General features: G+C 44.1%; 48 protein-coding genes and 2 pseudogenes. 29 read left to right on the plus strand and 21 right to left on the minus strand.

Going from position 1 to position 49681, the window contains the following annotated elements:
• Window positions 1-6: 6 nt before the first annotated feature.
• The 6 genes and pseudogenes from ACE1CD_RS17765 to ACE1CD_RS17790 all read left to right on the plus strand — a co-directional run.
• Window positions 7-129 (plus strand): annotated as a pseudogene (locus ACE1CD_RS17765) (hypothetical protein); the annotation flags it as partial.
• Between the two features lie 286 nt (window positions 130-415).
• Complete coding sequence (locus tag ACE1CD_RS17770; protein ID WP_374825827.1) at window positions 416-727, plus strand: hypothetical protein; 312 nt, start codon at window positions 416-418, stop codon at window positions 725-727.
• 36 nt (window positions 728-763) lie between these two features.
• Window positions 764-952 carry an element excision factor XisH family protein gene (locus ACE1CD_RS17775; protein WP_374825869.1) on the plus strand — a complete coding sequence of 63 codons (189 nt, stop codon included), beginning with the start codon at window positions 764-766 and terminating at the stop codon, window positions 950-952.
• A 263-nt stretch (window positions 953-1215) separates the two neighbouring features.
• Window positions 1216-2157 (plus strand): hypothetical protein, encoded by a 942-nt coding sequence (locus ACE1CD_RS17780; protein WP_374825829.1) that lies wholly within the window; start codon window positions 1216-1218, stop codon window positions 2155-2157.
• A 5-nt stretch (window positions 2158-2162) separates the two neighbouring features.
• Window positions 2163-2453 (plus strand): DUF2281 domain-containing protein, encoded by a 291-nt coding sequence (locus ACE1CD_RS17785; RefSeq protein WP_374825831.1) that lies wholly within the window; start codon window positions 2163-2165, stop codon window positions 2451-2453.
• The gene (locus tag ACE1CD_RS17790; protein WP_374794150.1) at window positions 2447-2833 is read left to right on the plus strand and encodes a DUF5615 family PIN-like protein; all 387 of its coding nucleotides are present in this window, start codon (window positions 2447-2449) and stop codon (window positions 2831-2833) included. Before ACE1CD_RS17785 ends, ACE1CD_RS17790 begins: the two co-directional genes overlap by 7 nt.
• Here ACE1CD_RS17790 and ACE1CD_RS17795 read toward each other — a convergent pair.
• The 4 genes from ACE1CD_RS17795 to ACE1CD_RS17810 all read right to left on the minus strand — a co-directional run bounded on the left by ACE1CD_RS17795 (window position 2809) and on the right by ACE1CD_RS17810 (window position 5225).
• Window positions 2809-3192, minus strand: coding sequence for a type II toxin-antitoxin system VapC family toxin (locus tag ACE1CD_RS17795; RefSeq protein ID WP_374794149.1), 384 nt, complete (start codon window positions 3190-3192; stop codon window positions 2809-2811). The genes ACE1CD_RS17790 and ACE1CD_RS17795 overlap by 25 nt on opposite strands.
• Window positions 3189-3425: a toxin-antitoxin (TA) system antitoxin gene (locus ACE1CD_RS17800; protein WP_374794148.1), complete on the minus strand. Its 237-nt coding sequence runs from the start codon at window positions 3423-3425 to the stop codon at window positions 3189-3191. Before ACE1CD_RS17800 ends, ACE1CD_RS17795 begins: the two co-directional genes overlap by 4 nt.
• 183 nt (window positions 3426-3608) lie before the next feature.
• Window positions 3609-4391: a PD-(D/E)XK nuclease family protein gene (locus ACE1CD_RS17805; RefSeq protein ID WP_374825833.1), complete on the minus strand. Its 783-nt coding sequence runs from the start codon at window positions 4389-4391 to the stop codon at window positions 3609-3611.
• A 249-nt stretch (window positions 4392-4640) separates the two neighbouring features.
• Window positions 4641-5225, minus strand: a complete 585-nt coding sequence (locus tag ACE1CD_RS17810) for a PAP/fibrillin family protein (protein WP_374794146.1) — start codon at window positions 5223-5225, stop codon at window positions 4641-4643.
• A gap of 173 nt (window positions 5226-5398) precedes the next feature.
• Between ACE1CD_RS17810 and ACE1CD_RS17815 the strand changes: the two genes are divergently transcribed.
• From ACE1CD_RS17815 to ACE1CD_RS17845, 7 genes are all read left to right on the plus strand, one after another.
• Window positions 5399-5644, plus strand: coding sequence for a DUF3134 domain-containing protein (locus ACE1CD_RS17815; protein WP_374794145.1), 246 nt, complete (start codon window positions 5399-5401; stop codon window positions 5642-5644).
• A gap of 84 nt (window positions 5645-5728) precedes the next feature.
• Window positions 5729-6841: a phospho-N-acetylmuramoyl-pentapeptide-transferase gene (gene mraY, locus ACE1CD_RS17820; protein ID WP_374794144.1), complete on the plus strand. Its 1113-nt coding sequence runs from the start codon at window positions 5729-5731 to the stop codon at window positions 6839-6841.
• 60 nt (window positions 6842-6901) lie between these two features.
• Window positions 6902-7594 carry a murein L,D-transpeptidase family protein gene (locus ACE1CD_RS17825; RefSeq protein ID WP_374825835.1) on the plus strand — a complete coding sequence of 231 codons (693 nt, stop codon included), beginning with the start codon at window positions 6902-6904 and terminating at the stop codon, window positions 7592-7594.
• Between the two features lie 16 nt (window positions 7595-7610).
• Complete coding sequence (locus ACE1CD_RS17830) at window positions 7611-8591, plus strand: glycosyltransferase (protein ID WP_374825837.1); 981 nt, start codon at window positions 7611-7613, stop codon at window positions 8589-8591.
• Window positions 8592-8824: 233 nt separating this feature from the next.
• On the plus strand, window positions 8825-9712 hold the full coding sequence (locus ACE1CD_RS17835; RefSeq protein ID WP_374825839.1) for a Uma2 family endonuclease: 888 nt from the start codon (window positions 8825-8827) through the stop codon (window positions 9710-9712).
• A 281-nt stretch (window positions 9713-9993) separates the two neighbouring features.
• Complete coding sequence (locus ACE1CD_RS17840; protein ID WP_374794140.1) at window positions 9994-10146, plus strand: hypothetical protein; 153 nt, start codon at window positions 9994-9996, stop codon at window positions 10144-10146.
• Between the two features lie 300 nt (window positions 10147-10446).
• Window positions 10447-11130, plus strand: coding sequence for a response regulator (locus ACE1CD_RS17845; RefSeq protein WP_374794139.1), 684 nt, complete (start codon window positions 10447-10449; stop codon window positions 11128-11130).
• Between the two features lie 302 nt (window positions 11131-11432).
• On the opposite strand, the gene ACE1CD_RS17850 is transcribed toward ACE1CD_RS17845, so the two are convergent.
• The 7 genes from ACE1CD_RS17850 to ACE1CD_RS17880 all read right to left on the minus strand — a co-directional run bounded on the left by ACE1CD_RS17850 (window position 11433) and on the right by ACE1CD_RS17880 (window position 25156).
• On the minus strand, window positions 11433-14000 hold the full coding sequence (locus ACE1CD_RS17850) for a PAS domain S-box protein (RefSeq protein WP_374825841.1): 2568 nt from the start codon (window positions 13998-14000) through the stop codon (window positions 11433-11435).
• Between the two features lie 869 nt (window positions 14001-14869).
• A complete protein-coding gene (locus tag ACE1CD_RS17855) occupies window positions 14870-15466 on the minus strand; it encodes a PHP domain-containing protein (protein ID WP_374794137.1) in 597 nt (198 codons plus the stop codon).
• Window positions 15467-15816: 350 nt separating this feature from the next.
• Window positions 15817-21477: an AAA family ATPase gene (locus tag ACE1CD_RS17860; RefSeq protein ID WP_374825843.1), complete on the minus strand. Its 5661-nt coding sequence runs from the start codon at window positions 21475-21477 to the stop codon at window positions 15817-15819.
• Window positions 21478-21900: 423 nt separating this feature from the next.
• Window positions 21901-23151: a HetZ-related protein gene (locus tag ACE1CD_RS17865; RefSeq protein ID WP_374825845.1), complete on the minus strand. Its 1251-nt coding sequence runs from the start codon at window positions 23149-23151 to the stop codon at window positions 21901-21903.
• Window positions 23152-23646: 495 nt separating this feature from the next.
• Window positions 23647-24309, minus strand: a complete 663-nt coding sequence (locus ACE1CD_RS17870; protein WP_374825847.1) for an L-threonylcarbamoyladenylate synthase — start codon at window positions 24307-24309, stop codon at window positions 23647-23649.
• A gap of 266 nt (window positions 24310-24575) precedes the next feature.
• A complete protein-coding gene (locus tag ACE1CD_RS17875; protein WP_374825849.1) occupies window positions 24576-24977 on the minus strand; it encodes a hypothetical protein in 402 nt (133 codons plus the stop codon).
• A complete protein-coding gene (locus ACE1CD_RS17880; RefSeq protein WP_374825851.1) occupies window positions 24974-25156 on the minus strand; it encodes a hypothetical protein in 183 nt (60 codons plus the stop codon). Before ACE1CD_RS17880 ends, ACE1CD_RS17875 begins: the two co-directional genes overlap by 4 nt.
• Window positions 25157-25396: 240 nt before the next feature.
• Here ACE1CD_RS17880 and larC point away from each other — a divergent pair, with 240 nt between their 5' ends.
• A complete protein-coding gene (gene larC / locus ACE1CD_RS17885) occupies window positions 25397-26644 on the plus strand; it encodes a nickel pincer cofactor biosynthesis protein LarC (protein WP_374794132.1) in 1248 nt (415 codons plus the stop codon).
• Between the two features lie 144 nt (window positions 26645-26788).
• Here larC and ACE1CD_RS17890 read toward each other — a convergent pair whose 3' ends face one another.
• The 4 genes from ACE1CD_RS17890 to ACE1CD_RS17905 form a co-directional block, all read right to left on the minus strand.
• Complete coding sequence (locus ACE1CD_RS17890; RefSeq protein WP_374794131.1) at window positions 26789-28147, minus strand: SGNH/GDSL hydrolase family protein; 1359 nt, start codon at window positions 28145-28147, stop codon at window positions 26789-26791.
• Window positions 28148-28572: 425 nt separating this feature from the next.
• Window positions 28573-29139, minus strand: a complete 567-nt coding sequence (locus ACE1CD_RS17895) for a DUF6658 family protein (protein ID WP_374794130.1) — start codon at window positions 29137-29139, stop codon at window positions 28573-28575.
• Between the two features lie 125 nt (window positions 29140-29264).
• Window positions 29265-29804: a DUF6658 family protein gene (locus tag ACE1CD_RS17900; RefSeq protein ID WP_374794129.1), complete on the minus strand. Its 540-nt coding sequence runs from the start codon at window positions 29802-29804 to the stop codon at window positions 29265-29267.
• Between the two features lie 199 nt (window positions 29805-30003).
• Complete coding sequence (locus ACE1CD_RS17905; RefSeq protein WP_374794128.1) at window positions 30004-30324, minus strand: WGxxGxxG family protein; 321 nt, start codon at window positions 30322-30324, stop codon at window positions 30004-30006.
• 302 nt (window positions 30325-30626) lie between these two features.
• Between ACE1CD_RS17905 and ACE1CD_RS17910 the strand changes: the two genes are divergently transcribed.
• Window positions 30627-31568, plus strand: a complete 942-nt coding sequence (locus ACE1CD_RS17910) for a UPF0104 family protein (RefSeq protein ID WP_374794127.1) — start codon at window positions 30627-30629, stop codon at window positions 31566-31568.
• 64 nt (window positions 31569-31632) lie between these two features.
• Here ACE1CD_RS17910 and ACE1CD_RS17915 read toward each other — a convergent pair whose 3' ends face one another.
• Complete coding sequence (locus ACE1CD_RS17915) at window positions 31633-32988, minus strand: hypothetical protein (RefSeq protein ID WP_374825853.1); 1356 nt, start codon at window positions 32986-32988, stop codon at window positions 31633-31635.
• A 277-nt stretch (window positions 32989-33265) separates the two neighbouring features.
• On the minus strand, window positions 33266-33388 hold the full coding sequence (locus ACE1CD_RS17920; RefSeq protein ID WP_374825855.1) for a hypothetical protein: 123 nt from the start codon (window positions 33386-33388) through the stop codon (window positions 33266-33268).
• Between the two features lie 990 nt (window positions 33389-34378).
• Here ACE1CD_RS17920 and ndhL point away from each other — a divergent pair.
• The 5 genes from ndhL (at window position 34379) to ACE1CD_RS17945 (ending at window position 36817) form a co-directional block, all read left to right on the plus strand.
• Window positions 34379-34591, plus strand: a complete 213-nt coding sequence (gene ndhL / locus ACE1CD_RS17925) for an NAD(P)H-quinone oxidoreductase subunit L (protein WP_190472262.1) — start codon at window positions 34379-34381, stop codon at window positions 34589-34591.
• Window positions 34592-34614: 23 nt separating this feature from the next.
• Window positions 34615-34956, plus strand: a complete 342-nt coding sequence (locus ACE1CD_RS17930) for a DUF3007 family protein (protein ID WP_374794125.1) — start codon at window positions 34615-34617, stop codon at window positions 34954-34956.
• Between the two features lie 45 nt (window positions 34957-35001).
• Window positions 35002-35805: a tryptophan synthase subunit alpha gene (trpA, locus tag ACE1CD_RS17935; RefSeq protein ID WP_374794124.1), complete on the plus strand. Its 804-nt coding sequence runs from the start codon at window positions 35002-35004 to the stop codon at window positions 35803-35805.
• A gap of 126 nt (window positions 35806-35931) precedes the next feature.
• Entirely contained in the window at window positions 35932-36294 is a 363-nt protein-coding gene (locus ACE1CD_RS17940; RefSeq protein WP_374794123.1) for a group 1 truncated hemoglobin, read from the plus strand.
• 61 nt (window positions 36295-36355) lie between these two features.
• A complete protein-coding gene (locus ACE1CD_RS17945) occupies window positions 36356-36817 on the plus strand; it encodes a hypothetical protein (RefSeq protein WP_374794122.1) in 462 nt (153 codons plus the stop codon).
• Window positions 36818-37079: 262 nt separating this feature from the next.
• On the opposite strand, the gene ACE1CD_RS17950 is transcribed toward ACE1CD_RS17945, so the two are convergent.
• Window positions 37080-37310, minus strand: a complete 231-nt coding sequence (locus ACE1CD_RS17950; protein WP_374794121.1) for a hypothetical protein — start codon at window positions 37308-37310, stop codon at window positions 37080-37082.
• Between ACE1CD_RS17950 and ACE1CD_RS17955 the strand changes: the two genes are divergently transcribed.
• The 7 genes from ACE1CD_RS17955 to ACE1CD_RS17985 all read left to right on the plus strand — a co-directional run bounded on the left by ACE1CD_RS17955 (window position 37297) and on the right by ACE1CD_RS17985 (window position 46358).
• Window positions 37297-37866, plus strand: coding sequence for a DUF3122 domain-containing protein (locus ACE1CD_RS17955; RefSeq protein ID WP_374825857.1), 570 nt, complete (start codon window positions 37297-37299; stop codon window positions 37864-37866). The genes ACE1CD_RS17950 and ACE1CD_RS17955 overlap by 14 nt on opposite strands.
• A gap of 362 nt (window positions 37867-38228) precedes the next feature.
• A complete protein-coding gene (locus ACE1CD_RS17960; RefSeq protein ID WP_374825859.1) occupies window positions 38229-39872 on the plus strand; it encodes a protein kinase in 1644 nt (547 codons plus the stop codon).
• Between the two features lie 373 nt (window positions 39873-40245).
• Window positions 40246-40887 (plus strand): Uma2 family endonuclease, encoded by a 642-nt coding sequence (locus tag ACE1CD_RS17965; protein WP_374794118.1) that lies wholly within the window; start codon window positions 40246-40248, stop codon window positions 40885-40887.
• 469 nt (window positions 40888-41356) lie between these two features.
• The gene (locus tag ACE1CD_RS17970; RefSeq protein ID WP_374794117.1) at window positions 41357-41734 is read left to right on the plus strand and encodes a winged helix-turn-helix transcriptional regulator; all 378 of its coding nucleotides are present in this window, start codon (window positions 41357-41359) and stop codon (window positions 41732-41734) included.
• A gap of 101 nt (window positions 41735-41835) precedes the next feature.
• Window positions 41836-42507 (plus strand): pseudouridine synthase, encoded by a 672-nt coding sequence (locus tag ACE1CD_RS17975; protein ID WP_374825861.1) that lies wholly within the window; start codon window positions 41836-41838, stop codon window positions 42505-42507.
• A 328-nt stretch (window positions 42508-42835) separates the two neighbouring features.
• Window positions 42836-44950: a serine/threonine phosphatase gene (locus tag ACE1CD_RS17980; protein WP_374825863.1), complete on the plus strand. Its 2115-nt coding sequence runs from the start codon at window positions 42836-42838 to the stop codon at window positions 44948-44950.
• A gap of 148 nt (window positions 44951-45098) precedes the next feature.
• Window positions 45099-46358, plus strand: coding sequence for a protein kinase (locus tag ACE1CD_RS17985; protein ID WP_374794114.1), 1260 nt, complete (start codon window positions 45099-45101; stop codon window positions 46356-46358).
• A gap of 40 nt (window positions 46359-46398) precedes the next feature.
• On the opposite strand, the gene ACE1CD_RS17990 is transcribed toward ACE1CD_RS17985, so the two are convergent.
• From ACE1CD_RS17990 to cimA, 3 genes are all read right to left on the minus strand, one after another.
• Window positions 46399-46617: a DUF4327 family protein gene (locus ACE1CD_RS17990; RefSeq protein WP_190472220.1), complete on the minus strand. Its 219-nt coding sequence runs from the start codon at window positions 46615-46617 to the stop codon at window positions 46399-46401.
• Between the two features lie 150 nt (window positions 46618-46767).
• The gene (locus ACE1CD_RS17995; RefSeq protein ID WP_374794113.1) at window positions 46768-47037 is read right to left on the minus strand and encodes a CHAT domain-containing protein; all 270 of its coding nucleotides are present in this window, start codon (window positions 47035-47037) and stop codon (window positions 46768-46770) included.
• 114 nt (window positions 47038-47151) lie between these two features.
• The gene (gene cimA, locus ACE1CD_RS18000) at window positions 47152-48795 is read right to left on the minus strand and encodes a citramalate synthase (protein ID WP_374794112.1); all 1644 of its coding nucleotides are present in this window, start codon (window positions 48793-48795) and stop codon (window positions 47152-47154) included.
• Window positions 48796-48876: 81 nt separating this feature from the next.
• On the opposite strand from cimA, the gene ACE1CD_RS18005 reads away from it, so the two are divergent.
• Together ACE1CD_RS18005 and ACE1CD_RS18010 are read left to right on the plus strand one after the other, a co-directional pair.
• Window positions 48877-49215 (plus strand): 2Fe-2S iron-sulfur cluster-binding protein, encoded by a 339-nt coding sequence (locus tag ACE1CD_RS18005; RefSeq protein WP_374794111.1) that lies wholly within the window; start codon window positions 48877-48879, stop codon window positions 49213-49215.
• A 316-nt stretch (window positions 49216-49531) separates the two neighbouring features.
• Window positions 49532-49681: pseudogene (locus ACE1CD_RS18010) on the plus strand (RNA-guided endonuclease TnpB family protein); the annotation flags it as partial.

A 49681-nucleotide genomic window follows, 5' to 3' on the forward strand; every position in this document is an offset into this window, starting at 1 on the left:
CACTACTTGAAGAATTATTTGAAATGCGATCGCATTGTTGGTTTTGAGGATGAAGGAAGGGTAATTGCGTTGTCAGATATGCCTAAGATTGAAGATATTTTGGGTATTCCGGCGGGTGCGTTGAAGTAGAATGATGGTAAGCTGGGCTTTTGCCCAGCTTACCACACTGAGATTTTTAAAAGAAAAGGGAAACAGAAATTATCAATTGCCAGAAGAGTTGGAATTTTGGACAGATTAACTTTGTCAAAGGCAGTAGTAATTCTATCTACAGCCAAAGTTACGTTTTATTAAGCGCGATCACCTATTTAAGAAGAAGCATTTTATACTTGTGCTAGTGAATAACAAGTCGGAACAACACACACAAGTTTTGCTCGTAAAAATTCTGTAAACTTAAGCTTTGTAAGAGGTCTATAATATGCAATATAAAGATAAATTTGATCTAGGTCAAAAAATATATGGAGAAATGCCTTTCAGAAAACCATTTACTTTGAGTTCTGCTTATCCAGATAGGATGGAACCGTTCGTAGAAGCTATACCTTTTGAAGGGGTAGTAACACAAATATCAAGTGATGGAAAAGTAAAAAAATTCAGATTGACAAAGGCAATTAATATAGAAAATGAATCAACTAAAAAATCTAGAGAGGAAGGAACCCTTTTAGGTGATGTTGGAGATACTATTACAGTTAATGATTCCCCAGGATGGAACATTAGAGCATTAACCAGTTAATACAATTTTGCAATAGATATATTCACTGTCAAAGTCATTAGTGTTTGGGAATATCGTAAGTTTATCAAAAGAACTGCACCTGATAGACAACTTTATTTAGCAATGAGTCAGCGTATTTATCAGGTTAACTTTGATGAAACGTTCCAAATCGTTGTTGAGGAAAATCAGCTAAAACTAATTATTGTAGATCCAGATAAGGAGGTGATCACAAAATCGATAAAATAAGCCATTATCGGTCACTTATTCAGAAAGTTCTCATAGGGTACGATCGACTCTGTTCTCAAGTAGTTAAATAAGTTATAATATTATAAGGGTGTTTAGTAGTCTTCTCTATAGGATTCCTATTTGATTCTTGAAAAGTAGGAAGGATTGCAGCCTTGCACAATAGAGTTTAGAACTTCAGTATACCTAGTAATACTAAAGTCGGATTCCTATATACTTCTTAGACTGTAGAAAATCCAAAATGATTGATAAGATATAAGGATATTATGACGACAGCCCAAGAAATTCATACATTAAAATCAGTAATTTTACTTCCATTTCGTGCAATGTTGCACCCAGGAGAAGTTTCATTACGTATTTTTGATGATAAATGGGAAACAAAATTCTCGTTGTCTTATCTAGAACGATTTCCTATTACTAATACTTTACAGATAAACACTGAATTATGCACATTAGTTATAATGGAAACCATTCATCTTTTTCCCGGGAATAAAGAAGAGGCAAAAAATTGGTTTGAAAAGAATAGTGCCGAAGTATTTAGCAACTATTTATTACCTAGATTAAACCACTTTTTACTCCGCATTAAATATGTAAACCCAAATATTTTTGATACAGGAGTAATTAGAAACGTAGGCGATATAGATATTGTATTTTGGAATCTCATTTATCAAGAAGAAACTATTCGTTCGCGAGCAATTTCAACATTCTTCGGCTCTGTATCTAAGCCTAAAGACAATAGTATAAATTACAGCGATCTGAATATAGCTGAAACTATACCAAAAGAATGGAGCATATTAACCCGATCTGTAGATTTAGTAAATCACGGCTATTTTCTGGAAGGTTTTGTAGTAGCGTTTGCTCTACTTGATGAAATGGTACAACAATTCGTCAAATCAAAATTACCTTTAGATCCTAAAGAAGCTGAAGATTTATTGAGAAAAATTGAAAAAGAACGTCTTAAGACATACTTAGGCCCTATGATTCGTTTAGCGGGAATAGAATCTCCTCTTGATAACGATTCATTAAAAAAAGATTTAGCCTGGATTAATGAAAAACGAAATAAGATTATGCATCGTGGTGAAGAGTGTAGCCGTGAAGATGCTCAAGGTGGACTTAAAATTGTACTGAATATCTTAAAATATTTAAAAGATAAAGGTAACACAGATTATTGTTTACCAGAAAAATTGGGATTTTGGACAGAGTTTTAATATCAATGAATAATTTATTTACAGAAGCGGAAATACACTTTCACTCTCTCAAAGAAAGTTATCCTACTATTGAGGTATTACAAAAGGAACGACCCATGCCCCTACATGAAGAAACCATCGCCAAAATTCGCCAACTACCAGAATCTCTAGTACAGGAAGTAAATGATTTCGTAGAATTCCTGCTAATGAAGCACAACCGGGAATTGCTAGAAATTGCCGAATCAGACTTTTCTGATTATTTGAGCAATTTAGAAGATTATGAAGAACATTTGGCGCGGGGAGAGATTCAGTGGTAACAGTTACGCGGGGAGATGTGGTTTTATGCGATCTTAATCCAGTACTAGGTACAGAACAAGCGGGAATCAGACCAGTTGTTATTCTGCAAATCGATCGCGCTAATGCAGTCAGTCCGCATACAATTATTGCACCTTTTACTTCTAAAATTCGACGCGCCTTATTAGCATCTCATGTTTTTGTTCCATCTGGCGTTGGCGGTTTAACTCAAGATTCAGTCGCTGAAGACGGAGAAATTATTCAAAGGGCAAGAGAGGACAATCGGGTTGTTGTAACACTTGATGAGGACTTTCACACATTGTTAGCTCTTGATGAAGCGGTTTCTCCATCAGTGATGTTCCTAACGGCAGATGACGATTACCATTCAATATCTATAGCGTAACTAGAAAACACCGGATCTCGACTAACTAAAATAGCATTTTCAACCTTAGCTTGTGCAATTAATAACCGATCAAAAGGATCTTTATGATATAAGGGTAATCGCTCCAACTCTAGAATATGATTAACTTGAACCCCCATAAACTCTATCCCATTTTTTTGCTGATTGTTAATAATATTTGCTAAAGGCTGATTTAATGTCAATTTTCCCAACTGGGTTTTAATTTGTATTTCCCAGAGAGTCACAACGCTTACCAAACGAGTATTTTCTTGATTTAACAACAACTCCAGCGCTTTTTTTGACAGCTTGGATGGTTCGCTATCCCACCAAATAAAAGTATGAGTATCTAAGAGCAATTTCATTGCAACCAAAATTCATCAGGTAAAGGTTCATCAAAATCATCGCTCATCACCATTGCACCTAAATTTAATCCAGCTTTGGGCGCAATCTTTTCCTGAATACGATCTATGGGAATCACTTTCGCTAAAGGCATATCCCCATCAGTTAAAAGGATTTCTGTATGATCTTGTACTAAGGCTAGCAAATCGATGATGCTGATGGAAATTTGCTGAATATCAAGCCTTTTTGTAAGCATTGTTACCCCTCAAAGTCTTTTATTTTTGTTATATGTTACTTTGGCCTATGGGATAGCACAATTATAACATAAAGTTGCTTTTGTAGCGAGCGCTTTTTCGGAATGATGTGCTTCGATGCGGTTGAGGCAAGGGTGAGAGGTGAAGATGTGCGATCGCTCTTTTTATAATCATCACTTCAGATATCACAATGAAACTTCTTGAATATTAACCAAATTGGGAATTAAGTCTTCATTAGTTTCAGTTTCGCTGCTTTCTGAAGTGCGATCGCATCTCACCGCAAACTGACAGCGATCGCACTCACTACCATATAAAGGAACTTGCGGCAATTCTTCTCCCTTCTCATAACTTGCCAGCCAATCATTTAGCTGATTCAAGAGTGCAATTAAATCCCTTCGCGTTTGCTCGTGCTTACCAGCATTATAACTGAATGGAAGACTTTTCGGTTCTGGTTGAGATTGTACAAACCAGTAAGTCATCGAAATTTGTTCCGGCGAATAATCGCTTGTTTCTGCCAAAACATAGAGATACAAACGAGTTTGCCAGTCTTCTTCTAACCAGCGGCGATTTTTGGGTAATGGATAAGTTTTCCAATCGAGTATTTGCGCTTTTTTGTCGTCAGCAATTAACAAATCATAGATAACAGTCAGCACATATCCCTGAAAATTGATAACGCGCCAATGTTCGCTTTCCCGAAATGCTTTGTTATTGAATTCAGGCGTCAAAATTTCTGGTGCTGCACTCACTAAAGCAGTCAGCCAACGCTGCATCTGGGCATCTTCTTGTACAATAGTTTCAATTGGCAAACCCAGTTCTCGCTGCTGCATTAATAAGTGAAAATGACTACCCCAATTTATCCGTTCTTGTTGTTCGGGGGTTGTGAGCGAGCCCAACTGTTCCAAATAGGTATGTTGAAACTTACGGGGACAGGTGGATAACAAGTTTAAGTGTCTTTGAGATAAGCGCATAGATTAGTAATTGGTACTTAGTAGCAGTCAGTTGTCAAGACAAGAGGGGTCTTTTGGATTTATGGTGAAAAGTGTTTATCTATGTTACATATGTGTGATGGTGGGTTACGGCACGGTTTGTTAATTATTGGTTGAAACTGCTTAATTTATCACCCGTGCCTAACCCATCCTACGATAAGATAAATTTTTATTATTCCCACAAAACGGCAGAGCCGACAACTGACAACTGACAACTGACAACTGACAAATTTAATTTTTTGTCAAAACAAACACACTCCCCACATTGCCTCGACCGATCCGCAAATCTTCATCCAAATAGGTAATATCCAGCCAACCTTTTTGCTCGCGATTCTCAATTTTAAAGTCAATTCCAAAAAACTTTTTGCCTGTTTCAATTTGCTGGATATATTGGTTGGGAGATTCATAACCGATTAAGCGTTGCAAACCGCTAATGGCGCGATCGAATCTCACGTTAACCCGTCGTTCCGAAACCGGAGTGAAAGTGGCAGTAACGCTAATAATACCTTCCAGATAAGGCAAACCGCCTATTTCCGCGATATTGTAAATTTTGGCATCCTTGACGCGGACGCATTGATAAATTTGACCGAGTTTGAACAATGGCACATTGTCAATGCCTAAAAGTTCGCTACTGGTAGTGTAAAGCAGTCGCCAGTTACCGTCGAGTAAATCTGCCGCTTCCGTCGGTCGCGGGGTGGGGTTGCGGTCTTCCAGTTGGGCGACAAGAGAGAGTATAGCTTGTTTGTCAGCTGCGGTCGCCAACAAACCGCGATTTTTACCTGCGATCGCCTCTAGCAGTGATGCTTTGCCAATCATAGCTGCATACCTCTTTTGAACTCCCCATCACTAAGCATACTTTAGGATTCAGGCATCCAGACGGTAGAATGAGGGGGAGAGTGGAGAACCCTTGAAACCTAGCGCTAACAGTCGAAGCGGTTTGTAACTGCTAAACTCTAATTGTCTCAATTTATAGTGTTTTGCCGGTCAATATGATATACAACCCCTCTCTGCGGGAAGAACCAATCGATCAACCAGCTGCTGTGATTCCCATCAAGCAAGAAACTTCCATTTTGGATTGGTTAGAAGCTACAGGTCGCCTACTAGCGCGTGCTGAAGAGGATGCGGACGGATATTTAGATGAGGATGAAGAAATCGATCAACTCATGGGCGGCGATGACATTGTATATGACGAAGACCTCGATGATGATGATGACATCGTTGATGATATAGACTGATCCGATCGCACAAATATTTAATCCCGATTCGCCAATCACTGTCTAGAAGTCTCAATTTGTTGTGTGGAGTGAAATAGCAGTTCCGTGGATGCTAAATCATTAGATAGCCGATCGCTAAACTTCTCAGGAACCACCCTGTCAGTGTTGCTTGCAGCTGTACTCAGTTTGGTGGCGCTGCTTTGCGATTATCAAGCAAATAGAGCTTTTAACCTCAGCTTTTCCCTGACTTTGCCGTTCTGGGTTTGTGCTGCGGCAACTGCTGGGTTGGGATACTGGGTAGTGCCATTGTTGCGATCGCTCAAAGCTGGACAAGTAATTCGCGAAGATGGCCCCCAAACCCACTTGAAAAAAGGCGGCACTCCGACAATGGGCGGGGTATTCTTTATACCAGTAGGCGTTCTGGTTGCCCTGTTGTGGTCTGGTTTGGCATTGAGTTTGTCAAACTTTGCTCCTGTTTTGCCTGTGTCGCTGCTTACACTCGGTTATGGATTTATCGGTTGGTTGGATGACTGGCAAATTTTACGCCGCAAGTCCAACAAAGGCATCTCGCCACAAATGAAATTAGCCTTGCAAATTGGTTTTGCAGTGCTATTTTGTTTGTGGTTAATTTTCAGTCAACCTGCAAATATCACCACAATAGATTTACCATTTGGTTTGGCTTTACCGTTGGGGTTGCTGTTTTGGCCTTTAGCTGCATTTGCGCTAGTAGCAGAAAGTAACGCCACCAACCTCACCGATGGTGTGGATGGACTTGCAGGCGGACTGTGTGCGATCGCCCTACTCGGACTCGGTGCGATAATCGCTCCCACTTACCCCGGACTGACCATTTTCTGCGCCTGCATGAGTGGCAGTTGTTTGGGTTTTTTGGTGCATAACCGCAACCCAGCTACTGTATTTATGGGCGATACCGGTTCCCTGGCGCTGGGAGGTGCATTAGCATCCGTTGCTATTTTAAGTAACACGCTTTGGAGTCTATTTATCATCAGCGGCATCTTCTTTGTCGAAACCCTTTCCGTAATGGCTCAAGTGAGTTATTACAAAGCAACAAAAGGCCCCGATGGTATTGGGAAGCGGCTATTTAAAATGGCACCTCTACACCACCATTTAGAACTTTCTGGTTGGTCGGAAATTCAAGTAGTTGCCACATTTTACGCGATTAACGCGATTTTAGCTTTGCTTTGTTTCTTCATCCGTTAACAGTAGGGTGGGCAATGCCCACCTTTCTGCTTATCAATGGCTAATTTATATCCAATATTTATGAAAAAAAAGCTCAACAATCTCCAAATAAAATTTTTATCGTTAAGCGTTATTATTGTAGCTACCTCCGTTGTTTACTTACAACTCGCACGGCTCGGATATGTCGTACCCCTGCCCGATATTTTGGATGTTCTTTGCTTAAATGGTTGTGAGGATGAGACTTCTGGAAATATCTCGCATCCCCGACTCCCCAGCAACCAAATACTCAATGGCAACAAGCGAATCATCGACATTTTAAACACACAGAAAATAGACAAAAACAAAATATCAATATTGATTGAAAAATCCAACTACAGGCTCACAGTTTATCACGATAAAAAACCTGTCAAGTCCTACCCGGTAGTGTTTGGCAATAACCCAGTTGACGATAAGCTCAAAGAAGGAGATAAGCGCACTCCAGAAGGAAAATTTAAGATTAAAGACCTTTATCCCCACGCGGCTTGGTCAAAATTCCTCTGGTTGGATTACCCAAACAAATATTCCTGGAGAAAACATTTTCAAGCTAAGTTTGGCGGTAAAATAAGTTGGCATGATTCAATCGGTAGCGAAATCGGAATTCACGGTACACCCAGCGATGATCTAATAGACAATAAATCAAATTGGACATTAGGCTGCATTTCCCTCAAAAATAAAGATGTTGATGAGTTATACCAAGTCGTGCAGCAAGGAACAGAAGTAGAAATTATTCGATGATAAATTATAAATTATTATGGAAACTACATTACCTAAAGTTTCGGTTATTGTGCCAATATATAATGGCGAAGCAGATTTACCAGATTTAATTAGCTGTTTGCAAGCTCAAACTTATCCAACTGACAGGGTAGAGTATTTGTTGGTGGATAATGGCAGTAGCGATCGCACTCCCAGTATACTGCAAAGCGCTTGCCAGGAAGCTACCCCCCCCCAGCCCCCCCCGCTCGCAAGGGGGGAGAAAGACAAAGCTGTAATTCGTCACCTCACGGAAAACAAAATTCAAAGTTCCTACGCCGCACGCAACACGGGAATTCGCGCTGCTACAGGTGAAATTATCGCTTTTACCGATGTTGATTGTCGTCCCGAACCGAATTGGTTAGAAAATCTGATGCAACCTTTCACCGATTTATCTGTTGGTATTGTAGCAGGTGAAGTTGAAGGATTGCCCGGTAAAACGCTCCTGGAAAAATATGCTGACAGTTACAACGTTCTATCGCAAAAGTATACGCTAGAACATCCTTTTTGTCCATACGGTCAAACTGCTAATCTGGCAATTAGACGGGAATTTTTTCAGCAAGTAGGGTTATTTCGCCCTTACATGACTACTGGTGGCGATGCCGATATTTGTTGGCGAATTCAACGAGAAACTTCGGGAAAAATATCTTTTGCACCAACTGCGATTGTGAAACATAGGCATCGCTCGACAGTGCAAGAATTCCAAAAGCAATGGCGACGCTACGGTCGATCGAATCGTTATTTGCACGAACTCTACGGCGTCGCTTTGATGACAGAACTGAAGGCGACAGAAACTTTTTATCGCCTTGTGCGGTGGTTGTTGAAGGAGTTACCAGTTACTAGCGTTAAGGCAACGATCGGGAAAGCGACTGTTGTGGATTTATTAAATACTCCCATTAGTTTGCTCAACGCACAAGCGCGATCGACTGGACAGCGGGATGCTAAACTTTCGGAAGAAGCAAAGATAATTGAGCGGTTCTAACATTATCTTATTGTCAAGAAAATTCCAGAGCGATCGCATATCCCAAAAAAGCCGAAAATTTGGAGATAATAGAAAAACATAGCGGGTTAAGGTAGCTGCCATATGACCGAGATCCAAGATGGATACAAGCCCACGATTTAAGTCGTGGAGAGAAAGAAAAATTTTCCTCCTTTCAAGCCCCCGGATTTATCCGTGGGTCAATCCAAAATCCAAAATCCAAAATCCAAAATCGAATGACTGAGAAATTCACTTCGATCGAATTGCCTCCTCCTTTTCCCGACCACACACAATTGCCGGAGGAAGACGGTACTTTTGTGAAAAATTTTCAGGAGCATCCGCAAAGTATTATTCTGACAGATTCGCTTGGCCCGGTTTTACAACAATTGCATCCGGACGGACAATACGCCATCGGACAAGACTGCGGCATTTACTGGCGCGAAACTGACCCGCCAGAACAAGGAGCAGAAGCTCCCGATTGGTTCTACATCCCCAATGTACCGCCTCTGCTGGATGGTCAATATCGACGTTGCTATGTTTTGTGGCGGGAATTCATGGCTCCATTAATTGTTTTGGAGTTTGCTAGCGGCGATGGTTCGGAGGAGCGCGATCGCACACCTTTATCTTATTCTAGGGATCGAGTCACTAGACCGGGGAAGTTTTGGGTGTACGAGCGCATCGTCCGAACTCCCTACTACGGCATCTATGAAGTTGCTAACGGCAAGTTAGAAGTTTATCACTTTGTCGATGGTTCTTATCGATTGCTAGAACCCAACGAACGCGGTCATTATCCTATTTTGCCTTTAGGTGTAGAACTGGGACTCTGGCACGGAAGCTATCAAAACCAAACTCAACTTTGGCTGAGATGGTGGGATTCGGAAGGCAATTTGTTGTTGACCGGTTCGGAAAGAGCGCAACTGGAAAGTTTACGCGCCGAACAAGAACGCCAACGCGCTGAACAAGAACGCCAACGCGCTGAAAGTGCAGAAGCAGCGCTTGCTTCTGCCGAACAAGCACGAAGGGATGCCGTCCCTCAATTGTTGGCAATGGGGTTGAGTGTAGAACAAGTAGCTTCGGCGCTTGGCTTGACTGTAGAATTAGTCAGGCAAATTTCATTGCTGTGAGATAAGTTTTTCCCTGAGCGATCGCACTTACTAGATTTGGCTAAAATTACAGATGCGATCGCTCAGGCAATTTTTCTTAAAAATCTCCCGTACTTGCGGCGATCGTAAAATCTTATCTAATAGTAGGGTGGGTTAGGCACGGGCGATAACTTGAATGCTTTCAACCAACAGTAAAGTTTCCGTGCCGTAACCCACCATCCCAAATATGTAACATTAATAGATTTCTCCAAAAATTCTTGTGGGGTAGGCATCCTGCCTGCCTTTGAAATTCTTTTCTGGAGATGTCTAATAAACATTTGGCTCTTGCCGATTTATGGGGAAAAATGTTCGTTAATATTACAGTTGAGTGCGCTCGGTGGGTTACGGCACGGGAACTAAATTATCGATCGAAAGTGTTGAAATTACCGCCCGTGCCTAACCCACCCTACGATTAGATAAGTTTCTCCGATCACCACAAAACCGGGAGAGCCAGCCTCACTCTCAGATAAGGCAGTCTTTAGCTTTAGAGGTTTCTGACATTCTCAATTGCCGATTAGGTTGGATAAATAACAGTATCCCTTTTGAGGCGGACAACGTACACACAAAACGACTATTTTCCGAGTCAGGATCGATCGCCCTTAAGTCAGACGACTATACCATACTAAATAACATAAGTCAAGTTCGTTCTAAGGGTGGATAACCGAATTAGGGATTTATGTAAATTAAAAAATAGTAGAGCGCAAAGGTGATTGCAAATGACGGGACAACTGTTACTGGTCGATGACGAACCCGGACTGCGGGAAGCGGTGCAAGCTTATCTGGAAGACAGCGATTTTAGCGTTGACGTTGCGGCTAACGCCAACGAAGGCTGGCAAAAACTGCAACAGCATACGCCGGACTTGGTAATTACAGATATCATGATGCCGCAAGTCGATGGCTATCAGTTCCTCAAGCAAATGCGGGAAGACCCTCGCTTCAAGACATTACCGGTAGTATTTTTGACCGCGAGAGGTATGACTAAAGACCGCATTCAAGGCTACAATGCCGGTTGCGATGCGTATCTGTCCAAGCCATTTGACCCGGATGAGTTAGTTGCGATCGTCGAAAATTTGTTGGAACGCAGAGGTGCTACCGATAAGCCATCTGAAGGTACTAACCTGGACGAAATAGCGCGTCAGTTGGCGGAAATTAGGGAACAATTAAAACAGCGACCTGCGATCGCACAAACAGCCTCACCGATCAAAATAGACCTCACCCCCAGAGAACAAAGCGTCCTCGACTTAGTGGCAGAAGGATTGATGAACAAAGAAATCGCCCGTCGTCTGGAAACTAGCGTTCGCAACGTCGAAAAATACGTCAGCCGCTTATTCAGCAAAACCGGCACCAACAGCCGCACCGAGTTAGTGCGCTACGCCCTCGAACACGGGTTAACCCGCTAATAATTTCAGATTTTAGATTTTAGATTTCAGATTTTAGATTGCAGGTGTAGGACTTATGCAAACAACCTAATAAATCTGGTTTCTGCACGCCGAAGTCAGAAACCGGGTTTCTTCGTCGATGTAGTTGAGAAAGCAACGATTTTTCTAAGAAACCCGGTTTCTTGGCGTAAGTTTCTGCACGCCGAAGTCAGAAACCGGGTTTCTTCGTCGATATGTAGTTGAGAAAGCAACGATTTTTCTAAGAAACCCGGTTTCTTGGCGTAAGTCCTATAAATTTAAAATTTGCCATCTCAAATCTGCAATTATGACATTTTGGGTTGGCGCAGGGGAATTTCGATCGCAAACTCAGATCCTAACCCTAGTTGGGAGTAACATTCCAATTTGCCGCCATGCTTTTCTACTACAATTTGGTAGCTAATCGACAAACCCAATCCCGTTCCCTTGCCGATCGGTTTAGTCGTAAAAAATGGATCGAACAGGCGTTTGCGTACTTCTTCCGTAATTCCTGGGCCATTGTCGGCAATGCGAATCACTACTTTGTCAGTTCTCAGTTCTTTGTTGTCAGATTCCCTCTTTCCCTCCTCCTCCGTAGATGGGGAGGTAAAAATAGGGGGGTTTCCACTAACGGCTGACCCCGGACAGCGGACTATTTCGGTGCGAATAGTAATCGTGTTGGGATTAGCCTGAATTTCCCGATCCGATCGCCTTTTGTTGGATTCCTCCAAAGCATCGATCGCATTACTCAGCAGATTCATAAATACCTGATTGAGTTGTCCGGCGTAGCACTCCACTAACGGCAATTTGCCATACTCTTTAATAACTTGAATACCGACACGATCTGGTTTATCTTTCAATCGGTTTTGCAGAATCATCAGCGTACTATCAATGCCTTCGTGAATATCGACTTCTTTCCTGTCTGACTCGTCTAAGCGGGAGAAGTGGCGCAACGACTGAACGATCTCGCGGATGCGTTCAGACCCTACCTTCATAGAAGCGAGAACTTTGGGCAAATCTGCCATCATAAATTCTAAGTCGATCGCTTCAATTTCCTCTGCGATTCTTTCTTTCGGATGGGGATATTCCTCTTGATAAATTTGTACCAGTCTTAATAAATCTTCCGCATATTCTCTAGCATAAGCGATATTGCCGTAGATGAAGTTAACCGGGTTATTAATTTCGTGCGCCACACCAGCCACCAGTTGACCCAGAGAAGACATTTTTTCACTTTGAATCAGCTGCGCTTGGGTATTTTGCAGTTCTTGTAAAGCTGCCTCCAGTTCGGTTGCTTTTTGTCTGATTTGCGCTTCTGACTGCTGCAAAACTGACTGTACTTGTTTGCGATCGGTAATATCTACCGCCATACTCATCACCAACCGTCTCCCATCCGGTAATTGACCCAAAGGAACAGAACTAAACTCCCAAATTTTTTGCGAACCATTGGATGCGGTAATGACATATTCGCCTTCTGCTACTTGGCTGTTAATGTTATACAATCTGTCGATATCTGCTTTGACCAGTTGTTTTCTTTCTCCATACGCTTTTTCTGTCCAATCGGCAATAGTGGGAATATCCTCCTGACGATAACCGCTCAATTCTGTCCAGGCTTGATTGACCGTTACTATCTCTCCATCTTCCGCATAAATGATGAGCGGTAACGGTGCATAAAAAATGGCACAGCGAAACCGTTCTTCGCTTTGCCGCAAAGCTTCCAGAATTTGTTTGCGTTCGCTGATATCTTTATTGATTTCTAAAATGCTTAATGGATTGCCATTTTTATCCCACTGCAAAGTCCAACTGCTCGTTACAGGAATTTGTTTGCCGTTACGTTTAGTGTCGAGAAGTTCTCCTTCCCAATGTCCCTCGCGCAAACATATTTCGAGGATTTCTTCCAATGGTTGCGGAAATATCGTTTTCAAAAATGTGTGGATGTATTTGCCTAATGCTTCTTGCTTTTTCCATCCGTACAAATTTTCTGCGCCTGTATTCCAATAAGCGATCAAATCGTCCAGATCTCGAATGATAATTGCTTCATTCGCCAGATCGATCGTCTGTACGTATTGCTGCAATGCTGTCTCTGCCTGTTCGCGTTCGCTAATTTGTTGATATAAAGTAAATTTTGCTACCTCTACCTGTTTTGCCTGTCGTCCCGCTTTTTGAATGCTGTATACCGCCAAAGTCAGGGAGCCTGACATTAAAATTCCCATCGTCAGCAGCGATTCCGGTAATTGCGATCGTTCTTCAGTTAGTAGCCGGGAACTCGGCCAGAGGCGCGATCGCAAAGTCACACCATCCAGGGGAAAAGTTATTTCCCGTCCCCAAACATCTGCATTTTGGCTATCCTCTTTGTTGCGACTGAAGATTTCGGTATTGCCATCAAACACGCTTAACCCATATTGGGGAAGAATATCTTTATTCGATCTTGTTTTGAACAAGCCTTCTGTCGTAAAAGCAGCGAAAAGGAAACCGTATTTGCTTTCTTTTGATGACAAAGGAACATAAATCCACAATTGTTTGCTTCCTTGTGGCGAAAGCGAAGGAAATACCATAACATCCTGCCTTTTGCTGCCTTTCGCTGCCAGCAATTGTTCGTGCAACTTTCTATCTGGGTCTGCAATTCCTTCTGTTGAGATTGTCCAGCGCGGCAGAAACGAGGTATCTACCCACTGTAGAATCTGGCAATTTGGGTAAACATCCAGATAAGCTTGGGCAGCTGCTTTCCATTCCCTTCTGTTTGGCCTCCCCTGAGTTTGCCAACGATTTGCCATCTGCCTCAATGTGACAATACGAGCTTCCAGGCTTCCTTGCACTTCGTTTTTCAGTGTCTGAGCGGCTAAATTAACCTTTGTCTCCATATGTGTTTGGGCTTCCATTTTTACTGCCCTCCACAGCCATAAGCTAGTCAGGATGCCGCAACTCCCTACGAGAAGGGGGAGGAAAAATATCTGCGTCGCCAATTTAACACCACCCCTTGCCCGCCTTTTTTCCCACTCCACAGATATATTTTCTACAGTCATAACCACCCTGTTTTGACATAGTTATACGGTATTACCTGCTCCTTGCCTTTGGAGACTTTCGCTTTGACAATATAACCGTGCTTCGCGACTCTATAATTTCTATGATCGCTTGAGAATTCTCTAATGCCAAAGTATTTATTTATACTTTTTACAAAAATAGGCAAATGGGGCCTTGGTCACATCCATCATCTGGGCGACTTTACGAGAGTAACTGCATCTGTTTTTTTTACGATAAATTAAGTAAATTTAAGAAATTTGACTTTTTAAATTTTTAAGTGAAAATACTGTTAATTTAAATTCAATCCTTCACTAAACAAAAAAAATCAGTCATGAAAAATTCTCAAACTGCAAAACATTTGGGTCAGTCAATTTCTCTGGGAGCGCTATTAATTTTAGCCAGCGTAGGTGTATTTGCCTTGATGAGCATACAAACTGGCGGTTTCTAATCGCGATCGCACTCAGAACAGAAAAGCCATTTTTGATGATTTGCTACGGTAGTGCCTACCGCTAACGTGGCTACAGCTAACAGTCAACGATCGGCTTAGCTTTGTATTTTGTCCTACCCCGAACACTCTGCTGAATATAGAAACAAAATGCCAATAAGTTATTCACAAATTGAAGTGAATTATCGGGCATTTTAGCGGTGAAAAGATACAAAACTAAGCTATGTGAAGTAACGGCAAAGCCAGCCTCTTTACCGCTAAACAAATGGTGCCGATCGATTTCTAGAGGCGCAGCAGCAAATTGAGACCGTGAGTATCGGTGCCGCAGGTATTTAACAATTCATAAGATGTACTTAACTGTTCCACCTGTTGCGTTTGCTCCGGGCTGGGACGCCAAGGGTTGGGATTGCCGTAGGCGTAGTAAGTTTCGACGCCATCAATGCCAATCCTAGCCGCTTCTGCAATCAGTTCCGCAGCTGAGCGCCGATAGCGAACTGGGTGAGCCAATACCGCTAAGCCACCAGCCTCATGAATAGCTGCAATCACGTTAGCTGCTTCAGCCTCTGCATCCAAAGGACTCTGACCCAGCAGATAAGTCAGCATAGCAGGGTGTTCTGGGTCAAAGCCATAGCCCAGAATGTGAACCTCAGTTCCCAGAAGCCGAGAAGTAATTTCAACGCCAATCCACAAATGAGGTACAGAATAGTCAGAGTCATCGGGTTGTCTCTGCTGTTTCCTGTAATTTAAACAGCTTTTAGCCACCTCGTAACCGCCAATAGTGTGGTGATCCGTGATGGCAAATCCTTTCAGACCGATCGCAAGAGCTTGATCGATCAACTCTTCCGGCTTCAAGTTGCCATCCGAGTAAATGGTGTGCATATGAAAATTGAAATATCGCGGACAGCTGTCCGCGTTAATTGTTTTGAAGACTTTCCTTAGTGCTGATACTTCAGCATTTGCTATCTGGGCTGAATTTGAAGTCTGAAGGTTGATTGGCATAAGCGCCTCACAAGTCGCGTGCGTTAGTGTATAATGGATAACTTTTTTAAGTGGATCGGCTAATCAATCTCGATTAGGGAATGCAACAAACAACACTAACTTAGCAAAACTATACAATAGTATCATCCTCCCTTCCCAGACAACACCCCTGACAAGCAGAGCATAAGCCCCGCCTGTAGAAAGCCACTATATCCAGATTGGGGAAGGCCCCTACCCACAAGAAATCGAGATCAAGCCATTTCGCTCTTTTTTTCGCTATTTTTAGGGGTTATTTGCTGTTTCGATTGTTGCCGTACTGGAATTTCAATGATAAACTCACATCCCTCTCCTGGTGACGAAACGCACTTCAGCTGACCGCCGTGTTTTTCTACCACAATTTGGTAGCTAATCGATAACCCCAAACCAGTTCCTTTACCCACAGGTTTGGTAGTAAAGAATGGGTCAAACAACCGAGACAGTACTTCTTTTCGGATTCCAGGGCCATTGTCTTTGATTCGGACAGCCACTTGATTGCCATCCAGCACTTCCGTAGCAATGCAAATCTGTGGATTTTCGATTGGGAAACAAGGAAAGGCAGGAGAGAGAGGGAGAGGGGAATTCTCTTGTCTCTCTCCCTTTTCTCTTTCCCCTCCCGATCGGACGGGGAGAGGTAGGGGTTGCCCCTGTGCTTCTTCCAAGGCATCGATCGCATTAGCCAAAATATTCATAAACACCTGATTTAGCTGCCCTGGATAACACTCAACAGAAGGCAAATGGCCGTAATTTTTAACCACTTCTATCGGCGGACGATCCCCCTTACTTTTCAGGCGATGATGTAGAATCATCAGCGTACTATCAAGCCCAGAGTGAAGATCCACTAGCTTTTTCTCCGCTTCGTCAACTCGCGAAAAATTGCGTAACGACTGCATAATCTCGCGAATGCGATCGGTTCCCACCTTCATAGAACGAAGCAAAGAAGGCAAATCGTTCCGCAGGAATTCCATCTCAATATCTTGTGCGTGGTTTTGAATTTCCACTTCTGGATTTGGGTAGTACTTTTGATATAGCAGTAAATGGTCGATCAAGTCCGAAGTGTATTCAGTAGCGTGATGCAGATTGCCAGCGATAAAGCTGACGGGATTATTTACTTCATGAGCAACACCCGCCACCAATTGCCCCAAACTAGATATCTTCTCAGTCTGAACGAGTTGTGCCTGTGTCTGTTGCAACTTATGCAACGATTGCTCGAGTTGGAGAGCTTTTTCCCTTTCCCGCATTTCCGATGCTTGCAAAGCCGTATTCTGCTTTTCCAATTGCGAGGAATAAGTTTGCAGATCCTCATAAAAACTGGCGTTTTCCAGAGAAATAGAGGCTTGAGCGGCTAATAGCTTTAATATTTCCAAACGCTGTTGGGTAAAAGCTCCCACCGCCAGATTATTTTCCAAATAAAGAATCCCGCGCAGCTTACCTTGCTGGAGAATGGGCATACATAAAATCGACTTTGGTTGAGTTCTGATAATATAAGCGTCGCTCGCAAATCTTCCCTCTAAATTAGCATTGTTTAATACCACCGTTTCTCCAGTTCTTTCTACATAATTGATTACTGCCACGGGCAGATCCGGGCGAGATTCGATGGGTACAGATGGTAGCACTCGCACTTTATCTTTTTCTACACAACCTTCCGCTACTAGCACCAACTTATTTCCCCTTTTTTTCTGAGGGGAGACTGTTTCAGTAGGTGAGGTTTCTTCCTGACTGGATTCGAGTTGGGAACGTAAGAATAAGAAACCTTTTCTCGCGCCGGCATTTTCGATCGCAATCTGCATCAACTTATCCAGCAAATGGTCAAGAACTATTTCCGAGGAAATCGCTTGCGATGCTTTCATAACGGAAACCAAATCCAGTTCCGCCGCACTTCCTCCTGTGGTAACGGTTGCTGTCAGGGTTACTTCTATACTAGGTGTTTCTCTGACAAGTAGGCGAGCGAAAAATTCCGGATATCTTTCTGATAAATGTTTGACTTTGCTCTTCGCTCCCCAGCGAATATAGCCATAATATGCTTCGGTCAAATAAGTGTGAGCAATTTTCTCTTTGCCAAGTGAAAAATTAAACTCTGCTGCTAGTTCGTTAGCGAGCGCTTCTTCTTGGATGTAGCCGTGTTTTTTGGCAAGTGCGATCGCTCGTTCGTAACAATCAGTCGCTTTCCCTTCTTTTCGCAAAACTCGCGCCTTCTCAGCTTCGACTAACAGATACTTATGCTCGAAGTTATAGGGAGCGTACACGGCCCATTTTTTCATTTTATTTTGCTGCGATCGCACCTTTTTTATATATTGCTTTTGCTCGCTTGTAGAAGCATTCCGATACCGAGCTAGAAGAGCTAGAGAATAGTAAAAATTGTGTTCGGCAGGCAGCATCATCCCGCCAGCGGATTCTAAGTATTTGGCCGCTAAATCGGCGTTTTCTACAGCGCGATCGACATCTTTAAATAAATAAAAGAGTATTAATTTAGCCAGATATACCGCAAACAGGGAAGTGCCGTTTTTAGCTTCTATTAAACCGGGCAACATTTCTAATTCATTAAAACTCTGCCCTACTAAAACGCAATGATTCTCTGACAAACCTTGCATATTTAATGCGAATTGCTTCCAAATCTTTTTATAGTTTATCAAAAATTCCTGCTTTATCTTCGACATTAATTCAATATATTGGTTATATTTTTGAGCGACATTTTCCAAATGTTCGCCCGTAAATAATACTGCTAGGCAATATGTTGTTGCACTATAACCGGCATATTCTATATCTCCAGTTTCCAGTCCGCTATGAATTGCTTCTGTTAAAGGTTCTATAGTTTCTTTTGCATGGGTTTTCCACGGTATAATATAACCGTTAATCATACTGATAACTTTGGCTTTCAGAGCATAGGCATCAAACCGATCCAACACGCTTAAAGCCAGTTGACCGAATTTATATCCAGAATCGATATCTCCTAACGCCCCACACAAAATCATGCCATAAAAAACATAGGCAAAAGCCGAAACAGAGGAATTACCGTATTTAATAGAAAGGTTTACCATCGTTAAAATAACCAGTAACCCTATTGCCGGATTTGCAATAAACGCAGGCGCAGCGACGCTCTTCAAAATTCGCATTGCTGCTAGTTTAGAAGCATCGGTCATTTCGGGAAGTTTGCTTAAATCTTCTATGGGTTTTCTTCCCAAAGTTAATTTGGTCTGAATTAGCGCCACAATAACATTGACATTTCCCGGTCGATTCGGCAACCGCACACCCAGCATTTGCAGAACTTGCAATGCCGTATCTATCGCTTCTTGCAGCTGATTTTGAGATATATAAAACAGGATTTTTGTTTCATACACTGGAACTTTTTCTAGCAAAGTTTTAGCTTTGTCGATCGCTACTTCAGAAAGTGCGGCTCCTCTTTCGTAGTTGGTATTGAGATATTCAGCTTCCACCGCTTCTACATACAAATCAAGCGTCAGGTTATAATCGGTATCCCAACTCGACTCTGGCAGAAGTGACAAACCTACATTTAAATACCTAACAGCGGCTTCTATTGCAGTGGCTGACTTTGCTTTTTTGCCAGCGATTAAATTAAGTTTTGCCAGTTCATCTTTTTCGACTTGTTTCACCAGCAGTTCCACACCGATATTTAGCTGGTTGACAATATCAAAGATATTTTCTTCTAGTGCGTATTTAGATGTTTTTTGCAACAACAATTGACCAATTTTCAGGTGAGTTGCTTTCTGGCGATCGTCCAGAATCAGCGAATAAGCAGCTTGCTGAACTCTGTCATGGAGAAACTTGTAGCTAATTGAGATTTGTTCTCGGTCATTAGTCATTTCCAAATGACTTATCGCGGATGACTCTTGAGCGATCGCCAGAGGAACTTTGTAGGTATTGCTTAGAGGCAGAATTAAACCTGCTTGCAGTGCTGACCACAAATCGTTGGCAGTCTCTATAACAGATTTCTCATTGACAATGGCAAGGACATCTAAATTAAATTGATTGCCAATGCAGGCAGCTAATTTTAAAATGCTAATTGCGTTGTCAGATAATTTTTGAATATTTCTAGCAACGAGTTCGACGACATTGTAATCGGTAATTCCAATACTTTGAATTTCTTCTATGTCCCAAAGCCATCGCCCTTCGCTGAAGTCGAAATGCAATAGTTTTTCCGCATGAAGAGTTTGCAGCAGTTGCGTTAAAAAGAAGGGATTACCCTGAGTTTTGTTAAAAAGTAGCTCTGCTAATGGGTACAGGCGATTGGGTAAAGTTTTTGCTCGATCGAGGGTATCGACTAATAGTTCGCTGACGTGAGATAAATTTAGAGGTTGTAGGACGATATTACTGACCGATGTCCCAGCTTGTTGAATTTTTTCTATAGTTTGGATAGTGGGATGAGTCGGATTGACTTCGTTATCTCTATACGCGCCGATCGTCAATAGATATTTGATATCCGAGTCGGTCATTATGTTCTGAATCAATTTCAGTGAAGCCGAATCTGCCCACTGTAAATCATCTAAAAATATGACTAGCGGGTGTTCTGGTTTTGTAAATACCTGAATAAATTTTTGAAACACGCGATTGAAGCGATTTTGGGATTCAGTTGGGCCCATTTGCGGTACGGCTGGCTGTGTCCCAATAATTTTTTCAACTTCGGGAATTACGTCAATAATTACTTGACCATTTTGCTCGATCGCATCTAAAAGTTTGTCTTTCCAATTTTTGATTTTTTCGGTATTTTCTGTTAAAATCTGCCGCATCAATTCTTGAAATGCTTGCATAAGAGCGGCGTAAGGAATGTTGCGTTTGAATTGGTCGAATTTGCCCCAAATAAAATAACCTCGCGCTCCCACAATCGGTTTGTGAACTTCATTGACGACGGAAGTTTTGCCAATTCCTGAATAACCGCTGACCAGAATCATTTCTGTTGTACCAGCAGCAACGCGAAGAAATGTTTTCAGAAGTTGGTCAACCTCGGTTTCCCTTCCGTAAAGTTTTTGCGGAATAATAAATTGTGCGGATTTGTCTAGTTGACCGGGAATAAAGTTTTCAATTTTGCCGTTTGTCAATAGCTGATTCAAACAATTTTCTAGGTCTGCTTTTAGTCCCAGAGCAGTTTGGTATCTTTCTTCCGCAGCTTTGGATAATAATTTCATCACTATTTCTGAAACTGCTTCTGGAATTTCTTGGTTTACTTGATGAGGCGGTACTGGTTTTTTGGCAATATGACAATGCACCAATTGCATCGGATCGTTCGACTGAAATGGTAGCTTGCCCGTTAATATTTCATAGAAAGTAACTCCCAATGAATAGAAATCGGTACGATAGTCAATTGACCGATTCATTCGTCCTGTTTGTTCTGGTGAGATATAAGCGATCGTCCCTTCTAGTAAGTTGGGATTTTCGATCGTCGCAGTTTCTCTATAAAGGCGCGTGGCTATGCTAAAATCAATAATTTTGACAGCCCATGTTTGACTGTCTATCAGAATATTTTGCGGTTTGATATCTTTATGAATTATCTTGTTTTTGTGTAGGTCTGCCAAGATTGACGCCAGTTGAATGGCGATAGAAAGAAACGAAAGTAATGGAATTTTTTGAGATGTCATTAAATCTTTGAGCGATTTATCCCCAAAATCCTCTAATAGCAATGCCAAACCGTTTTTATAATTCTCCAAACTATATACTTTAATAATTCCTTCTATATGCAGATATTCCAGAATTTTGTATTCATGACGCAAGCGGGTAATTTCTTCTAAAGTTGGATATTCGGCTTTCAGGGTTTTGACGATCGCACTTGTATTATCCCGCTCTCTATAAGCCCGGTAAATTAAGGTTTTTACGCCTTCATGAATAGGTAAAGATAGGATTTGATAATCGTTAAGGGTAAGCATTTTCCTCGCTCTCTTGATTTAACTAAGTGAATGTACTATCAATTCGATCGGTAATCTCACTGATAATGCGAGCCGTGACAGCTCAGCAACTTGAAAATTGCGATGGAAAGTTAGAGCCATATACTGACAGTCAGCAGATGTCTCTAAACTCGTCTTACCCTGGTTGAAAGTAACAGTTAACGCGGAGCTAAATCTACCCGTAGGCTGAAGTCAAGCTAGATAGGAAAATTAGCTGCTGTATTCAAGATTACATAAAATTAAAAAAAATTAGTTTTTTTTCAACAAACCTCAACAAAAGAGGTAACAAAAACAAACAAAAATGTAAAAAAAACTTAATCATAGCCGTGGGATAAGCCAAAGTACAGACGCGATCGCATCTGTACTAAACTAAAATCAACCCATTCCCTGGAAAATTTTGCATCGCTATTTTTGGGTAGAAGTGCTGCTGTTACGAGCTTGCCAAGCCAGTTCCAAAAGCTGAGACCAACGCTTTTCCACTTGTTTGGCAGTCCATTTGAGGGCAGAGGCGATTTCGCGATCGCTAACTCCTTGACGTTTGAGTTCCAACAATTGCTGCTGCTGTGGCGTCAGTTGCTGCCAAAACGCTTCCCACTGCCGAGTATTCATCCCCAGCTTTTGATCGAGATCCGCACCTAACCATTGATGCACTAATTGCCATTGATGTAGGCGGGCAAACTTTTCCACATGGTACTTAAAGCGCTGTTGCAGGTAGTCACGCTGACGGGAAGACAGACCGAGAACTTCGTCGATTTCCTGTGCCGAGAGGTCTTGCAGCTTTAAAGTCAGATAATCGACACAATCCGATTGACCTTGAGATTCCAGATATTGTATCAATTCCGATATCAATCGATCGCGCAACACCGCTTCCGCCGGATCGGTTGTTTCCGCCACCATAGAAGCACGCACCTGCTGCATAGCGGCGTCGCGTCGTTGAGTTTGGGCCTCTTCACCTTTAGGAGATTCAGCAGCTGACTCCATATCCACCGCAGTCTCCGCCGGTTGGCGGCGAGAGAAAGTTTGGGCGCGGAGTATAATTAACTGTTGACTGGCACCGCCGCCCAAATTAATCCGCCGTCTGGCATATTGTTCCGTGAATGCCAAATATTCCGCCACTTCCAGCGAGTTGCGCGGCGTGTAATCCTCTGGAAGTTCCGTTTCTCTGCGGAAAGCTTTGAGCGACTCCATGAAAAAGCCTTGTAAGAAGTCTTCGACTAGGTGATAGCGAGCTTGGAAGCTTAACGGCTGACGCATTGGTGTAATGTAGCGATAGACGATCGCACCCAAAGTGCTGTGCAGTTCGACGCGCCCTTGCTTAGAACCGAGATTGTAATAAGATAGACACTTTTGCAACCGATGCCGCCCCAAAGTTAGTTGCCAAGAGCGAATTTGGCCGGATTTTTGGATGCGCGAACTCTGGCGACAAATTCTTTCCACCTCGTTAGCTAATCGATTTGCCACTGCGTTGACAGCAGCACTCGATATTTTTACTCCTCTGTCTGACTGAATTTGAGCTTGCAATTCTTGAGAAATTTCGTTGGCGAGGGCAACGCTGTCCATTTCGGACTCTTGCTCTGAAGGGTGGATGTCCATAACAGTAGTTTTTGGTAGAGCTTCTAGAGTTGCAGTAGGGAAATTTCTATATGCGGTTTTCATAGTTAATTGGAGAGATGACACCATAAAGGACTGAGAGTTGTTGAGCGTTTGAGGGAAGTTGGCTGCAACTGGTGTTGCCTCAACCGCTTACATTTAGACTCTAAGCAGTCTGAATTTGCCGCAGTTATAGCGGTGTCCCTGTTCTTTGGGTGGTCAAAAATTAGCTCTGGAACTGTTGAAGCGAGTTTGTTCTCAGAGAACGCATAGAAACAGCCTAATCCATTGTGCAGAGAGAGTTTTAGGCATTTACACCGAATGCGATCGCACATCTGTTAGTTGCGATCGCAATTGTCTATTGAGTGGACAGTCAGCCAACTGGTAACGAGCGGTCATTCCTCATCAGTCATCCATCATTGGCACAAATAACTGAGGAGCGATCGAATTTCACGTTTACTTCACACTTAACAGTTTTTCTTCAAAACTTCTTCAAAAATCGCACCAAACTGGATTTAACTTTTGACTTTTGACTTTTGGCTTTTGACTTCCCTATCCCCTTCAAACAACCCAAGCAGCAACTTCCTCCCATTTCAACCCCTGTCGTACCACAACAGGTTCTTCCCCCGTCAAATCCAGAATAGTCGAACCCTCATATCCCGGTTCCTGTCCGTTATCCACGATCGCATCGACCAGCTTTTCCAAACGATCGAACAATTCCACCCGCGAGAAAAAGCCATTACTTTCTACCCCAGGCATAGGCGCATACTCTTCATGGCTGAGTACGTGCGCCGAAGTAGAAATAATCGGATTGCCCAGTGCATTTAACAAAGCCGAACATACCTTATGATTCGGGACTCTAATCCCAGTAGTTTTGCGCTTGGGATTCATTACCAGCTGAGGCACTAACTTAGTTGTCGGTAATATAAACGTATATGGCCCTGGAATCAGACGCTTCATAATCCTGTAGGAGGAGTCGTTCACCCACGCATAAGTGGAAACATCAGATAAAGAAGGACAAAGGAAAGTTAGAGGTTTGTCATTCGATAGCTGTTTAATGCGCCTCACTCGTTCCACCGCCGACTTAATATACAGATCGCAGCCAATCGCGTAGACCGTATCGGTGGGGTACAGCATCACTGCCCCATCCTTGAGGGCATCTTTAATTTGCTCTATACTGCGGGCTTGCGGAGTATCCGGATGAATTGTGTAAATCGTAGCCATAAATTTTTCGTTGGCTAATGTCTAACATTAGCTTAATTCGCCAGAAGCCCGACGCCTAGAGTGCCAGTCCAGCCAAATAAATTGACAAAAATAACGAAATATGCGTTATTTAGGGGCGAACGCGACTGCGGCGCGGATGCGCTTAGCATTCAGGCGACGATCGCGGTTATTAACAATTTTTATGTCCGGAGGCGATTGCCTAATAAAAAATATGTTCGGGCTGCGAATGAAGAAATTACATTTTGAATTTTGAATTCAAAAAATGGTCAACTGCTACCGCTGCTGCCGTTAGAACGTTGGGACAGCAGATACTGCCAGATTTGCTGAATCTCTGCCTGCATCTGCCGCATAGCAGCCCTATCTGCTTCGGCGTTTTGGGCGAACTGTAGCATCGTGACGGTTAGGTTGCTAACTGCGCTTTGCATATTTTGCTCGCTTTCTTTCATCTCGGAGATGGCCTCTCTCATCTCGGAGATAGCCTCTCTCATCTCGGAGATGGCTTCTCTGTTGGCGTTTACTCCTTCGCCGATCTGCTGGATGGTTTGGTAGAGAATTTCTAAGTCTTCTCTTTGGGCCAAACGTGCATCCCGTTCGTTGAGTTGGTTAGTGACCAGATTGTCGAGTACTCGCTCTATTCGGTCTAGTCGATTGTCTGGAGTTTGGGTCATTGGTTGTTGCCTGGTTGGTTCGTTACCACCGTTCCCATACCCTTATTCTTCTCTAGCCAATCTTGAATTAGTTCACAAACAACCTGGCTCATGTTCACTTCTTTAAGTACGCAAACTGACTTGAATTCTTTTTTTAAGTCAGCGGGGATGACAACGTGCATCGTAGTTTCTTTTGCCATACCCCCATTGTGACATGGGGATATGGCAATCTTTGGTAATGTTTACATATTTTCATGTTACCATATTTCCATAAATTAACAGCCAACAGTTCAGCCTCACAAAGTTCACCGCAAACCCTGTTCCTTGATAGTGATACGGGGACGTGAGGACGCAGTGAAATTTTTTGGATATAGCAACGGGTTTTGACCACACCCGGCTATGAAAAACTAGAATTAGCTACGTGCGATCGCCGATAACCAATGAACAAGTTAGCTTACCTCGAATGTCCTGCTGGCATTGCCGGTGATATGTGTCTGGGAGCGCTGGTCGATGCCGGTGTTCCCCTGGACTACATAAAAGAAAAGCTCCACCTTTTGGGTATTTCTCACGAGTACGAGTTACGGGCGGAACTCGTCCAGCGTAACGGTCAGCAAGCAACTAAAGTTCATGTAGATTTGACCGATGACCATCATCACCATCACAGTAACGGTCACAGTCATCACCGCCATCTGCCAGAAATAGAAGCTTTGATTTTGGCAGCTAAGTTGCCCGTGCGGGCGCAAGCTGCCAGTTTGGCAATTTTTCGCAAATTAGCAGAAGCAGAAGGCGCGGTTCACGGTATAGCGCCGGATAAGGTGCATTTTCACGAAGTTGGAGCGACCGATGCGATCGTCGATATTGTCGGTACTTGTCTGGGATTGGATTGGTTGGGAATTGACCAAATCTACTGTTCGGCAATGCCGACTGGGGGTGGTACGGTAACGGCGGCACACGGTCAGCTACCAGTGCCCACACCAGCAGTGCTGAAGTTGTGGGAGTCTCGCCAAGTGCCAGTTTACAGTAATGGCATCGAGAAGGAATTGTGTACGCCGACGGGTGTGGCGATCGCAGTTACTTTGGCCAGCAGCTTTGGCCCCGCACCGACAATGATTCTCCACCGCATCGGTCTGGGCGCTGGTTCCCGCCAGTTGCCCATTCCTAATATTTTACGTCTCTGGATTGGTGAAGAAATCTTAGCAGAAGGGCTCAGGGACAGAGGGGCAGAAGGTCAGGGAAGTATATCGCCTGAGTTGGAAACAATTTCGGTATTGGAAACCCAAATTGATGACCTCAGTCCGCAGGCGATCGCATATACTTTTGATGCCTTATTTGCAGCTGGTGCCCTCGATGTTTTTAGCCAACCGATTATCATGAAAAAATCCCGTCAGGGCGTATTGTTAACTGTTATCTGTCATCCCGAAAATCAACAAGCTTGCGAAGCAATTTTATTTCGAGAAACCACCACATTAGGTATCCGCCGTTCCACCCAAATCAGAGCAATTTTGCAACGGGAAATTCAGCGAGTTATCATTCCTTACGGTGAGGTGCGCGTCAAGGTCGCTGGCAGTAGCGGTAGTATTACAAACGTGCAACCGGAATACGAAGATTGCGCTGCTTTGGCGAAACAAAATAACGTCAGTTGGCGCGAAGTTCATCGTCTGGCTTTACAAGCTTGGTACAGCCGATAACTAGGGGTTAGGGATTAGGGGCTAGGGGTTAGGGATTAGGGACTAGGGCGTCGGGGAAGAGGGATTAGGGAAGAGGGAGGAATTTTGACTGAGTGACTTTTGACTTTTGACTTTCCCGACGCCCTAGCCCCGACGCCCTAGCCCCTAGATACTTACCGCTTCTGGAATCGCCGTAGTTGTTTTCAGCGCTGTTTCTGCAATTAACTGGTGGGCGCGGGCAGTCGGATGTATGGCATCCCAAAATAAATACTCGTTCGGGTTAGTTCCTGGTGGTAAGGTAAATCCGCTCACCGCTGGGTTAGTACCCGCTCCTGGCACCAAATTGTTGGTGACATTGGTGAATCCGTAATTGGCTGGGTTGGCGATCGCATCACTAAACAGAGTAGTAACATCAACAGGGATAATGTTAATGTTCGGATTTTGTTCTAAACTTTGTATCGTTGCCGCCAAAGTGCTGTTATGAGCGTTGGTCAGTTGGGCGAGTCCTTGCTGAACTTGCGACCCATTACTAGCTGCACCTGGAGTTGCGCCTAGATTGGGCAAGTTAGGCATCATAAAATTTCTCGCCCCAACTGCGGCGAGTTTTGTGACCGCACTAGCCAAATTATTCACTATCGTCGCAAAATCTGTCGAACCGCCGCCAAGGTAATCATTAGCACCTGCCCAAACCACATAAAGCCCATTCGGGTCTGCACTCGCACTATTAGCTACCACAAAATTATCGATCTGCTGTTGCAATGCAGGTAAGAGAGAACTGCCCACATTTACAGTTCCCGATGTCGCACCACCAACAGCAAAGTTAGTGCTGGGATTAACAGGTAATGCCAATGTGGGCGCGAGGTCTTCTACCCAGACCGGACCGTTGCTAAAACGTCCGTTAAAGTAAGGCGGACTGGGCGGAACAGCGCCTCCTGTTAAGGCCAACAAATTGCCATCGTCTGAAAGGCTATCCCCAAACACGAACATCTGACTGAATAGCTGGCGAGGAATGCGACCTTCAAACTGACCGAATTCCATGTAGTGTTCTACACCAGTAATTTCGTCTCTTTGCGTTGCTCGGGCAACATCTGGGTTTCGGTTTAAATAAAAGTTAGTGTCGAAGAAGCGGCTGGGGTTACGTAGCTCATCAGCACCAAATTTGACAAAATGTTCTATACCCGTAAGTAGATCCGCTCCCACAGCCGCAGCCACATCGGAATTATTGCTAAGATAAAAACCCGTATCGAACAAGAGATTGGGGTTGCGCCGTTCCGATTGACCGAACACGATGAAGTGTTCAAATGCAGTTGTTTTACCTGCGTTGACTTCGGCGGCAACATCTAGATTTTGTTGCAGATAATAGGCACTATCGAAAAAAGCGCTGGGATTGCGACGCTCAAATTCGCCAAACCGGGTAAAGTGGTCGAATCCGCTGGCAAACTCGCCTTTTGATACTGCTGCTGCTACATCTTGGTTGGTGACAAGATAGTAATTTTCGTTAAATAACTCGCGATCGCTCAACATAATTATTTGTTAAGATAAGGGTGAACTGGCTGACATGGATTGATGTCAGCAATTTACTAAATATACGATAATATAACAAAAAAATCCGAAAAATTTGAGCGGGCAAAAATTATATTTGCACAAGAGGATAAATACTATATCTACAATACTCACCCTTATCTATTAGTACGATCGTTTATTTTTGGTACTCAAAACCAAGTAAGGCATCAATGTCATGTATTGCAGGCTAGATTACCGATCGCATTTTTAGCTATTTCACTATCGCAGTCAAGATTATATATAACGCTTACTTATCACTTTGTAGGTTGGGTTTCGTACCTCAACCCAACCTACGAATTTTGCCACACCGAAACACCAGAAAACCGATTTCTTCAAGAAACCGGTTTTCTATGTACATTACTCACCTAAAAAGCGCTGTACATTAATTAGTACTTGTCTTGATTGAAGACTTTATCTAGACCGTGTTTGGTATTATCAGCAGCTTGACCTGCACGATCTTTTGCTATGTCAGCACTCCGAGACACATCCTTGGCAGCATCTTGAGAGTTGTCCTTGATGTTTTCAATTCCTCGGCGAGTACCCTTGGCTACATCTTTTGCTGTGTTGGCAGCTGATTCGCCGATATTCTCACCAATATTTTGAACTCGTTCGCCTAAAGGTGTGCCGGAACGGTAGTTGTGACCGTATTGTTCGGGAGAGTCGGCTCGATATTCGATGTTGTGTTCGGCATTCTCGATCAAACGATCGGCTTTTTTATTTGCCTTTGATTCGTCAAAGCGAGGGTCTACATCGCTAAAGTCGTTCATACCACCTTTGTAGGTGTTGGTTACCGCGCCTTCCGGTATTTCTGGACGGGGATTTCTGTCTAAAGCTTTGGCTTGCACGCTAGGGCTACCGCAAGCAGTGCTGACGAACAGAATAACGCCTGCGAAAAAGACTGTCAAAACTCGCAAGAAGTTGAAATGTTTGATAAAAGAAACCACTTTGTTCATAGACACTCCTTTGTGTGTTTTTAGTGAATGTGGATGGTGGATGTCGATAAAGTAGGTGTAAGATGTCAAGGCGATCGACAAATAACAAGCTTTAGCTATGCCGTACTTCTACTTTGTTACTCAGGCTAATGTTTCTGAGCCTCGTTAGTTTGGAATTCAGGACGCTCTTGGGCTTCGTTCGCCTTATCTTTCAAGAATGAGCCTGCATCTTGAAAGGCATCTTTAACTGTCTCCAAGCGATCGCTCACTCGCTCGCCTAAGTTAGGTTCGCGCTGAATCAAACCACCCGGTCTAGCTTGTTCTGGGTTTGAAGGTGTAGCGTTTCTATTGGCTGCACCCGCTGTTTCACTACCTGGATAAATCAAACCAGAATCGGCACTTGTATTTGCGGCGACGAGTTGCTTATAACTTAGCTGTAGGTCGGCTCGATCGCGCTCTCCATTTACGCTGGCGTTAGGAGAGGCTTTGTATTGGGTGTAACCGTCTCCACCACCTTTGTGGGGGTTATTCATACCGCCAGCTTGGACGGGAGGGTTGTCCGGACGCGCACCTTGGACATCTCCAGTATTACAAGCAGTGGTGACAAACAGGGCGATTCCTGCCAAAAATACGGTTACTATTTGGCGCAGTCGCACTTTTTTAAAGAAGGCAACTATCTGTTTCACAACTTTCTCCTTTTCACCTAACCTCGTTTAGCTTACAAATAAAATCTTTATGTTTTCATCTAGCAAAAGTCACATTTTATGCGTTATATTGCCGCCATTATTTATATCCTTAGAAAGATATAAGATGCCCTAATTAAAGAGGGCTTTAGTTCAAATTACTAAAGTCCTCTAGGCAGCTAACATTAGCGGGAAAAGTGAATTAGTAGCGGGCACCTGGACGACTCACTTCATCGGGTTCGCGATAACGAACTGGTTCTTCGCGCTTGGGACGAGCTAAACCGGCCAAACCGATCAGACCTAACAAACCTAACCAGCCCCAATCAAAGTCGCGATCGCCTGTTCTATCAGCAACACCTTGGCGATTATTGTTGTTGTAATCGGTAGTTGTATCGGTAGTTCTATCAGTTGAATTGGGAGATGTGTTGGTTTGGGCAGAAGCGGGCAGAACCGCAGGTAGAGTAAGCAAACTTAAACTGAGTAAACTAGCACCAACAACTTTGGACAATTTAGAACTTTTCATGGTAAGAGTTTCTCCTTCTTTTTGAAATCTCTAGAGGTTGTTGCAAACAGTTAAAAGTGTTGCGAGATGAGCTATGCAAACAACACTATTGACAAGCTTACGGTTTGAAAACCAAACAGGTATCAATCTCCGGCTAGAAAGCAAGCTTCTTCCGTACTCTCACTGAAGACGTAGAAACTATGGTTCTACGGTTTTCCCTGAAGTTTATAATTTGTTAAATAGCTTTAAAATTTCTTTGGGAAAAACTTACCTGCTCAGTATTTGGGCCGATCGACCTTTGTTATCGTCAGTTAGTGAATTTTATGAAGCAAATCCAGTCGCGTCTTTTGCCTTATCTGCGCTGGGCTATTGTAGGCGGGACGCTGTTTTTTTTGGCTAAAGCGCTCAAAGATAACGCTGCGTCGGTGGCGGCTATCCGGATCGGGTCGGCTGGATGGGCAATTCTGGCGATCGCAACCGGGGTCACTTTACTGGCCCATATTTGGTCTGGTTGGGTGTGGAGTTGGATTCTGCGGGAACTTCATCAACCGATCGGCGGTATTTGGAGTGTCCGAGTTTACCTGAAAACGAACATTGCTAAGTATTTACCAGGAAATGTCTGGCACTACTACGGGCGCATTAAGGCTTCTTGTGATGTTGGTATTTGTTCGAGTGCGGCTACTTTAAGCGTATTACTGGAACCGCTGCTGATGGCTGCCGCCGCCCTACTGATTGCTTTACTGAGTACTTTGCTAGTAGAGACGGATTTACCCAATGTTTATCGATGGTTGGAATTTCTCGGTCTGGCGATAGTTTCGATCGCAATTCATCCTAAGTTTTTAAACCCGTTGATTCAATTGGCGACTCAGATGAAAGCTAAAGCTAAAGGCTTCGCAACAGTTGATGTCGGTGCTTTGCAGATGAAACGCTATCCCCTACTACCTTTGTTGGGAGAGATGGGTTTTTTAAGTTTGCGCGGTCTCGGTTTCTTGTGTACTTGGTTGGCCCTCAAACCGGTGCCGAGCAGTCAGGTATTTCTGCTATTGGGTGCTTTCTGTGTCGCATGGCTGTTGGGTTTGGTTGTTCCGGGCGCACCGGGAGGGGTGGGAGTTTTTGAAACAAGTGCGATCGCGCTTTTGGATGACAGTTTTTCACCGGGTCTCATTCTCAGTGTAGTTGCGCTTTATCGTCTCGTGAGTATTTTAGCGGAAGCGATCGGAGCCGGATTGATTTGGCTTGACTCCCGCTTAATCGCTAATGGGTAATCGCTAATTGCGATCGAGCAATCTCACTTGATGATTGCTACAGCCATTAGCAAATCTAGCCGATTTATTCCAGAAGTCCATTTTCGTAAGCCGTTTCTAAGGTAGGCTCTTGTTTGAGTTGGGAAAAAATTCGATACTCATCCAGAGTCCAACCCTTTAGCTGTTCCCCCGAACCTCGATATTGTGGCATCTGGATTAAATTGTATTCAACATTTTCAGCATAAATTGCAAATGTAATATTAAAAATTTCTAAGAAAGTAATCAGCCAGCGACATTCAGCTTCTGGATATTTTTGATAGTACTGAATTAACGCTGCAATACAAGCTTCTAAATGAATGCGAGAATTTGGTGAAACGAGAATTAATTTCAGCAGAATTACCACCAAAGTCAACGGATTACCTTGAGACAGCAATAAAGCAAATAACGCCGCTGGTTCTCGACTATTTTCAGTTGTTAAATATTCTATGACGCGATTGCAACTTCTCAGTTTCAGAGCATCGTTAAGGATTTCTTCATCATGGTCTTTATAAAGACCTTCTAGTTTTTCAGAAATATTTTGCTGAAAAACATTTACGAAGTTTTTATTCGCCACCGAAAACAGTAAATATTTACTTAAACTCTGCTTGAAAAATTTATACGTTACGAATTCAGTTTGTTTAATAAAAATACTTGCCAAGTTTGCGTAGCTAAATGGGCCTCGTTTAGCTACAATTGCTTTAATTAGCCGCAGAAGATCGTCGCCAAGTCCTGTAGGGTTTGGTTTGTCAAGCTTAGTATCTTTAGCTACCGGTGACTGAGAATGCGCGGTGTACATCGCCAAATCGAATTTAAACTTATCTTTCAAGCGCTTCGCACGAGATCTAGCTGCTTCTCGCTGTTCTATAGGATTATTCAGATCTATGTATTGAGGTACTAAAAGAAAAGTACTATAACGATGCGCCCACTCCGACTGATTATCGTAGCGCGAAGCAAATATCTTCAGGTCTTCATAATCCTTACTCTTGACAAAATTATTTAACCAAGTTTTGACGCGATCTAAACTTGGAGATATCGTATCTTCATTAATTTTTGCCTCGCCCAATAGCTGAATTAATTCTTGTATAGCCTTATGATTCCTGCTGGCATCCCAGTTGTTAATCAGAATGTAACAAGACCGCTTGAGAGTGTTTCTAAACTCCTCTTCATTCTTTTCAAAAATTATTTTATACAGAGCATTAAGCGCCTCTGGATTAGCACAACCGACTTGATATATGAATAAATTCCTAAATTCACGCAGTACAGCCTCTGAAGGAGATTCTTTAACAATCGCCAACAGAAACTTATAAATAATGCCTTGAAATTTATCAAGACCCGAACCTTGTCGGTTTAACTGGATAAGGGTATCCGCTTGATGAACCGTTAGTAGACCATCCCCGATCATTCTGCTTAAAGAGGTAGTAATCCCTGATTGAGTTGTAACGAAACAGTTGATGACACCCCGACTGACTATGATTGCAGTTTAGCCTCAGTTACTTAACTTGTGCAAACTAATTACTTGTAAATTATCTAAATTTAGCTTAGCCGATCCAAGAGAGAAAATCATCTCCAGCCTGAGATCTAGATGCAGTAGAGTTGCTGCCAGATGCCTTGGGGGTTAGGATAATGGTTCCCCCAGACAAAGTTCGCCTCAGCTAGCTTGTGGAAAAAGGTAGTAACGCTCACGTATCGCCACCACCGGGAGTATAAGTTGTCCATCGCCTAACAGCTAGGACAATTAGCCGATCGACCGCAGCTGATGATATTTTTGTACGAGAAGCATCTTTAGCTGGTTTTTTGTCCAAAAAACTGCTTGCTTCCTTTTGCTTTAGCCCACCCGGAATTCAGATTGGTTGTTTTTAGTTTAGGTAGCTTCTCATTTTTACGTCTTTGTTAAACCAGTGGGCTTCCCTCAATATAGTTGTACCATTTTTCTTTGGCAACCAGCTATATACCCTTCACGCTTGATGACCAGCCCAATTTTGGGCGTAAACATTCCCACTGGCTCCAAGTCGTGTACCGATAGAAATTGAACGGTATTTGAACGGTTTCAAAAGTAGCGGGTTCTAGGAGATACCCTGAAAACCTTGCTACACAAAACCTTCTCAATAATGGGGGCAGAGGGACTCGAACCCTCACGGCCTTATTCAGGCCAACGGATTTTCATTCTCCCGCAGCTTTCGCTACTGCCAGGGGTACAATTACCAGGCTTTGAGAATTGGACCCTCCCTTTACCCTCGCCTTCACGTTAGGGTAGCTCCCGTCGGGTCTCTGCACCTTCCCTCGATTTTGGATGAGAGGATTTTGGATTTTGGATTGAGCGCCGATCTAAAATCTAAAATCTCAAATCTCAAATTCTTAGGCTTGGCTCAGGATTGCCTTGTCTGTCGCCAGATTTAGGTTTCCCTGAATTTGAGAGCGGTCACTTGACAGATTTCTCTATCAAGGCTCAGTTTCCTAAGTCCGTTGCGTCTACCATTCCGCCACGCCCCCAAGGTTCGCTTCGGTTTTGTTAGTCGCGGGTTCTATTATTACACCATTTAACTGGATTCGGCAAGGAAGTCTCCCCAAGAAACCGGGTTTGTTCAAGAAAACCGACTTCTAAGTGTAAAATGTATTGAACGTGGGTCTAAGCCTGGGTGTAAGTCCAGTCCTAGATTTGCTGTTGACGAATCGATAACACCGACTCCGGGCTTGTCGCCCAGAGCGCTCTTGCCCTATCCTCAGCGAAGGCAAAAACCTGCCTTTTGCTTCTCGAACAGCCCTTATTGAAAGTTGCTGCTGCGATAAAACCAATGCTGATTGCGCTTCTGTATTTGATTTTGGGTGGAGCTTACCTGCTAGTGATTCCCGTGGCAGTATATATCTACCTGCAAAACCGTTGGTATGTGGCTAGCTCGATCGAGCGTGGCTTTATGTACTTCATGGTTTTCTTTTTCTTCCCCGGACTGTTAGTGCTTGCCCCGTTTTTAAATTTTCGACCCAAGCGGCGGCAAATTGAAGCTTGAATATTCTAATCGCTCAACCATAAATGCGACGGATTGACGTTATAGTTATTGGCCTGGGTATCTTTGCCGCAGGCGGAATAGCTTACCTTGTTTTGCAAGTAGCTGGGCTAGATAGCCAGCAAGCTGGGATCTGGAGTCAGGCATTTTTGGTTGTGGGTATCATCGTTTGGCTGTTGACTTACATATTCCGAGTCAGCAGCAAACAGATGACCTATAACCAGCAACTGAAAGACTACGAAGAAGCTGTACTGAATAAACGGCTGGAAGAACTGACTCCAGAAGAACTGGCAAAAATCGCAACCGAAATCGAACAAGAAAAGGTTAGCGGTCAGCAGTCAGCCATCAGTCCAAAGGAAGAAAATTGACAACTGACAACTGACAACTGACAACTGACAACTGGCAACTCACAAATGACCTTAATTTCCGATTGTTTTGCAGCTTTGCGCTCTCGCTCGCAGTGCGCTCTGATTCCTTTTATAACGGCTGGCGATCCAGATTTAGAAACAACTGCTGAGGCGTTGCGGATTCTCGATCGCACCGGTGCTGATATCATCGAACTGGGTGTCCCCTATTCCGACCCTTTGGCAGATGGCCCGGTGATTCAAGCGGCAGCTACTCGCGCCCTCCAACGGGGAGTAAAATTAGATGATGTTCTCCAAATGCTAGAGGGCGTTATCCCAGAATTGCGATCGCCGATCGTCCTCTTTACCTACTACAATCCCATCATCAATCGCGGCGTTGACAAATTTTTACAGCAAATATCAAAAGTGGGTGTAAGCGGTTTAGTTGTCCCCGACCTACCCCTAGAAGAAGCTGAAGGTTTGTTGAATCCAGCCGCCAAATTGGGCATTGATGTGGTATTATTAGTAGCGCCGACCAGTTCCAAAGAACGAATTGAAGCGATCGCCCAAAAGTCCCAAGGATTTATCTATCTGGTTAGCGTGACCGGCGTTACCGGGATGCGTTCCGGACTGGAAACGCGAGTTGAAGATTTACTCAAACAGATGCGCGGCATCACCGACAAACCAATAGGCGTCGGTTTTGGCATATCCGCACCCGAACACGCCCGTCAGGTCAGAGACTGGGGTGCTGATGCGGCAATTGTGGGTAGCGCCATTGTCAAACGTTTGGCAGATGGAGAGCCGGCAGAGGGATTGAAAGCAATTGAAGAGTTCTCCCAGAGTTTAAAGCAGGCGATCTCAACTGTAACTTGAATCAAGCTGAAGTTGAGGTAAGAGCGAAACTTAACAAGGTTAAGATTTAGGTTGGGTTTCGTTACCTCAACCCAACCTACTGCCTTTATAGATAAAATATAACAGTAGATCGCAATCGAAACTCATATGGACACAGAAAACTCTTTATACGAAAAAGTTGGCGGACAAGCAGCGATCGAGCAAATAGTCGATGATTTTTACAACCATGTTTTGGCTGACGATACAGTCAATAAGTTTTTCGTTAATACAGATATGAAAAAGCAACGCCGCCACCAAACTGCTTTTATTTCCTACGCTCTTGGTGGGCCGCAATACACGGGTCGATCGATGGAAAAGGCGCACGCAGGACTGAATTTACAGCCAGAACATTTTAATGCGATCGCCAAACATTTGGGTGAAGCAATGACTGCATATGGGGTATCGCAAGACGATATCAATACAGCACTCGCTCGCGTTGCGAGTTTGAAAGACGCTGTTTTGTACAAGTGATCTAACTAAATTGCGGCAACTTCTATTTTGCTTCCTACCTTATAAAGAATCAAAACTTTATGTGCCTCTTGCAACAGAACAAGTGCGCCGTATACTGACGGGACTCTCTCACACAGGGTTAGCGATCGAGTCCCGGTCATTTGGTAGGAAAACTTATAAATATTCCTTTATACTGGATTGTAACTTTATCAAAATTATTGGGCCAGAAGGCTACCGGAAAAGACCTTTAGTGACAAAAGTTTATATTCAACCAGACCCAGAGAGAGTCGGGACTCGATTACAACTAAAAATTGGTATAAAGTCAAATCAACTTTATATATTTTGTGCATTTATGGCAATATATACTTGTGGTGCGATCTTGTTTTTTTCACTAAGCGCTCCTAGTGATTTTGCAATCATTTTGCCGCTCGTCCTATTTCAGTTGCTGTTCATTTATTCTGTATTTCTCTGGAATTTTCACTATGAAATCGAACAGCTTTTAGACTTGCTGTTGCAGGTGTTAAAACCGCAAAATGAAAGCTAGTAAAAACTGGCGATCGCACTTGATCGATCGTCATAAATCGCAACCGCGACACGTAATACAAATTTTTTCATTTTCCCTGCTGTTTAGATGTGAATTTTGGCAAATTCTGGGGCATAATAAAAGCAGGAGTAAAGAATTCAGGGCGCATCTATCTTATGGTAGATAAACAATCTTAGCTTATCAGTCGGAAGCCATAATTTTATCGATAATTTCGATAACGCCAGCACTGCGATCGCCGTGAGTAACGAAATCGGCATCTTCTTCAAGTGTCGTGGGGACACCCGGTAGCGACGATAACTCGTCCGACAGAAAGGGGATTGACATTTTTCTCGTGCAGTGCTTTGATAAATGTTTCAGGCGATCGATCGCCCAGCAGCTTTTCCTTGCGAGTAGCGGGATAATATAATATAGAGCCGTTTTCTAGTACGATGCGATCGAACAAATAGAGAGCATTACCGAGTACAGCGACGGATAATTGTATGTGCGATCGCATTCAGCAAATATTTTCGCGCCTATTCTTCCTTACCGAAATAGTCCTGTTTTTATTTTTCACTCACGCAGCCTTCTTTTGTCAACCAGCTGCTGCCGTACTCCGACAGCACCAAGACGCACCAGGAGTAATGCGCTATCATTCTCAAAATTCTTTGCGAGATAAATATGGCTATGCTTGGCAAGTGTTACTATTCAAAGTAACTTCTGGAACGGCATTAAATATTTCTCCCACAGAAATCGGCAAACAGATAGAATCTCGCGAACAAACTGCTTTCAATCTCCGCTTAGTAGGTTTTCCAGGCATAGCCGAATTTGTCCATCCACATTCCTTAGAAATTCTCACAGATAGCCGTAAATTGCTAACGGCAGCAGATGAATTTGCCGAAGCATCTCCCGCAGCAAATGTCGGTCAGTATAACGTCACAAATATTATCGATCAATTACCCCAAAATGAAGCCTTGACACTTTCTTTTCCTCTCGTAGGCAGAGAAGACTTTTCCCTGAAAATACCTCAGTCTGTAGTAGTTGAGTGGCAATGGTTAGTTAAAGAAATTTAGGCATAGCATACCGAGAGCGTCAATCCAGTAGAATAAATTGACAAAACAAATAAAATATGTATTGTGTAGTTTTCGTAGGTTGGGTTGACGCTAGGAAACCCAACAATTTGTTGGGTTTCGCTATCGCTCAACCCAACCTACAATTCCTATTAGTTGCTAGATACCCGACTTCTCCAAGAAGTCGGGTATCTCTAATTTGTCCAAAAAGTTTTTCGTAGGTTAGCTTGACGCCACGAACCCCAACCTACAATTCCTATTAGTGCTAGATACCCGACTTCTTCAAGAAGTCGGGTATCTCTAATTTCGCCAAAAAGCCCAATTTATAGACGATAATAAACCCAAGCGCCACCAAATCGCGAAAAATGACTTGGGTAAACGGACATAAACTACAAAACGGCAAATACACCATCGAAAAAAAACTAGGCGATGGTGGTTTTGGTATCACCTATCTTGCCAGAAATCCCAACGGACAGCGCGTAGTCATCAAAACACTTAACGACACCGTGCAAAATCGCCCCGATTTTAACGAATTGCAGCAAGATTTCCTCAACGAGGCGCTGCGACTGGCGAAATGCACTCATCCCCATATCGTCAAAATTAACGAAGTTGTCCAAGAAGGGCAACTGTGGTGCATGGTGATGGAATATATAGATGGCGAAGATTTAGCCAGTCGCGTTATCAAGCAAGGAGTTTTGCCGGAAGCAGAGGCGTTGCGCTATATTCAGCAGATAGGTGAGGCGTTGACGGTTGTTCACAATCAAGGTTTGTTGCATCGGGATGTGAAACCGCAAAATATTATGTTACGTTCTGGCAAATTGGAAGCGGTTTTAATTGATTTTGGTCTTGCGCGTCAGTTTACCCAAGATGTAACCCAGACTCACACGCGAAAGCTAACAGAAGGTTATGCTCCAATTGAGCAGTATTATATTAAATACAAACGAGGTGCTTATACAGATGTTCATGCTTTAGCGGCGACATTGTATGCGCTATTAACGGGAATTGTACCTGTAAATGCTTTAGATAGACAAACTGGTGTGAGATTAACGCCACCCAAGCAGCATAATTCCAGTATCAGCGATAAGGTGAATCGGGCGATAATTAAGGGGATGGCACTGAAGGCAAAAGACCGTCCTCAGTCTGTAGCAGAATGGTTAAAATTGTTGCCTTCTCCTAGTAGTTCAACTCCTAAAAAGTCGTCACGGGGAAAGCTGAAAAACAAATTCCTTGTTGGCGGTGTGGTTTTAGGGTTGATTGGAGGAGGAGTATGGTTGCAGATATATTGTCAAAAGCAATTTAATAGCAATCCGATTTCCCTACTAATTTCGTTATTTTCCCTCAAAACCACCCTCCCCGGACATTCCAATTCGGTTAGTTCAGTCGCCTTCAGTCCCGATGGTCAAACCCTTGCTAGTGGCAGTGGTGACAAAACTATCAAAATTTGGTATATCCGCAGTGGTCAATTGAAAACCACCCTCACCGGACATTCCAACGATGTTAAGTCAGTCGCTTTCAGTCCCGATGGTCAAACCCTTGCTAGTAGCAGTGAGCAGTTAAAGCTTCCTATTTGGCTTGACCGTGACCATACAGTTGATGACAATACTATCAAAATCTGGGATATCAGCAGTGGTCAATTGAAAACCACCCTCACCAGACATTCCAACCCGGTTTATTCAGTTGCCTTCAGTCCCGATGGTCAAACCCTTGCCAGTGGAGGTTGGGACAATACTATCAAAATCTGGGATATCAGCAGTGGCAAATTGAAAACCACCCTCACCGGACATTACCACAGGGTTTATTCAGTCGCCTTCAGTCCCGATGGTCAAACCCTTGCTAGTGGAGGTTTGGACAATACTATCAAAATCTGGGATATCCGCAGTGGCGCATTGAAAACCACCCTCACCGGACATTCCTGGTCGGTTAATTCAGTCGCCTTCAGTCCCGATGGTCAAACCCTTGCTAGTGGCAGTGTTGACAATACTATCAAACTTTGGCGCATTTCCCCCTAAGAACCAATCCGAAAAGACTTTTGTGCGACGAAAAACCGAGTTTCTTTGATTGTTTCCCACCGATATAATTGACACCCCATTACCAGAAATCCAGTTTCTTCAATCAACCACGTTTTTACAATATCCCAAATCTACATCTACATCTGCGTTCATCCGCGTTCATCCGCTTTCATCTGCGGTTAATTTTTACAATACCGAAGCGAGGAAAAATAATCTCAGTGATATGCGGAAATTGTTGGTGGGAATCATTAGTTAAATTTTTACCGCAGATGAAGACAGATGAACGCAGATGAACGCAGATAGAATTTAGCACGGCAACAACGTACCTTGGGAAATGTTATATTTTAGCTAGCCGATTTAAGGTGGTACAACTATGCAGATAGATATCAAACAATTGATTATTCCCCCTGGCAATGTTCTGCAAATGAAAGATATCAGTTGGCAGATGTTCGAGCAAATTTTAGATGAATTGGGGGAAAGTCGGGCGGCGAGAGTTTCTTACAGTAAAGGTTGTTTGGAGATTATGTCACCACTGCTAGAACATGAATTCGATAAAGGGTTTATTGGCGATTTTGTCAAGATTTTATTGGAAGAACTAGATATGGAATTTATCGATTCTGGTTCTACCACTTTCAAAAAGGAAAATATGGCTCAAGGTGTAGAACCAGATGCTAGTTTCTATATCCAAAATGAAGCAGCTATCCGAGGTAAGAAAAAAATTGATTTAACTGTTGACCCACCGCCAGATTTAGCGATTGAAATTGATATTACATCCCGTACCGCTTTCACCAATTACGAAGGTTTGGGCGTTCCCGAATTGTGGCGATACAACGGACAAAGGTTGCAAATTAACTTGCTGCAAGATGGCAAATATATTGAATCGGAAAATAGCCGCATATTTTCACAATTTGCAGATTTACGCGAGGCGATCCATCAGAGTGTCGAACAGAGTAAAATTGTGGGTAGAAATGCGACGATGAAAGCATTTCGTAAGTGGGTTAAGGAAAGATTGTAAAAGTTTTTAACATTCTGTATTCTGCCACGCCGGAAAGCTGTCCTAGAAGGACGGGGTTTTAAACCCATTTTTCTGATAAATAAGCAAAGTACGGTACTCTCGCTACTGTTTCTAACACGTAAAAGCGAGAAATAGCGCGATTCTGATAGAGCGTATTAATTCCAAATATCAACAGGCTCACAAGCAGCCGTATCATCGGAAAATATCCTTATAAGGCCGTAATTTAGCTATTTATTCAGAATGGCTGTGCGTATCCATCTATTTGCATCCTACGATCCCCATTCCGATAAACAGTCAGTTACTTGCCGGACAGCATACTTTCCAAAAGTAAAAAATTGCACGGGCAAAAACGGATAGTTGATTTCTTAAGAGAAAGTTAAATCTTCTCTTTGGCAACAAGTATCCTATGAAACCCTTTGAAGGATAGATAACAATGAGAATTAGAAACATCTATATTTAGAGTGATCTCATGTTTGACACTAGCCAATGCTTAGATATCGAATGCCCAATTCAGTTCGCGCTGGACTTGATTGGCAGTAAGTGGTCTGTTCTGATTCTGCGAGAACTGTTTTCGGGATCGCGCCGTACTCATCAGTTCTTAGATGCGCTCCCCGGCATTAGCAGCAAAACGCTAACGATGAGGCTGCGGGAATTAGAAGCCCACGGTTTGGTAGAACGCAAAGTTTATGCAGAAATACCTCCCCGTGTAGAATATTCTTTGACAGAAAAAGGTCGCGAAATTCAACCCATCATGAGCGCTCTGCATCAGGTAGGCGTGCGCTGGTTACAGCGAGAAGCTTGTGTTTGTCCTTTAGACACGAACGTGGCGACGAAACTTAGCAGCTAAGATAATTGGTAATGGGCGAATTTCAAAGAAACAGATTGCAGATGGCAGATTGGATTGCAATCTAAAATCTAAAATCTAAAATCTAAAATTGCCTAAACCTCATGCCCGATCGTTACATCCTTTTTTACAAGCCTTACAACGTTTTAACCCAATTTACAGACAACGAAAGCACCGAAGAGAAAAGACTCACACTCAAAGACTACATACCAGTTCCCTCAGTTTACCCGGTCGGACGGCTAGACAGAGATAGCGAGGGATTGCTGCTGCTGACGAATAACGGACAGTTACAGCATCGCCTCAGCGATCCTAAATTTGAACATCCGCGCACGTACTGGGTACAAGTGGAGCGAATTCCAGAAGAAGACGCATTGGAACGTTTGCGAAAGGGTGTGGTAATTCAAAATTACCGCACGCGATCGGCTTGTGTAAAAATGTTACCGACAGAACCAGCTTTGCCTCCCCGCGACCCCCCCATTCGCTTTCGCAAAAACGTACCGACCTGCTGGTTAGAAATTACACTCACAGAAGGACGCAACCGTCAAGTGAGGCGGATGACAGCAGCAGTGGGATTTCCGACATTGCGACTGGTAAGAGTGGCGATCGCCCACCTGCGCTTGTCAGGTCTAGAACCCGGTCAGTGGCGGGACTTAACCGCAGATGAACTCGCACCCCTGTTAAAAGTAGGAAGAGATAGGCGCGAGAGCGGGGGAGCCGGGGGGCAGGGGGGCCGGGGGGCCGGGGGACTTTCGGAACAGGGGAGCAAGAAAGTTTGACGATTTTTCTACACGCCACCTACATAAAATTATTTTCTTCCGTGAGTATGAATTAGCCCTGCCCCATCCCCCGCACTTCCTCTCCCTTTTGAATTTTAACTTTTGACTTTTTCTAGATACCCGCCCGATATATCAGTTAACCTGTACACAGGGCTATGCAGTAGGAAATGCTGCGGCTAGTGCAGCATAGCAGAAGTAATCCACCAGATCGGAAGTAGTTGAATGCCTGACGCTCAAAGGACTTTTGACTTTTGACTTCCGCGTAGCGGCACTAGGTTGTACCCCACCATGAAAAAGCCCAGGAAAGGGAATTGAGGAAGTACCCAAAATGCTTGTTTGCCCCCAATGTCACTTTGAAAACCCGGATGCGAATAAATTTTGTCAGCAATGCGGTACCTCTTTGACGCACAAAGTTTGTCCGGAATGTGGCTCTCAAGTTGCCTACAGCGCTAAAGTATGCCAAAACTGCGACACGTTCACGGGAACTGTGTGGTTGGGCATTATCTCAGGAAACCTAGAAGCGCCACCGCCGCCATCGTCTCATGGGGGAAGCACAGAAATAAAAGCAGCAAGGGGTGTAAAAAATGACACTTCAAACTTGCCTTCAACCACGACAGTTTTAGATAGCGAAGCAGCTTCAGCAAATTCAACAGAAATCCAGGTCTGGTGGGATAAAGATCGATCGGGACAACATCAGTTAGAAAATCAAGCCCAGACCGATAGTGGCGATAACACCAGTCAGCCCGGAGTAAGATTGCTTCCGGAGAGTTTTTTAGATGCCCAACAACGCTATCAACTCCTGGAAAGTTTCACACCGATCGCAAACGGGGAAATGCTCATAAAAGTGTTAGACTCTCAACCCCTGCAAGAGTCTCCTCTACAAGTCTTGCTCGATCGACAAAGCGTAGAGGAAAAAAATCTCCCGATCTCTTCGGCATCAATAGCTTCCGTCCCAGCCCTGGCCAAAGCGTATGTGGCGCTACAATCCCAGTTATATCCAGCCCTGCCCCGGATTCAAGATGCTTGGATACGTAACGGACAGCAGATAGTTTTATTAGAAGATCGGTCTGCTTGGCCTCTGTTGGTAGACCTGTGGAGAGATGACCAAATTTCCCAGATGCACCTATTGCATCTGCTCCACGAAATGGCCTCTATATGGGTAGCTCTGGAATCCTGGCATTGCCTCACGACCTTAGTGGATTTAAATAATTTGCGGGTGGATGAAGACCAATCTTTAGGGCTATTACGCTTAGAGCAAGACCCGGATAACTTCAGCCCGACCCTGGAAGTATTAGGCCAAGTTTGGCAGCAGCTATTTTTAGAGTCGGGGCGGACTCTATTTGGCCCGCTCGCTATGCTGATGAATGACCTGAAGGAAAACACAATTCCAACTATCGATATGCTGCGATCGCGCTTGCAAGCGATCGCAGAGGAATTTCAAGGTGACACTACCGAGCCCACCCCTATGCCCCCTGTCGATCCCTCCCAAAACAACCTCAATTTCGCGCCGACCTATACCCCCTCTGCTTCTACCAAAGAGCATCCAAGTTATTATCCCGGCCATCCCGGTGATGAAAACGAAACGCCTACCATTGTTCTACCCATGCAGTTGCTCAGCTTGGAAGACGCTGGGCGCACAGATGTGGGTCGGCAACGGCGGCACAACGAGGACTACTTTGGCATCAGAACTTCGTTCGTCAAGGCGGAAACACCCTTGGGTCGAAATGTTCTGGCCCGTGGTTTGTATATCCTCTGCGATGGTATGGGCGGTCATGCTGGTGGAGAAGTTGCCAGCGCTTTAGCGGTGAAAACTCTCAGCCAGTACTTCCAAGACAATTGGAAAGAGGATCTGCCTGATGAAGACACCATCCGCGAGGCAGTACTCAAAGCCAATCAAGCTATCTACGATGTAAACCAACAGGACGCTCGCTCTGGCAGCGGGCGTATGGGCACTACCCTGGTAATGGTTTTAGTTCAGGAAACGCAAGTTGTAGTCGCTCACGTCGGAGACTCTCGCCTCTACCGCCTCAGTCGCAGACAGGGACTAGAGCAAGTCACCACAGACCATGAGGTCGGTCAACGAGAAATTAAACGAGGCGTAGAAAGATCGATCGCCTATTCTCGTCCCGATTCCTACCAGCTTACCCAAGCTTTGGGCCCGCGCAACGAGCATTTTGTTGAGCCGGACATCGAATTATTCGAGCTAAATGAAGATACCCTGCTGCTGTTGTGTTCGGATGGTTTGTCGGATAACGACTTGATCGAAGCTCATTGGCAAACTCATCTCCAACCTCTGCTCAGTTCGCGAGCTAGTCTGGAACAAGGAGTAAATGAGTTGATCGATCTGGCGAACAACTATAACGGTCACGATAATATCACCGCAGTCCTGATTCGGGCGAAAGTGCGACCGGATCTGGAGCAAGCTAGATTTGGTAATAGCTAACTCAAAGCCAATGGCAAGCGCTAGATCCCCGACTTCTTGAAGAAGTCGGGGATCTAGAAGGATCTAATTCAGTCGATCGAGCGTGCTATTCCACCAAAGCCAAGCAACGACAACTGACAACTGATAACTGACAACTGACCAACGAATAATGGGATTTTCCGATGCGGTCACGCTGACTCTCTTACATCCCCAACAACCTGAGCCTCTGCAACAGTGGCGCTTTGATAACCAGAATTTTATTCGGATTGGCCGAGCGCCAGATAATGATGTGGTTCTCAGCGATAGTCGGGTTTCCCGCTACCATCTGGAACTGCGACGAATGGAGATATCAGGATCGAGATCGGGAAGCAATTTGGCCTCTACCGCTTGGCGTCTCGTCAATCAAGGCACTAATGGCACTTTTCTGGATGGTATTTTAGTGTCTCAAGCTTGGCTGGCAAATGGTTCTGTCCTCCAGTTGGCGCACGGAGGGCCGATGCTCAAATTTCATGCCCAGTCTGTCTCTCCACCCAAATCTCCTACAGCATCCCTCTGCAATCACGCAGGTAATTCTCCCCACAATCTATTCTGCATTCACTGCGGTCAACCGTTGCGCGTAGAACGTGCTATCCGCCAGTACCAGATATTACGGACTCTGGGACAAGGCGGAATGGGTACGACTTATCTTGCCTGGGTTCCCCAAGTGCAAGCTGGGCCAGGTGGCACACCTACGGAAGTCCAGGGGTTGGTGGTAATTAAGGAAATGAATGCGGATATGGCTGAAATAAGCAAGGCCCAAGAATTATTTGAAAGGGAAGCTCGTACCCTTAAAGCGCTGCACCATCCCGGTATTCCCCAGTTTTTTGACTTTTTTACGGAAAGGGGTAAAAAATATCTGGTGATGGAACTGGTTCACGGTGAGGATTTGGAGAAACGCATCTACAAAAATGGGCCTGTAACGCCAAAACAGGCGATCGAGTGGGCGATCCAAACTTGCGATGTGTTGGACTACATCCACAGACAAGACCCCCCACTCATTCACCGCGATATTAAACCGGCAAACTTATTAGTGAAAGCAGTGGACAATCGCATTGTCGTGCTGGATTTTGGCGCTGTTAAAGAAATCGGCACTCCTTTGGGTACTCGCATCGGCGCAGAAGGTTACAGCGCCCCGGAACAAGACCGGGGCCAACCCGTAACCCAGTCTGACCTTTATGCGGTTGGGGCAACTTTAATTTTCCTGCTCACTGGAGAAGCGCCCCACAAGTTTTATCGCAAGCAGGGGAAAGTTTACCAGTTTCAGCTGGAAAATGTGCCGACGATCGCACCCAAATTGCGAGCTGCCATCGAGAAAGTGACCAAGCCCAATGTGCGCGATCGCTACCAAACCGCAAAGGAACTTGCTACAGCTTTAGCTGCTTGCCTTTAGAAAAGTTTTGAATTTTCAATTCTAAACTCAGTCCGCAGTGCTATTCCTCTTCCCAGGCTTCTACAGCCAGCAAATCGGAGATCGGATCTTGCGTTGTGAAACCAAATTCCAGCAATTCCTTTTTCCAGTGAGGCCATTCATCCCCGTAGAGCAGGGCGATTTTCCAAAGACTATCGCTGGGTTTGATTAAATTGGATTCCACAAGAGATCGCACCTGACGTTGCATCTTCACCATCGGGTGAATAACTTGTTGAGTCATAAACTCCATTGAATTGGATTTATTTTTGCAAATATTTAACCGAAAAAGGCTTCCCGCTTCTTTTGGGTTACCGGTGCTTTTAGTTCTGTGCAGTGGGGAAGCGAACTTCTACCCTACTAGCTTAGCATAAAACGGACAAGCAAGCGTTTTTTAGCCTTGTCTTAAATGCCTATGGCTATCCAAAGGCAATTTTACAGTCTCGTTGATAATAGCACAATTCCAAAGTATCTTCCAGTTGTACTCAGCTTCACCAATCAAAGTAAAGGCGGCCCAATCTCTGGGTATGGGATATTTTTCGATCGTCGTCAGCATCGCCTGATGCAGCGCCTGCGCTTTATCGGGTTGTTTTGGCAAAATTTGATATAGCTGGGGCGTCGGGCGTCGGGCGTCGGGCGTCGGGGAAGAAGTCTTTAGAATCAAGGGTTTCAGGAATTCAGAATGCCTTAACCGCCAAGGCGATTAACCCGTGAGTGTCCTGGGAAGCAGGATAGTTGTCAGTAGTAAATCACAACTGACAACTGACAACTGACTGACCTATGAATTAGTCAGCACTACCTTTGCTGAAGAATGCAGCAGCAAACCATACTCCAACCCTTCCACCACCGCCTGATAGGAAGCTTCCAGAATATTGGTCGAAACTCCCACCGTCGTCCAACGTTGATGACCGCTGCTAGACTCCACCAAAACGCGAGTTTTTGCAGAAGTTCCCGTGTTGCTGTTGAGAATCCGCACCTTATAATCGGTGAGGTAAAATTTACCAATTATGGGATAAAAATTCACCAAGGCTTTGCGTAAGGCGGCATCCAATGCGGCTACCGGCCCATTTCCTTCCGCCGCTTCTAAGATATCTTTACCATTCACAGAAACTTTGATCGTGGCGAGGGCGTAGGGAAGGCAGTTCGCTTCGCCATCGCAGGGAGCAATATCGCAATGAAGTCGAAAACCTTTGAGTTCAAAGAATTTTTGTCGTTGTCCCAATGCTTCGCGCATCAGCAAATCGAAACTTCCTTCTGCCGCCTCAAATTGATAGCCTTCATTCTCCAATTCTTTGAGACGTTGTAGAATATGACGACAAGCGGGATTTTGTTTATCGAGGTCGATCCCGAAACTGCGGGCTTTTGCTAAAACATTGCTCAGCCCCGATTGGTCGGAAACGACGATGCGGCGACGGTTTCCTACGGTTTCGGGCTCAAGATGTTCGTAAGTTAGGGGATTGCGCTCAACTGCGCTGACGTGGATACCGCCTTTGTGGGCAAAAGCAGACAGTCCGACAAAAGGTGCGTGTTCGTCTGGCGCTAAATTGGCGATTTCGCTAATAAAGCGACTGGCTTGGGTGAGCTGTTTTAATTGGTCATCTTTGATACAGGAATAACCCAGCTTCAGTTGCAAATTGGGAATGAGAGAACAGAGATTGGCATTGCCACAGCGTTCGCCGTAACCATTCATAGTGCCTTGCACCATTCTCACACCTTCCATCACAGCAGCGATCGCATTGGCAACTGCTGTATCCGAGTCGTTGTGGGTGTGGACGCCCAGTTGGATTTGGGATTGGGAAATTTCTGCTGGTGCGATCGCTTCTACCACATCGCGGACAATTTGGCTAATCTCGTGGGGAAGAGTACCGCCGTTCGTATCGCAGAGGACAATCCATTCGGCACCGGCAGAGATCGCACTTTTCAATGTCTGGAGAGCGTATTCTGGATTTTGTTTGTAACCGTCAAACCAATGCTCGGCATCGTAAATCACCCGGCGTCCTTGACTGCGGAGATATTCGATCGTATCTCCGATCATCGCCAAATTCTCTTCTAAACTCGCCTTCAAACTCTCTGTAACGTGCAAATCCCAAGATTTGCCGAAAATCGTCACCCAGCGCGTACCTGCGGCTAGAATCGCTTGCAACATGGAATCTTCAGCGGCTGTCGTGCCCGGTCGTCGCGTCGAGCAAAAAGCCACCACTTCCGCTTGCTGTAACGGTTGTTCCTTCAGTTTCCAGAAAAATTGCACATCCTTGGGATTCGCCCCCGGCCATCCCCCTTCAATAAAGGGAATACCCAGTTGGTCTAGCTGGTGGGCAATCCGCAATTTATCTTCCAGCGATAGGGAAAGTCCTTCGCGCTGAGCGCCGTCGCGGAGCGTGGTATCGTAAATCCAAATCTGGTTGGAGGTGTCGGGGGTCATGGAGAGGGAGGATAACAAGGATAAATCACCTATTGATAACAAATGTGAAAAAATTTAGGAAGTCATCTACGTTTAATAAATATGCCAAAGGTAACAGCACAAGGGAAGACTTTTGAAGTAGAGTCCGGCGCAAATCTGCGTAAAGTTTTGTTGGATAACGATGTCGCTCTGTACAACGATAAAGCCAAAGTGATGAACTGTCGGGGCATTGGCACTTGCGGTACTTGCGCCGTTAAGGTAGACGGGGAAGTTTCCGAAGCTAGCTGGCGAGAAAAAGGGCGACTGGCTCTTCCTCCCCATTCTCCCGCGAAAAATCTGCGTTTGGCCTGCCAAACCAAAGTTTTAGGTGATGTTTCTGTGACAAAATTTGATGGGATGTGGGGACAGGGAGATCGCACTGTCTGGACGCCCCAAGGTTAGTTTCCTTCTGCGATCGAAATTATCGACATTATACCTTTGCCTGCTCTTGAGATTTTACCGGAAAATCGGGGTTTGTAAGGGGGGAGATTCAAAGCCTCTTCCTTATAGGTAGGGGATGAAAATCTCCCCCTTATACTAAATCCGGGTTAACGACCCCCGTTATAATGAAGCGCAGGGGAGCTTATGGAGAGAAGAGGAAAAATATAAAGGGGGTAAATAACCCGGATTTGATATTACACCAACAACTCTCAAGGGTAGCGAATCAATATTTTCATCTGTGTTATCATAAGTTTATCGTCAATTTCAACGATAAATCATGCTCGTCTACGAAATGAAGCTAGAAGGAATAAACGACCAGTACAGGAAGCTAGATGAAGCTATCCGCACTGCTCGTTTTATTCGCAATAGCATCATCAGAGCATGGATGGATGGCTTTATCAAAAGTCGCAATGATGCTTATGCTTAT

It is taken from the genome of Aerosakkonema sp. BLCC-F183, from assembly GCF_041929145.1.
Classification (GTDB): domain Bacteria; phylum Cyanobacteriota; class Cyanobacteriia; order Cyanobacteriales; family Aerosakkonemataceae; genus Aerosakkonema.

Bases quoted from the DNA above. Each gene is read 5' to 3' on its own strand.
- ACE1CD_RS17795 (WP_374794149.1), bottom strand. From the start codon at position 3,192: ATGAAATTGCTCTTAGATACTCATACTTTTATTTGGTGGGATAGCGAA.
- larC (WP_374794132.1), top strand. From the start codon at position 25,397: ATGAACAAGTTAGCTTACCTCGAATGTCCTGCTGGCATTGCCGGTGAT.
- ACE1CD_RS17785 (WP_374825831.1), top strand. From the start codon at position 2,163: ATGAATAATTTATTTACAGAAGCGGAAATACACTTTCACTCTCTCAAA.
- ACE1CD_RS17915 (WP_374825853.1), bottom strand. From the start codon at position 32,988: ATGATCGGGGATGGTCTACTAACGGTTCATCAAGCGGATACCCTTATC.
- ACE1CD_RS17910 (WP_374794127.1), top strand. From the start codon at position 30,627: ATGAAGCAAATCCAGTCGCGTCTTTTGCCTTATCTGCGCTGGGCTATT.
- ACE1CD_RS17780 (WP_374825829.1), top strand. From the start codon at position 1,216: ATGACGACAGCCCAAGAAATTCATACATTAAAATCAGTAATTTTACTT.
- trpA (WP_374794124.1), top strand. From the start codon at position 35,002: ATGACCTTAATTTCCGATTGTTTTGCAGCTTTGCGCTCTCGCTCGCAG.
- ACE1CD_RS17825 (WP_374825835.1), top strand. From the start codon at position 6,902: ATGAAAAAAAAGCTCAACAATCTCCAAATAAAATTTTTATCGTTAAGC.
- ACE1CD_RS17890 (WP_374794131.1), bottom strand. From the start codon at position 28,147: ATGTTGAGCGATCGCGAGTTATTTAACGAAAATTACTATCTTGTCACC.
- ACE1CD_RS17810 (WP_374794146.1), bottom strand. From the start codon at position 5,225: ATGATTGGCAAAGCATCACTGCTAGAGGCGATCGCAGGTAAAAATCGC.
- ACE1CD_RS17855 (WP_374794137.1), bottom strand. From the start codon at position 15,466: ATGCACACCATTTACTCGGATGGCAACTTGAAGCCGGAAGAGTTGATC.
- ACE1CD_RS17955 (WP_374825857.1), top strand. From the start codon at position 37,297: ATGTGCGATCGCATTCAGCAAATATTTTCGCGCCTATTCTTCCTTACC.
- ACE1CD_RS17875 (WP_374825849.1), bottom strand. From the start codon at position 24,977: ATGACCCAAACTCCAGACAATCGACTAGACCGAATAGAGCGAGTACTC.
- ACE1CD_RS17950 (WP_374794121.1), bottom strand. From the start codon at position 37,310: ATGCGATCGCACATACAATTATCCGTCGCTGTACTCGGTAATGCTCTC.
- ACE1CD_RS17870 (WP_374825847.1), bottom strand. From the start codon at position 24,309: ATGGCTACGATTTACACAATTCATCCGGATACTCCGCAAGCCCGCAGT.
- ACE1CD_RS17985 (WP_374794114.1), top strand. From the start codon at position 45,099: ATGGGATTTTCCGATGCGGTCACGCTGACTCTCTTACATCCCCAACAA.
- ACE1CD_RS17895 (WP_374794130.1), bottom strand. From the start codon at position 29,139: ATGAACAAAGTGGTTTCTTTTATCAAACATTTCAACTTCTTGCGAGTT.
- ACE1CD_RS17815 (WP_374794145.1), top strand. From the start codon at position 5,399: ATGATATACAACCCCTCTCTGCGGGAAGAACCAATCGATCAACCAGCT.
- ACE1CD_RS17845 (WP_374794139.1), top strand. From the start codon at position 10,447: ATGACGGGACAACTGTTACTGGTCGATGACGAACCCGGACTGCGGGAA.
- ACE1CD_RS17880 (WP_374825851.1), bottom strand. From the start codon at position 25,156: ATGGCAAAAGAAACTACGATGCACGTTGTCATCCCCGCTGACTTAAAA.
- ACE1CD_RS17800 (WP_374794148.1), bottom strand. From the start codon at position 3,425: ATGCTTACAAAAAGGCTTGATATTCAGCAAATTTCCATCAGCATCATC.
- ndhL (WP_190472262.1), top strand. From the start codon at position 34,379: ATGCTGATTGCGCTTCTGTATTTGATTTTGGGTGGAGCTTACCTGCTA.
- ACE1CD_RS17960 (WP_374825859.1), top strand. From the start codon at position 38,229: ATGACTTGGGTAAACGGACATAAACTACAAAACGGCAAATACACCATC.
- ACE1CD_RS17840 (WP_374794140.1), top strand. From the start codon at position 9,994: ATGTCTAATAAACATTTGGCTCTTGCCGATTTATGGGGAAAAATGTTC.
- ACE1CD_RS17905 (WP_374794128.1), bottom strand. From the start codon at position 30,324: ATGAAAAGTTCTAAATTGTCCAAAGTTGTTGGTGCTAGTTTACTCAGT.
- ACE1CD_RS17850 (WP_374825841.1), bottom strand. From the start codon at position 14,000: ATGGAAGCCCAAACACATATGGAGACAAAGGTTAATTTAGCCGCTCAG.
- ACE1CD_RS17975 (WP_374825861.1), top strand. From the start codon at position 41,836: ATGCCCGATCGTTACATCCTTTTTTACAAGCCTTACAACGTTTTAACC.
- ACE1CD_RS17860 (WP_374825843.1), bottom strand. From the start codon at position 21,477: ATGCTTACCCTTAACGATTATCAAATCCTATCTTTACCTATTCATGAA.
- ACE1CD_RS17830 (WP_374825837.1), top strand. From the start codon at position 7,611: ATGGAAACTACATTACCTAAAGTTTCGGTTATTGTGCCAATATATAAT.
- ACE1CD_RS17805 (WP_374825833.1), bottom strand. From the start codon at position 4,391: ATGCGCTTATCTCAAAGACACTTAAACTTGTTATCCACCTGTCCCCGT.
- ACE1CD_RS17970 (WP_374794117.1), top strand. From the start codon at position 41,357: ATGTTTGACACTAGCCAATGCTTAGATATCGAATGCCCAATTCAGTTC.
- ACE1CD_RS17980 (WP_374825863.1), top strand. From the start codon at position 42,836: ATGCTTGTTTGCCCCCAATGTCACTTTGAAAACCCGGATGCGAATAAA.
- ACE1CD_RS17930 (WP_374794125.1), top strand. From the start codon at position 34,615: ATGCGACGGATTGACGTTATAGTTATTGGCCTGGGTATCTTTGCCGCA.
- ACE1CD_RS17770 (WP_374825827.1), top strand. From the start codon at position 416: ATGCAATATAAAGATAAATTTGATCTAGGTCAAAAAATATATGGAGAA.
- ACE1CD_RS17990 (WP_190472220.1), bottom strand. From the start codon at position 46,617: ATGACTCAACAAGTTATTCACCCGATGGTGAAGATGCAACGTCAGGTG.
- ACE1CD_RS18005 (WP_374794111.1), top strand. From the start codon at position 48,877: ATGCCAAAGGTAACAGCACAAGGGAAGACTTTTGAAGTAGAGTCCGGC.
- cimA (WP_374794112.1), bottom strand. From the start codon at position 48,795: ATGACCCCCGACACCTCCAACCAGATTTGGATTTACGATACCACGCTC.
- ACE1CD_RS17940 (WP_374794123.1), top strand. From the start codon at position 35,932: ATGGACACAGAAAACTCTTTATACGAAAAAGTTGGCGGACAAGCAGCG.
- ACE1CD_RS17865 (WP_374825845.1), bottom strand. From the start codon at position 23,151: ATGAAAACCGCATATAGAAATTTCCCTACTGCAACTCTAGAAGCTCTA.
- ACE1CD_RS17835 (WP_374825839.1), top strand. From the start codon at position 8,825: ATGACTGAGAAATTCACTTCGATCGAATTGCCTCCTCCTTTTCCCGAC.
- ACE1CD_RS17965 (WP_374794118.1), top strand. From the start codon at position 40,246: ATGCAGATAGATATCAAACAATTGATTATTCCCCCTGGCAATGTTCTG.